The 55,155-nt window shown below is 65.2% G+C and carries 55 protein-coding genes (1 of these 55 only partly in view); 19 read left to right on the top strand and 36 right to left on the bottom strand.

Annotation, left to right across the window (positions count from 1 at the left end; genetic code table 11):
* Positions 1 to 436: 436 nt before the first annotated feature.
* The 5 genes from M2319_RS05175 to M2319_RS05195 form a co-directional block, all read right to left on the bottom strand.
* Entirely contained in the window at positions 437 to 1,507 is a 1,071-nt protein-coding gene (locus tag M2319_RS05175) for a patatin-like phospholipase family protein (RefSeq protein ID WP_264600388.1), read from the bottom strand.
* 12 nt (positions 1,508 to 1,519) lie between these two features.
* Positions 1,520 to 2,302: a 3-hydroxybutyrate dehydrogenase gene (locus M2319_RS05180; RefSeq protein ID WP_264600389.1), complete on the bottom strand. Its 783-nt coding sequence runs from the start codon at positions 2,300 to 2,302 to the stop codon at positions 1,520 to 1,522.
* A gap of 128 nt (positions 2,303 to 2,430) precedes the next feature.
* The gene (locus M2319_RS05185) at positions 2,431 to 3,393 is read right to left on the bottom strand and encodes a hypothetical protein (protein WP_264600390.1); all 963 of its coding nucleotides are present in this window, start codon (positions 3,391 to 3,393) and stop codon (positions 2,431 to 2,433) included.
* A gap of 52 nt (positions 3,394 to 3,445) precedes the next feature.
* On the bottom strand, positions 3,446 to 3,838 hold the full coding sequence (locus M2319_RS05190) for a GFA family protein (RefSeq protein ID WP_264600391.1): 393 nt from the start codon (positions 3,836 to 3,838) through the stop codon (positions 3,446 to 3,448).
* Between the two features lie 85 nt (positions 3,839 to 3,923).
* Positions 3,924 to 4,745 carry a hypothetical protein gene (locus M2319_RS05195; RefSeq protein ID WP_264600392.1) on the bottom strand — a complete coding sequence of 274 codons (822 nt, stop codon included), beginning with the start codon at positions 4,743 to 4,745 and terminating at the stop codon, positions 3,924 to 3,926.
* A 222-nt stretch (positions 4,746 to 4,967) separates the two neighbouring features.
* Here M2319_RS05195 and ispG point away from each other — a divergent pair, with 222 nt between their 5' ends.
* Positions 4,968 to 6,200 (top strand): flavodoxin-dependent (E)-4-hydroxy-3-methylbut-2-enyl-diphosphate synthase, encoded by a 1,233-nt coding sequence (ispG, locus tag M2319_RS05200; RefSeq protein ID WP_264600393.1) that lies wholly within the window; start codon positions 4,968 to 4,970, stop codon positions 6,198 to 6,200.
* Positions 6,201 to 6,434: 234 nt separating this feature from the next.
* Here ispG and M2319_RS05205 read toward each other — a convergent pair whose 3' ends face one another.
* From M2319_RS05205 to M2319_RS05215, 3 genes are all read right to left on the bottom strand, one after another.
* Positions 6,435 to 7,601: a benzoate/H(+) symporter BenE family transporter gene (locus M2319_RS05205; protein WP_264600394.1), complete on the bottom strand. Its 1,167-nt coding sequence runs from the start codon at positions 7,599 to 7,601 to the stop codon at positions 6,435 to 6,437.
* 80 nt (positions 7,602 to 7,681) lie between these two features.
* Entirely contained in the window at positions 7,682 to 8,134 is a 453-nt protein-coding gene (locus M2319_RS05210; RefSeq protein ID WP_264600395.1) for a host attachment family protein, read from the bottom strand.
* Positions 8,135 to 8,281: 147 nt separating this feature from the next.
* On the bottom strand, positions 8,282 to 8,749 hold the full coding sequence (locus M2319_RS05215; protein WP_264600396.1) for a low molecular weight protein-tyrosine-phosphatase: 468 nt from the start codon (positions 8,747 to 8,749) through the stop codon (positions 8,282 to 8,284).
* 106 nt (positions 8,750 to 8,855) lie between these two features.
* On the opposite strand from M2319_RS05215, the gene M2319_RS05220 reads away from it, so the two are divergent.
* Together M2319_RS05220 and M2319_RS05225 are read left to right on the top strand one after the other, a co-directional pair.
* Positions 8,856 to 9,143, top strand: a complete 288-nt coding sequence (locus M2319_RS05220; RefSeq protein WP_264600397.1) for a 4a-hydroxytetrahydrobiopterin dehydratase — start codon at positions 8,856 to 8,858, stop codon at positions 9,141 to 9,143.
* Positions 9,144 to 9,214: 71 nt separating this feature from the next.
* Positions 9,215 to 9,580: a YkvA family protein gene (locus M2319_RS05225; RefSeq protein ID WP_264600398.1), complete on the top strand. Its 366-nt coding sequence runs from the start codon at positions 9,215 to 9,217 to the stop codon at positions 9,578 to 9,580.
* 698 nt (positions 9,581 to 10,278) lie between these two features.
* Here M2319_RS05225 and M2319_RS05230 read toward each other — a convergent pair.
* Positions 10,279 to 11,253, bottom strand: a complete 975-nt coding sequence (locus tag M2319_RS05230) for an NADPH:quinone oxidoreductase family protein (protein WP_264600399.1) — start codon at positions 11,251 to 11,253, stop codon at positions 10,279 to 10,281.
* A 216-nt stretch (positions 11,254 to 11,469) separates the two neighbouring features.
* Here M2319_RS05230 and M2319_RS05235 point away from each other — a divergent pair, with 216 nt between their 5' ends.
* Positions 11,470 to 12,072 (top strand): TrmH family RNA methyltransferase, encoded by a 603-nt coding sequence (locus M2319_RS05235; protein ID WP_264600400.1) that lies wholly within the window; start codon positions 11,470 to 11,472, stop codon positions 12,070 to 12,072.
* 83 nt (positions 12,073 to 12,155) lie between these two features.
* Here the strand turns inward: M2319_RS05235 and M2319_RS05240 are convergent, their stop codons facing one another.
* Entirely contained in the window at positions 12,156 to 12,725 is a 570-nt protein-coding gene (locus tag M2319_RS05240; protein WP_264600401.1) for a sigma-70 family RNA polymerase sigma factor, read from the bottom strand.
* A 446-nt stretch (positions 12,726 to 13,171) separates the two neighbouring features.
* Between M2319_RS05240 and M2319_RS05245 the strand changes: the two genes are divergently transcribed.
* From M2319_RS05245 to M2319_RS05255, 3 genes are all read left to right on the top strand, one after another.
* A complete protein-coding gene (locus tag M2319_RS05245; protein ID WP_264600402.1) occupies positions 13,172 to 13,684 on the top strand; it encodes a DUF1176 domain-containing protein in 513 nt (170 codons plus the stop codon).
* Between the two features lie 178 nt (positions 13,685 to 13,862).
* Positions 13,863 to 15,065, top strand: a complete 1,203-nt coding sequence (gene rlmN / locus M2319_RS05250; RefSeq protein WP_264600403.1) for a 23S rRNA (adenine(2503)-C(2))-methyltransferase RlmN — start codon at positions 13,863 to 13,865, stop codon at positions 15,063 to 15,065.
* Positions 15,062 to 15,592 (top strand): hypothetical protein, encoded by a 531-nt coding sequence (locus M2319_RS05255; RefSeq protein WP_264600404.1) that lies wholly within the window; start codon positions 15,062 to 15,064, stop codon positions 15,590 to 15,592. Before rlmN ends, M2319_RS05255 begins: the two co-directional genes overlap by 4 nt.
* Positions 15,593 to 15,676: 84 nt before the next feature.
* On the opposite strand, the gene M2319_RS05260 is transcribed toward M2319_RS05255, so the two are convergent.
* The 3 genes from M2319_RS05260 to M2319_RS05270 all read right to left on the bottom strand — a co-directional run bounded on the left by M2319_RS05260 (position 15,677) and on the right by M2319_RS05270 (position 17,730).
* Positions 15,677 to 16,255, bottom strand: a complete 579-nt coding sequence (locus tag M2319_RS05260) for a hypothetical protein (RefSeq protein WP_264600405.1) — start codon at positions 16,253 to 16,255, stop codon at positions 15,677 to 15,679.
* A gap of 44 nt (positions 16,256 to 16,299) precedes the next feature.
* Complete coding sequence (locus M2319_RS05265; RefSeq protein ID WP_264600406.1) at positions 16,300 to 16,938, bottom strand: arylesterase; 639 nt, start codon at positions 16,936 to 16,938, stop codon at positions 16,300 to 16,302.
* A 159-nt stretch (positions 16,939 to 17,097) separates the two neighbouring features.
* The gene (locus M2319_RS05270; RefSeq protein WP_264600407.1) at positions 17,098 to 17,730 is read right to left on the bottom strand and encodes an arylesterase; all 633 of its coding nucleotides are present in this window, start codon (positions 17,728 to 17,730) and stop codon (positions 17,098 to 17,100) included.
* Positions 17,731 to 17,849: 119 nt separating this feature from the next.
* Here M2319_RS05270 and M2319_RS05275 point away from each other — a divergent pair, with 119 nt between their 5' ends.
* The 4 genes from M2319_RS05275 to M2319_RS05290 all read left to right on the top strand — a co-directional run bounded on the left by M2319_RS05275 (position 17,850) and on the right by M2319_RS05290 (position 22,866).
* On the top strand, positions 17,850 to 18,569 hold the full coding sequence (locus M2319_RS05275) for an ABC transporter ATP-binding protein (protein ID WP_264600408.1): 720 nt from the start codon (positions 17,850 to 17,852) through the stop codon (positions 18,567 to 18,569).
* A gap of 10 nt (positions 18,570 to 18,579) precedes the next feature.
* Entirely contained in the window at positions 18,580 to 21,186 is a 2,607-nt protein-coding gene (locus M2319_RS05280) for an ABC transporter permease (RefSeq protein WP_264600409.1), read from the top strand.
* A 228-nt stretch (positions 21,187 to 21,414) separates the two neighbouring features.
* On the top strand, positions 21,415 to 22,209 hold the full coding sequence (locus M2319_RS05285; protein WP_264600410.1) for a Bax inhibitor-1/YccA family protein: 795 nt from the start codon (positions 21,415 to 21,417) through the stop codon (positions 22,207 to 22,209).
* Between the two features lie 135 nt (positions 22,210 to 22,344).
* Complete coding sequence (locus M2319_RS05290; RefSeq protein WP_264600411.1) at positions 22,345 to 22,866, top strand: GNAT family N-acetyltransferase; 522 nt, start codon at positions 22,345 to 22,347, stop codon at positions 22,864 to 22,866.
* 449 nt (positions 22,867 to 23,315) lie between these two features.
* Here M2319_RS05290 and M2319_RS05295 read toward each other — a convergent pair whose 3' ends face one another.
* Complete coding sequence (locus M2319_RS05295) at positions 23,316 to 23,699, bottom strand: DUF2794 domain-containing protein (protein ID WP_264600412.1); 384 nt, start codon at positions 23,697 to 23,699, stop codon at positions 23,316 to 23,318.
* Between the two features lie 465 nt (positions 23,700 to 24,164).
* Here M2319_RS05295 and htpG point away from each other — a divergent pair, with 465 nt between their 5' ends.
* The gene (htpG, locus tag M2319_RS05300; protein WP_264600413.1) at positions 24,165 to 26,093 is read left to right on the top strand and encodes a molecular chaperone HtpG; all 1,929 of its coding nucleotides are present in this window, start codon (positions 24,165 to 24,167) and stop codon (positions 26,091 to 26,093) included.
* Between the two features lie 507 nt (positions 26,094 to 26,600).
* Here htpG and M2319_RS05305 read toward each other — a convergent pair.
* Positions 26,601 to 27,527, bottom strand: a complete 927-nt coding sequence (locus tag M2319_RS05305) for an AraC family transcriptional regulator (RefSeq protein WP_264600414.1) — start codon at positions 27,525 to 27,527, stop codon at positions 26,601 to 26,603.
* A 252-nt stretch (positions 27,528 to 27,779) separates the two neighbouring features.
* On the opposite strand from M2319_RS05305, the gene M2319_RS05310 reads away from it, so the two are divergent.
* Positions 27,780 to 28,811: an aldo/keto reductase gene (locus tag M2319_RS05310; protein WP_264600415.1), complete on the top strand. Its 1,032-nt coding sequence runs from the start codon at positions 27,780 to 27,782 to the stop codon at positions 28,809 to 28,811.
* A gap of 89 nt (positions 28,812 to 28,900) precedes the next feature.
* On the opposite strand, the gene M2319_RS05315 is transcribed toward M2319_RS05310, so the two are convergent.
* The 9 genes from M2319_RS05315 to M2319_RS05355 form a co-directional block, all read right to left on the bottom strand.
* Positions 28,901 to 29,692 (bottom strand): DUF1223 domain-containing protein, encoded by a 792-nt coding sequence (locus M2319_RS05315; RefSeq protein ID WP_264600416.1) that lies wholly within the window; start codon positions 29,690 to 29,692, stop codon positions 28,901 to 28,903.
* Between the two features lie 163 nt (positions 29,693 to 29,855).
* Complete coding sequence (locus M2319_RS05320) at positions 29,856 to 30,410, bottom strand: NUDIX hydrolase (RefSeq protein WP_264600417.1); 555 nt, start codon at positions 30,408 to 30,410, stop codon at positions 29,856 to 29,858.
* Positions 30,410 to 31,087 carry a DsbE family thiol:disulfide interchange protein gene (locus M2319_RS05325; protein WP_264600418.1) on the bottom strand — a complete coding sequence of 226 codons (678 nt, stop codon included), beginning with the start codon at positions 31,085 to 31,087 and terminating at the stop codon, positions 30,410 to 30,412. The genes M2319_RS05320 and M2319_RS05325 overlap by 1 nt, the downstream gene beginning before the upstream one ends.
* The gene (ccmD, locus tag M2319_RS05330) at positions 31,084 to 31,263 is read right to left on the bottom strand and encodes a heme exporter protein CcmD (RefSeq protein WP_264600419.1); all 180 of its coding nucleotides are present in this window, start codon (positions 31,261 to 31,263) and stop codon (positions 31,084 to 31,086) included. Before ccmD ends, M2319_RS05325 begins: the two co-directional genes overlap by 4 nt.
* A 98-nt stretch (positions 31,264 to 31,361) precedes the next feature.
* Positions 31,362 to 32,123, bottom strand: a complete 762-nt coding sequence (locus M2319_RS05335) for a heme ABC transporter permease (protein ID WP_264600857.1) — start codon at positions 32,121 to 32,123, stop codon at positions 31,362 to 31,364.
* Between the two features lie 252 nt (positions 32,124 to 32,375).
* The gene (locus M2319_RS05340) at positions 32,376 to 33,374 is read right to left on the bottom strand and encodes a metallophosphoesterase family protein (RefSeq protein WP_264600420.1); all 999 of its coding nucleotides are present in this window, start codon (positions 33,372 to 33,374) and stop codon (positions 32,376 to 32,378) included.
* Positions 33,371 to 34,300 carry a CesT family type III secretion system chaperone gene (locus M2319_RS05345; RefSeq protein WP_264600421.1) on the bottom strand — a complete coding sequence of 310 codons (930 nt, stop codon included), beginning with the start codon at positions 34,298 to 34,300 and terminating at the stop codon, positions 33,371 to 33,373. The genes M2319_RS05340 and M2319_RS05345 overlap by 4 nt, the downstream gene beginning before the upstream one ends.
* A gap of 16 nt (positions 34,301 to 34,316) precedes the next feature.
* A complete protein-coding gene (locus M2319_RS05350; protein ID WP_264600422.1) occupies positions 34,317 to 34,949 on the bottom strand; it encodes a hypothetical protein in 633 nt (210 codons plus the stop codon).
* A 229-nt stretch (positions 34,950 to 35,178) separates the two neighbouring features.
* Positions 35,179 to 37,467 carry a mechanosensitive ion channel domain-containing protein gene (locus tag M2319_RS05355; protein ID WP_264600423.1) on the bottom strand — a complete coding sequence of 763 codons (2,289 nt, stop codon included), beginning with the start codon at positions 37,465 to 37,467 and terminating at the stop codon, positions 35,179 to 35,181.
* Positions 37,468 to 37,861: 394 nt separating this feature from the next.
* On the opposite strand from M2319_RS05355, the gene M2319_RS05360 reads away from it, so the two are divergent.
* Positions 37,862 to 38,725, top strand: a complete 864-nt coding sequence (locus M2319_RS05360) for a DUF1028 domain-containing protein (RefSeq protein WP_264600424.1) — start codon at positions 37,862 to 37,864, stop codon at positions 38,723 to 38,725.
* Here the strand turns inward: M2319_RS05360 and M2319_RS05365 are convergent.
* The 3 genes from M2319_RS05365 to ccmA form a co-directional block, all read right to left on the bottom strand.
* Positions 38,722 to 39,483 carry a TIGR01458 family HAD-type hydrolase gene (locus M2319_RS05365; RefSeq protein WP_264600425.1) on the bottom strand — a complete coding sequence of 254 codons (762 nt, stop codon included), beginning with the start codon at positions 39,481 to 39,483 and terminating at the stop codon, positions 38,722 to 38,724. The two genes, M2319_RS05360 and M2319_RS05365, sit on opposite strands and share 4 nt — an antisense overlap.
* A gap of 70 nt (positions 39,484 to 39,553) precedes the next feature.
* Positions 39,554 to 40,225 carry a heme exporter protein CcmB gene (ccmB, locus tag M2319_RS05370; protein ID WP_264600426.1) on the bottom strand — a complete coding sequence of 224 codons (672 nt, stop codon included), beginning with the start codon at positions 40,223 to 40,225 and terminating at the stop codon, positions 39,554 to 39,556.
* Positions 40,222 to 40,842 (bottom strand): heme ABC exporter ATP-binding protein CcmA, encoded by a 621-nt coding sequence (gene ccmA, locus M2319_RS05375; protein ID WP_264600427.1) that lies wholly within the window; start codon positions 40,840 to 40,842, stop codon positions 40,222 to 40,224. The genes ccmB and ccmA overlap by 4 nt, the downstream gene beginning before the upstream one ends.
* A 329-nt stretch (positions 40,843 to 41,171) precedes the next feature.
* Between ccmA and acnA the strand changes: the two genes are divergently transcribed.
* A complete protein-coding gene (gene acnA / locus M2319_RS05380) occupies positions 41,172 to 43,889 on the top strand; it encodes an aconitate hydratase AcnA (RefSeq protein ID WP_264600428.1) in 2,718 nt (905 codons plus the stop codon).
* Between the two features lie 506 nt (positions 43,890 to 44,395).
* Here acnA and M2319_RS05385 read toward each other — a convergent pair.
* From M2319_RS05385 to M2319_RS05400, 4 genes are read right to left on the bottom strand one after another with little or no spacing between them, the layout of a single operon-like run.
* Positions 44,396 to 44,941 carry a DUF934 domain-containing protein gene (locus tag M2319_RS05385; RefSeq protein ID WP_264600429.1) on the bottom strand — a complete coding sequence of 182 codons (546 nt, stop codon included), beginning with the start codon at positions 44,939 to 44,941 and terminating at the stop codon, positions 44,396 to 44,398.
* Positions 44,942 to 44,951: 10 nt separating this feature from the next.
* A complete protein-coding gene (locus M2319_RS05390; protein WP_264600430.1) occupies positions 44,952 to 45,701 on the bottom strand; it encodes a phosphoadenylyl-sulfate reductase in 750 nt (249 codons plus the stop codon).
* Complete coding sequence (locus tag M2319_RS05395) at positions 45,688 to 47,346, bottom strand: nitrite/sulfite reductase (protein WP_264600431.1); 1,659 nt, start codon at positions 47,344 to 47,346, stop codon at positions 45,688 to 45,690. The genes M2319_RS05390 and M2319_RS05395 overlap by 14 nt, the downstream gene beginning before the upstream one ends.
* 14 nt (positions 47,347 to 47,360) lie before the next feature.
* Positions 47,361 to 47,660 (bottom strand): DUF2849 domain-containing protein, encoded by a 300-nt coding sequence (locus tag M2319_RS05400; protein WP_264600432.1) that lies wholly within the window; start codon positions 47,658 to 47,660, stop codon positions 47,361 to 47,363.
* Between M2319_RS05400 and M2319_RS05405 the strand changes: the two genes are divergently transcribed.
* Positions 47,650 to 48,033, top strand: a complete 384-nt coding sequence (locus M2319_RS05405; protein WP_264600433.1) for a hypothetical protein — start codon at positions 47,650 to 47,652, stop codon at positions 48,031 to 48,033. The genes M2319_RS05400 and M2319_RS05405 overlap by 11 nt on opposite strands.
* Positions 48,034 to 48,074: 41 nt before the next feature.
* Here M2319_RS05405 and M2319_RS05410 read toward each other — a convergent pair whose 3' ends face one another.
* The 4 genes from M2319_RS05410 to dapF are packed head-to-tail and all read right to left on the bottom strand — an operon-like array spanning position 48,075 to position 52,449.
* A complete protein-coding gene (locus tag M2319_RS05410) occupies positions 48,075 to 48,692 on the bottom strand; it encodes a septation protein A (protein WP_264600434.1) in 618 nt (205 codons plus the stop codon).
* A gap of 21 nt (positions 48,693 to 48,713) precedes the next feature.
* Complete coding sequence (gene ftsY, locus M2319_RS05415) at positions 48,714 to 50,306, bottom strand: signal recognition particle-docking protein FtsY (RefSeq protein WP_406682072.1); 1,593 nt, start codon at positions 50,304 to 50,306, stop codon at positions 48,714 to 48,716.
* A 26-nt stretch (positions 50,307 to 50,332) separates the two neighbouring features.
* The gene (mtaB, locus tag M2319_RS05420; protein WP_264600435.1) at positions 50,333 to 51,589 is read right to left on the bottom strand and encodes a tRNA (N(6)-L-threonylcarbamoyladenosine(37)-C(2))-methylthiotransferase MtaB; all 1,257 of its coding nucleotides are present in this window, start codon (positions 51,587 to 51,589) and stop codon (positions 50,333 to 50,335) included.
* On the bottom strand, positions 51,586 to 52,449 hold the full coding sequence (gene dapF, locus M2319_RS05425) for a diaminopimelate epimerase (RefSeq protein WP_264600859.1): 864 nt from the start codon (positions 52,447 to 52,449) through the stop codon (positions 51,586 to 51,588). The genes mtaB and dapF overlap by 4 nt, the downstream gene beginning before the upstream one ends.
* Before the next feature lie 168 nt (positions 52,450 to 52,617).
* Between dapF and M2319_RS05430 the strand changes: the two genes are divergently transcribed.
* Complete coding sequence (locus M2319_RS05430; RefSeq protein WP_264600436.1) at positions 52,618 to 52,911, top strand: hypothetical protein; 294 nt, start codon at positions 52,618 to 52,620, stop codon at positions 52,909 to 52,911.
* Positions 52,912 to 52,993: 82 nt separating this feature from the next.
* Positions 52,994 to 53,944 (top strand): NAD(P)H-binding protein, encoded by a 951-nt coding sequence (locus M2319_RS05435; protein ID WP_319801767.1) that lies wholly within the window; start codon positions 52,994 to 52,996, stop codon positions 53,942 to 53,944.
* Position 53,945: 1 nt separating this feature from the next.
* Here the strand turns inward: M2319_RS05435 and M2319_RS05440 are convergent, their stop codons facing one another.
* Positions 53,946 to 54,485 (bottom strand): L,D-transpeptidase family protein, encoded by a 540-nt coding sequence (locus M2319_RS05440; protein ID WP_264600438.1) that lies wholly within the window; start codon positions 54,483 to 54,485, stop codon positions 53,946 to 53,948.
* Between the two features lie 171 nt (positions 54,486 to 54,656).
* On the opposite strand from M2319_RS05440, the gene M2319_RS05445 reads away from it, so the two are divergent.
* On the top strand, positions 54,657 to 55,155 hold the 5' portion of the coding sequence (locus tag M2319_RS05445) for a response regulator transcription factor (RefSeq protein WP_264600439.1). It continues 185 nt past the right edge of the window; only the first 499 of its 684 coding nucleotides appear in the window; the start codon lies at positions 54,657 to 54,659; the stop codon falls past the right edge of the window.

Genomic DNA, 55,155 nt, shown 5'->3' on the forward strand with positions numbered 1-55,155 from the left:
TTCCGTTCGATCGTCCGGTCATAGCTGTTGTCGCGCATGGGTCGCTCCTTTCCGCGATCCCATCACCGAATATCTGAACTCGCACAGCAATGACGATCGAGGTGTACCTGCTCATGCTTCACTCCGTCGTCACCCCGGCCGTAGCGAAGCGGAGAGCCGGGGCCTATTGCCCCTTACCGCACGGTGTGCCGTTGGCGAGCGGGATCGGGCGCCTTGCGCGCGGCGATGCCTTGTCAGATGTCACAGCGGGCTACCGCGTCGAGATGGGCATTGGATACCGGGTCTGCGCCGCGCTCCGCCCGGCATGACGAACGAGTGAGGGCCGAGGACTGAACGAGTTCGTCGCGGTGACAGCGCAGTTCCGCAGAAACTGCCGCTAACGCCCCTCCGCCAGCGCCGGACCATCCTCGAAGAAAGCCGAAAACGGCGGGCCCTTTCAGGTGATCTCGTCGCGAAGGTCGATGGTGCCGCGCTCGCCGATGGCGTCGAAATTCTCGTCGAGCCAGTCGCCTGCCATGCGCCGGCCGATATCGCGCAGGTGCTTCAGGAACGCCCATTCGGCATTGACCTTGGACGAGGCGGAGAGTTCGGCGAGCTCGTGATTGCCGTGGATGCGGTGCAGGCGCACGCGGGTGTAGCGGTCCGCATCGAGCCGGCCGTCGTCGAGCAGCCGGGAGACGAACTCGATCGCGCGCAATTCCCGAAGCAGCGTCGAATTGAACGTGATCTCGTTGACCCGGCTGAGGATTTCCCGCGCCGTCCTGGGCACGTCGGCGCGCTCGATCGGGTTGATCTGGACCAGCACGGTGTCGGCCGTATCGGCCTCGTAGAACAGCGGGAAGATCGGCGGATTGCCCATGAAACCGCCGTCCCAATAGGCCTCGCCGTCGATCTCCACCGCCTGGTAGATCTGCGGCAGACAGGCGGACGCCATCACCGCGTCGAGGCCGATCTCGTCGCCGGAAAAGACCTTGATCTTGCCGGTCCGCACATTGGTCGCGGCAACGAAGAGCCGGATGTCGCCGCAGGCGCGGACCCGGTCGAAATCGACGGCCTCTTCGACGACCTCGCGCAGCGGATTGTAGTTGAGCGGGTTCAGGAGATAGGGCGAGGCGAAGCGGCTCATGACGTCAAAGGCGAGATAGCTCGGCGTGAGATCGAGGCTCCAGTTGCCCCACAGGACGTCGCCGGGAAGCCGCTGGATCGGGCTCAGCCGCGCCCGCCACGAGACCTTGCGCCAAAAATCCTTCAGCGCCGCCCGCGCACCCTCCGCGCCGCCCGAACTCCAGCCGTCGGCGACGACGACGGCGTTCATGGCGCCGGCGCTGGTGCCGGAGATGGCGGAGATCTTCAGCCGCCCGTCGGCGAGCAGCCGGTCAAGGACGCCCCAGGTGAAGGCGCCGTGGGCGCCGCCGCCCTGCAGGGCGAGATTGACCGGTTTCGGGCCTTGCGCGTCGGGCGCTTTGCCCGTTTCGCGTTTGGCGGGAGTCTTTGCGGCCTTGGCCATCTCCTTAAAGCCCTAGAGTGCGGTCCAGCCGCCGTCGACGGAGATCGAAGTGCCGGTGATCTGGCGCGCCGGCGGCGAGCACAGAAACACGGCGGTGCCGCCGATCTCTTCCACGGTGGCGAACTCCTTGGAGGGCTGGCGATCCAGCATGACCTCGCGGATGACGTCCTCGCGGGACATGTTGTGGACCTTCATCTGCTCCGGGATCTGCGCTTCCACCAAGGGCGTCATGACGTAGCCGGGGCAGATGGCGTTGCAGGTGATGTCGACCTCGGCGGTCTCCAGCGCGACGGTCTTGGTGAGGCCCATCATGCCGTGCTTGGCCGAGACATAGGCGGACTTGAACGGCGAGGCCGTCAGCCCGTGGGCCGAGACGATGTTGACGATGCGCCCCCAGCCGGCCTTTTTCATGCCCGGCAGGGCGGCGCGGATGGTGTGGAACGAGGAGGAGAGATTGATGGCGAGGATCGCGTCCCATTTTTCCGGCGGGAACTCCTCGATCGGCGCGACGAACTGGATGCCGGCATTGTTGACGAGGATATCGACCGAGCCGAGGGCCTTTGTCGCCTCCTCGATCAGCCGGACGCAGGCCTCGCCCTTCGACATGTCGGCCTGGATGTAGCGCGCGGTGACGCCGTACGTCTTCTCGATTTCGGCGGCCAGAGCATGGTCGTCTTCATTGTCGGTGAAGGAGTTGAGAATGACGTTGCAGCCGGCCTTCGCCAGTTCCTTCGCCGTGCCGAGACCGATTCCGGAAGTGGAGCCGGTGACGACTGCATTCTTGCCTTTAAGCATGGTGTTCCTCTTGATCGTATGGGAGCCGATCCCTGACTTTCAGATAAGCATGGCGTCCGATATTGCAATGCACAAGTAATCGCTGCAACGCACAATGAAGACCCGCGCCCGGCGGCAACTCGCCTCGTTCAGGCGAACACGTCCTCGGTGCGCACGATAACCTTGCGGTAGAGCAGCGCGATGGCGGTTAGGTTGAATGCCGCCATACAGAGGCTGAAGGCGGCTGAAACGGTCATGGAGACGACCGTATCGGCCGGCGCCGGCAAAAGGCTCTCCACAGTCGGAGGAAGGAGTGGACCCAGTTGACCGGTGATACCGGCAACAATCGCAAACACCACGACCCGACCCCGCCAGGGCGCCGTTACAGCCCAGGCTTGCCGTAAACCCAGATCGTCCCGGCCGAGAGCCCGGTCGACCAGCGCCACCGAGAGGCGCAGTACGATGATACCGATCAAAAGACCGGCGAGCGCGGAGGTCGCCCACCGGAGTCCCGCGGTGCGCACCCACAAGAGAGTGCGCACCCCTTGCCCCGGCATCTTAACCGCCCAGGGCAGGATGAAGGTGTCGAACACGTAACCGACGCCGACCGCAATGAATCCAAGGCAAAGCAACGCGAACAGGACGATGAGCGTGATCGAGACGATGCGATAGAAGAATCGTCGCTCGGTCCGACCAAGACGAAGGCCCCGGCTCCACGGCCGCTCGCCCAAAAGCAGATACCGGTGCAAGCCGAGGGCGGCCTTTAGGTAAAAATAGAATTGGACGACCATGACAAGGGCCAAAGCGGCCAGCACGTCCAGAATCTGCCTGACAGTCATAAGAGAGAACAGGGCAGCCGCTTTTTCGCCGGTAATCCCGGGGTAGACCCTGTCGAAGATCTCGGTGCCGACCACACCGGAAACGGCGAACGGCAGGAACAGATAGGCGATAGCGGCCGGGTGTCGGGCGAGGACGGCAAGGCTCTGCGACACAAGCTGAAACAATGAAGCGCTCCCGGCAACAGTTACGGCCGCGCCCCAGCGCATCTGGATACAACCAATACGCGACGAGCCGTTTATCGCATCGGCGACCCGCACCGACAACCGAAGCAATCGGTCGCAGGTCTTGCATTCGTAGGAGACGACGCGCGACGGCGGAGGCCGGCTAGTCCTCGGAGCGACCCGTGCCCTCGCGGTCATTCGCGTAGTGGTGCTTCAGGGGAAACGCCGGCAGCCAGGATTCGCGCCGGATGACCCAGCTCTCATAGGTCGGCCGGAACCGGTCGGGATAATCGAGAGAGCCGAGGTGGATCTCGACCTCGTCGCCGGTCCGCGCGAACACCGACGAGCCGCAATCGGGGCAGAAATGCCGGCCCTGGTAGTCGCGGGTCTCGCCCTCGACGGTCACCGCAGCCTCCGGAAAGATCGCCGAGGCATGGAACAGGGCGCCGTGATGCTTGCGGCAGTCGAGGCAGTGGCAGAGGCCGACCCGGTAGGGGTGCCCCATTGCCGCGAAGCGCACCTTGCCGCAGAGGCAGCCGCCGGTGACCATATCCATGACCCGTCCTCCCCAACAGTCAGGCTGACCGTACAGCTACCGCGACAGAGGCGATCACCGCAATTGCGCGCAGGGTCCCCCGGTATCACTCATTGGCAGCGACCGCCCTCGTCCCGCCAGTGCCCGTTGCCGGCGGCGGCATGAGCCGCAGATAGGCGAGGGTCACCGCCGCCGTCGTCGTCATCCCGGCAAGGAACAGCATGGCGGTGGCGTTGGTCGCCGTCAGCGCAGCCTTGAAGAAGAGCCCGATCGGCAGCGCCACCACGAAGCGGTCGATGCCGGCGCTCGCCATCGCCAGCACGGCGACGATGATGCCGACGCCGACGATCTGGCCGGCAAGCGGCGCCATCCGCTTCCAGGACTGCACGAGCCCGACCGGCTTTCGCTCCAGCGCCACGTCGACGAGCACCGGCGACAGCCTGAGCACGATGGCGATGATCGCCGCCGTGGCAAGGAACGAAATAGCCTGCGACAGGAGGCCTGCGCCAATGCCCCCAAGAACCCGTTCGATGACGAAGACGCACGGCAGGACGACGGCAAGGGCGATGATGCCGATGGCGATGGAATTGTAAAAATAGCGGAATTCCCGCCCGCCGAGCTTGAACCCGGTCGCCCACGGCGCCTCGCCCCGGACGAGGAAGCGGTGCCAGCCGATGACGACATTGAGATAGACCGCGGTCAGCGCGATCGTCGCCACCAGCGAGATCAGGACGAGGATCGCCGGCGGCTCCGGCGCCGCGGCAACGCCCTCCGGTCCTGCGATGCCGCTCATCTGCGGATGGGTGAGGCGCGAATAGGTCTCGAACACCAGCACCACGGCGGCAAGCGGCATGGCAAGCCGGAGCACGACCTGGAAATAGGTGAAGACGGCTGCCAGCGCTTCGAAGGCGAGGTCGAAAATCCGCATTTATGGCCCTTTCGGCATCTTTCGTCGTTCAATGCTCGCCCCCGAGCGGGCTGCAAAATGTCACCGGGGCCGGCTATTCGCAACCGCATTCGTCTATGATAGGGAAAGGTTCCGGCGAAAGGCGGCCGCCAGCAAAAAAGAGCGCGGCCGGCCGCATCATTGCCGGCGTTGGCGCCCGACATGACGCCCATGCCGCTGCATTCTGCGATTGCGAGGCTCGCGATGACCGCGTTCGACACCAGCCTGAAGTCCCGTCGCAACAGCGTTGCCGTCGATGTCGGCGGCGTCCTGGTCGGCGGCGACAACCCGATCGTCGTCCAGTCGATGACCAACACCGACACGGCGGACGTGGAGGCAACGGTCGCCCAGGTCGCAAGCCTTGCCCGCGCCGGCTCCGAACTCGTCCGCGTCACCGTCGACCGCGACGAGGCGGCCGCTGCCGTCCCGAAGATCCGCGAAAAGCTCGACGCCATGGGCATCGACGTGCCGCTGATCGGCGACTTCCACTATATCGGCCACAAGCTGCTCGCCGCCCATCCGGCCTGCGCCGAGGCGCTCGCAAAATACCGCATCAATCCCGGCAATGTCGGCTTCAAGAGCAAGAAGGACGTCCAGTTCACTCAGATCGTGGAGACCGCGATCCGCAACGACCGGCCGGTGCGCATCGGCGTCAACTGGGGCTCGCTGGACCAGGAACTCTTGACCAGCCTGATGGACGCCAACGCCAAGTCGGCGACGCCCCTCGATGCCCGCGCCGTCATGCACGAGGCGATCATCCAGTCGGCGCTGCTGTCGGCCGCGCGCGCCGAGGAGATCGGGCTCGACCGCTCCAAGATCATCCTCTCGGCCAAGGTCAGCCAGGTCCAGGACCTCGTCGCCGTCTATACCGAGCTCGCCCGCCGCTCCGACCACGCCCTGCATCTCGGCCTGACAGAGGCCGGCATGGGCTCCAAGGGCATCGTCGCTTCCTCGGCGGCCCTCGGCATCGTGCTGCAGCAGGGCATCGGCGATACCATCCGCATCTCGCTGACCCCGGAGCCGGGCGGGGATCGCTCGCGCGAGGTCGTCGTCGCCCAGGAACTGCTGCAGGTGATGGGGCTCCGCTCCTTTGTTCCGATCGTCGCCGCCTGCCCCGGCTGCGGGCGCACCACCTCGACGGTGTTCCAGGAGCTCGCCCGCGACATCCAGGACCAGATCCGCGAGGCGATGCCCGACTGGCGCACGCGCTATCCCGGCATCGAGGAACTCCAGGTCGCCGTCATGGGCTGCATCGTCAACGGCCCCGGCGAATCCAAGCACGCCGACATCGGCATCTCGCTGCCCGGCACCGGCGAGGAACCGTCCGCCCCGGTCTTCGTCGACGGCCAGAAGGTGACGACGCTCCGCGGCCCCAACCTCGCCACCGACTTCAAGGCAATGGTCGAGGACTACATCGAGAAGCGGTTCGGGGGGTGATGCGGCGGCTGCACGATGGTGCGGTCGTGGCTCTTGCGCGCCAATTGCCCTTTCCTCAGCGTCATTGCCGGGCTTGACCCGGCAATCCATAGGGCTTTGATTTCAAAAACGAATGTTGAGACGGGCCGTCATGCCTCATGGACCACCGGGTCAAGCCCGGTGGTGACGCGGAGTGGATGGATGCTCGGAGCGCCGACCTTTCAGGTCGGGAGCCGGGGCGAGCGTTGCACTGTCCTACCCCGCCAGCTCCTTCCTCGTGTCCCAGAGATAGAGCGCGGCGCCGGCCAGAAGCCCCCAGAACGCCCCGCCGATCCCGAAGAAGGTAACACCCGAGGCCGTGACGAGGAACGTCACCAGCGCCGCCTCGCGCGTCTCGTCGCGCTTCAGCGCCGCGGCCAGCGCCCCGCCGAGGGCACCGAGCAGCGCCAGGCCGGCAACGGCCGTGATGAGGAGCGGCGGCGCGACGCTCATGAAGGCGACGGCCGCACCCGCCGTCAGCCCCAATGCCACATAGGCGATGCCCGCGACCACGGCGGCCCAATAGCGCCGCTTCGGGTCCGGATGCGCGTCCTCGCCGGCGCAGATCGCCGCGGTGATGGCGGCAAGGTTCACGCCATGGCCGCCGAAGGGCGCGGCGAACACGCTGAAGAGGCCGGTCCAGCGGAACATGGAGCCGGGATCGGGCCGGTACCCGAAACTGTTGAGGACGGCGATGCCGGTGATGTTCTGGGACGCCATGGTGATGATGAAGAGCGGAATGGTGATGCCGATCATCGCCTGCAGCGTGAAGGTCGGCGCAACGATCACCGGGTCCGACCACAGCGAGATGCCGGCGATCCCCGCCGCGTCCGAGCCGAAGGCAATGGCAATCGCCGCCGCAGCAACGGCCGCAGGCATCGCAAGCAGCCGGTTGATCCGGGCGACGATGAGGAAAGCGGCAACGACAGACAAGCCCACCGCCGGAAACTCGGATATCGCCTGGAACGGCGCCAGGCACAGCGGCAACACGACGCCGGCCAGCATGGCGCTGGCGATCGGCGCCGGGATGCGCGAGATCGCCCGCCCGAGCGGCTTCCAGAAGCCGGCAAGGACGATCAGTACGGCGGTGACGAGAAAGGCGCCGACGGCGGCGGAAAACCCGCCTTGAAGCGTGCCGACGGTGGCAAGGAAGGCGGCGCCCGGCGTCGACCAGGCGATGCTGATCGGCATGCCGGTCTTGAGGCTCAGATAGACCGCGCAAACGCCCATGGTGACGGAGAGCGCCATCAGGCCCGATGCCGCCTCTTCCGGGCTGGCGCCGACGCCCTTCAGGCCTTCCACGACGATGGCGAAGGAGCTGGCAAAGCCGACGAAGGCGACGAGCAACCCCGCCGCCAGGGCCTTCAGCGAAAACGAACTCATCGCCCCCCCCAAGAAATGCAGCGGGCGCGGCGGTTGCCCCGACGCCGCGCCCGAAATCTTTCGATCCCTCGTATAGAAGATCAGTTCTTGGTTGTCAGGATCTTCTCGATCTTGGAGATGTCATGGCCGGTGAGCGTCTTGTCGACCTCGCCGACGATGCGCGAGGAGACTTCCTTATGGAAGGCCTTGCGCAGATTGCCGAGGATCATCGGCGGCGCGACGACGATCAGCTCCTTATAGCGGTTCTTGTGCGCGGCCTTGTAGAGGGTTTCCGCGATTTCCTTGGCGAAGCGGTGCTTCTCGATGGTGTGCCAGTCTGTGTTTTCCACCGATGAGCGATGCGGGCCGGAGCCGTCCACATAGCGGCCGGGCTTGTCGCTGCCCTGGTCGCGCGAGGACGGGTTTTCCTGCTCCATGATGCTGACGACCTCCAGGTTCGGATAGTCGGAATCCCCCCCGTTGCGCAGGAACATTGCCTTTTCGCCGTCACCCACCAAGACCCAGGCCTCGTGATTGATGCTCAGTCCAGGCATCGCGTATCGCTCCTCTTTTTGGCGGGCGCACGACAAGCGTCCGCCTCGGTTGTCTTTCGTTGGCGGAACCGGCGCTCGTCGGTCCCGTAACCATTAAAGGTCGGGTGTCCCAAACAAAGCGTCAAGAGCCGTTCAAAGGTTATCGGATCAGGTGTCGGCAAAGTGCTTGCGATAAAGCGCCTTGGCGCCGGCATCGACGGTGTCGAAGACGGTCGCAAACGTCTTTGCGGTGCCGCCATAGGGATCGGCGATGGACTCCCGCCGCCCGAGCGCTTCCTCCAGGAACAGCGCGACCTGCGCCGGGCTCCCGGAAGGCCGGCGCTCCTCTATCCGGCCAAGGTTTTTCTCATCCATGGCGAGGATCAGGTCGAAGCGAAAAAAATCATCGTCCGTGAGCTGGCGCGCCCTCAAGTGGGAAATGTCGATGCCGTGCTTCGCCGCAACCCTGATGGCAGAGGGCTCCGGCGGCTGGCCGAGATTCCAGTCCGACGTTCCGGCGGAATCGATGACGAGCCGCCCGGCCGCACCGTTTTCCTCGGCAACGGCCCGGAACGCGCCCTCGGCGAGCGGCGAGCGGCAGATGTTTCCAAGGCAGACGAAGAGGACGGACCGCACGAATTTTTTCTCCCGGATTGCTTGAGAAGGCGCCAGGGGGCTCGGAATCGCGACTGAGAGCCCTACCCTCTTTTGGGATCGAACGCCAAGCATGAGGAGGACCGACATGGTGGAGAAACTGACCGGAGCCGCACGAACCGAGGCGATCGCGGGCCTTGACGGCTGGAGCGAGGTAGACGGCCGCGACGCCATATCGAAGAGCTTCCGCTTTTCCGATTTCGCCGAGGCCTTCGGCTTCATGGCCCGCGTCGCCATCCATGCGGAAAAGGCCGACCACCACCCCGAATGGTTCAACGTCTACAGCAAGGTGGAGATCGTCCTGACGACCCACGAGGCGGACGGCCTCAGCGAACGCGACATCGGCCTTGCGAAGACCATCGACGGCATGAGTTGACCGGATTGTTGCCAGACGCCGTCATCGTCCCCATGTCATGTGGGACCCGACTTGAACCGCGAGGGACGGCAATGACCGCGCAGACCGAAGCACTCGACGGCGAGATCCTCGGCCCGGACCCGGAGGACGAGACCCGCGTGCGCCGCGATTTCTGGGCCACCGTCAAGCGCGCCGCCCGCCAGGTGCCGATGATGGAGGACGTGGTCGCGGCCTATTACGCGACGCTCGACCCGGAGACCCCGCTGAGGGTCCGCGCCGTCCTCGTCGGCGCGCTTGCCTATTTCGTCATGCCGCTCGATGCGATCCCCGACATGCTCGCCGTCGTCGGCTTCTCCGACGACGTCACGGTGCTGACCGGCGCCATCGCCATGGTCATCGGCCACATCAAGGACCGCCACCGGGTGGCGGCAAAAAAGGCGCTGGAGGAGCAGGGGTAGGGCGCACGCTACTCTGCCGCTTTGCTCCGCCCCCTCTCCCGACTTGCGCCCAAGTCACACACTCCGCCGCGGTGCGCCCCTGCAGCCTGAAGCTGTGCCCCATGGCGGCGTTCTTTCCCCTATCAACTCAGCATGGATTGCCGCGTCGGCCTGTCGGCCTCCTCGCAATGACGCTGAAACTATTGAGAAAACCGTCATTGCGAGCGCAGCGAAGCAATCCAGAGCGACGCAGGCCACGCCGCAGTGCGCCGCTTGCCGAGACTCAGGCAGAAGCCCAAAAAATCAGTCGTCACCCCGGCCCTCGAGCCGGGGCCTATTGCCCGTCTCAATGCGGTATGCCGACTGTTGTTCGGTCGGCTTTCGCACAGGCCGATGCCGTAGCAAGCCCCGCGACGGGTTACCGTGTCGAAATGGGCAATAGGCCCCGGGTCTCCGCTTCGCTCCGCCCGGGGTGACGGGGAGAGGAAGGCGGCACCATCGGGCCTAAAGAGCGCGCAAGCGCGACCGGCCGCCGGCTCCGATGTGCCGCCTCCGCAGAGACCAGCGGGCAAAGCACGCGCTCGGCCGCGAGCGCAAAGAAACCCTCGCGAGGCACCATCGCGCCCAAAGGGCGCGCAAGCGCGACTGCGCGCCGGCGCCGTTGCGCCGCCCCCGCGGAGGCCAGTGAGCGTAGCGAACGCTCGGCCGTGAGCGACAAACTAAGGCGTGATCACCACCTTGCCCTTGACCCGGCGCTCGCGGATTTCCGTGAGCGCTTCGGGCACCTCGTCGAGCAGGTAGGTGGCGTGGATGTGCGGCTTCAAGGACCCGTCCGCGACCATGGCGAGGAGCCGCGAAATGCTCTCCCGGTGCCGGTCCGGATCGCGCGCCACCGCCTCGCCCCAGAACACGCCGCGCACGTCGATGCCTTTCAGGAGCACAAGGTTCAGCGGGATCTTCGGGATCTCGCCGGAGGCAAAGCCGATGACGAGGAACCGGCCGCCGAAGGTCAGCGCCCTCAGCGCCTGTTCCGCATGGTCGCCGCCGACTGGATCGTAGACGACGTCGACGCCGGCGCCGTCGGTAAGGTCCTTCAGGCGCTGTTTGAGGTCGCCGTCGGCATAGTTGACCAGGTCGTCGGCGCCGAGCGACCGGCAGAAGTCGAGCTTCTCCTGCGACGACGCGCAGGCGATGACCCGAGCGCCCAGAATCTTGCCGAGCTCGATCGCCGCCTGGCCGACGCCGCCGGAGGCGCCGAGCACCACCAGCGTCTCGTCGGGCTTGAGGTTCGCGCGCTCTTCCAGCGCGTGCAGCGTCGTGCCGTAGATGATGATGAGGCCGGAGGCGGTCTCGAAATCGACCCCGTCCGGCAGCACGATGAGCTGATCCTCCGGCGCCACAACCTTTTCCCGGCAGCAGCCCCAGCCGATATAGCCGACGACCCGGTCGCCGGGCTTCAGCCGATCGACGCCCTCGCCGACCGATTCCACCGTGCCCGCCATCTCGCCGCCCGGCGAAAACGGCAGCTCGGGCTTGAACTGGTATTTGCCGCGAATGATCAGCGTGTCGAAGAAATTGAGCGCAGCCGCATGGACCCTGACCACCGCCTCGCCGGGACCGGCGACGGGCTCGTCCACATCGGCAAGCACGAGATGGTCCTCGCCGCCGTGTTCCTTGCACAGAACCGCTTTCATCAACCCCTCCCCCGGCCGATCCGGAACGCCCTTTCGGTTGACACCGCCGCCCCGCCCGGCCATGCAACCACGCTGATGGCCGGAAATCCGCCGCGGACGGCGGACCGGCACCCCAATCTGGTAGCATGGGTGCCGATTCGCCGGAAGCCGCCAGCGGCCGGACAGCCGCCGTCCCGGTGCCATCCGGCCTGGCGCGAAAGGGAAGCAACGGAAGCGATGACGTCAAAACCCCCGCGCGGCTATTTCGCCATCGGCGTTGAGGGCCTCTCCAAGCCCGGCAATCTCGGCAATCTGATGCGCACGGCCCATGCCTTCGGCGCCGCCTTTGCCTTCACCGTCGATGCCGACCGGGCACTCGGGCGAACCGGATCGGACACCTCCCGCTCGGCCCAGCACATGCCCTATTTCGCCTGGCCCGGCGTTCAGGAGATGGACCTGCCGGCCGGCTGTAAGCTCGTCGGCGTGGAGCTTCTCGACGACGCGGTGGAACTGCCGAGCTTCGGCCATCCCTTGCGGGCGGCCTATGTGCTGGGCTCGGAGGCGGGTTCGCTGTCGCCGCAGATGGTCGAGCGCTGCGACCACGTGATCAAGATCCCGACCGCCTTCTGCATCAACGTGGCAACGGCCGGCGCCATCGTCATGTATGACCGCGTCCGCACCATGGGGCGCTTCGCCGAGCGCCCGGTCGCGGCCGGGGCGCCGAGCGAAGACATCGCGGTCCATGTCCACGGCAAGCCGCGCTTTCGCTCCGGACGCCGGCCCGAGACGATCTTCCAGCCGAAAAGACAGGCCCCCGACACCGGCGAAAGACGCAAATAACGCCCCACCGCGGACGCCGGGGCCCGGTTCTGCAAAAGCGCACGAGGAAGCTTGAAACGGTGACGCGCCCGGTCGCGCCGCAGTCACCCGCCGGCGGCGTCTTCGGCGAGCGCGTTGCGCAGGCGCCCGAAGGCGAGCCGGATGCGCGACTTCACGGTGCCGAGCGGCAGTCCGGTGCGGTCCGCGATGGCGCCGTGCGACAGGCCGTCGAAGAACGACAGGCGAATGAGGTCGACCTGCTCTTCCGGCAGGTCGGCGAGCGCGGCGCGCACCCGCTGGTCGCGCTGGTCGGCATCGATGAGGGTTTCCGGATCGGGATCGCCCTCCGGGATCAGCAGCGGATCGTCGGACGGAAGGTCCGCATCGCTGCCACGGCGCAGGATGTCGATCCGCCGGTTCCGCGCGACCCGGAACAGCCAGGTGGAGAGCGTCGCCTTCTTGCGATCGAACTGGGCGGCCTTGCGCCACAGGGTGACCATGACCTCCTGGGTGACCTCTTCGGCGAGCCCGGCCTCGGCCCCGATGCGCATCAGATACGCCTTGATCCTGGGGGCGAAGTGGTCGAACAGCTCCGTGAACGCGTCGCGGTCGCCGTCGCGAGCCACCCGTTCAATCAGGTCGGCAAAGTGTTCCTGTCTACTCACAACAGTCATTTTGGTTTTTGATGCAGGTTGTGCCGGTGCCCCCTTCCGTTCCACCCGCCCCCGGCCGGAACGGCATCTCAATCCGGGGCGATGTCTTCACGTCCGCCGAACGATCCTTTATGACAAACTGTCGCCTGATTTGTTGTCGACAGCCTCTGAGCCAACGACCTTAGAGCGGTGAACGTCCATTTGGAACAGTCTCCTAAAGGGGAATTGACACGTGTAACGCTCAAGGCGGAGGTGGCGCCGCAGAGCGGGGATAAAATTATTGTTAAGGGAAGATTAAACTTGCCGCCCGCGGCGGCAGGCCGGCCCCCGGCCGAGAACCGGCGGCCCGTCCCGAAAAACGCCTAAAATGCGCGCCACTGACGCAATGAATTGGTAACGCTTTCTTGAGGAAACCGTGGAAACGTGACGGTGACCCAATCGAACGAGCAGGAACAAAGCGGAACGATATGATGAAATTACGCTTAGCGGCCCTGGTCGCAATTGTGACCGTAGCTCTGTCGAGCGGCGCTCAGGCGCAGTCCTCCCGTGTCTTGTCCAAGCACAACGACTGGGAGGTCCGCACCTATTCCGATTCCTCCGGCAAGGTCTGCTACGCACTGTCCGTGCCGAAGCAGAAGCTTCCCGGCCCGCCGGTCGACCACGGCGACGTCTACTTCTTCGTCAGCACCCGTCCCGGTCAGAACGTCGCCAACGAGCCGTCGATGTTCGTCGGCTATCCGTTCAAGACCGATTCCGACCTCAGCGTCGACGTCGACGGCACCAGCTTTTCCATGTTCACCAAGGGTGACGGGGCCTGGGTGGCGAACGCCGCCGAGGAACAGCGGCTGGTCGGTGCCATGAAGGCGGGCTCGCGGATGACGGTGAAGGGCGTTTCCCAGCGCGGCACGAACACCAGCTACAGCTATTCGCTGTCCGGCATCACCGCGGCGCTCGATGCCGTGGCAAACGCCTGCAAATAGCCGAAAGCGGGACCGCCCGCGGGGCGGAGCCCTTTGAAGCCGCCGCCTCTGGCACCATATGGCGGCTTTGGGCTATGATCGGCCGAGAGTATCGAGACGGGCGACGGGCCATTGGCCGCGTCGCTCGTTTTCGTGTTGCCGCATGCCCCCTGACGAACAGACGCCAACCGGACCGCCAATGACCGAGACCGCATCCCTTTCCGAAACGCCCGCCGCAAGCGCCGAGCGCCCGAATCTCGTCGGCCTCGATCGCGAGGAACTTGGCGAGGCGCTCAGCCAGGTTGGCGTGCCGGAGCGTCAGGTGCGCATGCGCGTCGCCCAGCTCTGGCACTGGATCTACCTGCGCGGCGTCGACGACTTCGCCGCCATGACCAACATCGCCAAGGATCTGCGCGCAAGGCTCGATGCCGCCTACAGCATCGCCTATCCGGAAATCGTCAGCGAACAGGTCTCCGTCGACGGCACCCGCAAATGGCTGCTGCGCTTCTCCCCCAATGGCGCCGGACGCCCGGTCGAGGTCGAGACAGTCTATATCCCCGAGGAGGGGCGCGGCACGCTCTGCGTTTCCAGCCAGGTCGGCTGCACGCTGAATTGCGCCTTTTGCCATACCGGCACCCAGAAGCTGGTGCGCAACCTCACTGCTGGCGAAATCGTCGCCCAGATCCGCCTTGCCCGCCACCGCATCGGCGACTTTCCGGACGCGGCTACGCCGACCGGGGCCATCGTTCCGGGCGAAGGCCGTCTCGTGACCAATATCGTGATGATGGGCATGGGCGAGCCGCTCTACAATTTCGACAACGTCAAGAAAGCGCTCTTCATCGCCTCGGACAATGAAGGCCTCGGCCTGTCGCGCCGGCGCATCACCCTGTCAACCGCCGGCGTCGTGCCGATGATCGAGCGGACCGGTGCGGAAATCGGCGCCATGCTGGCGATCTCGCTCCATGCCGTGCGCGACGAGTTGCGCGACGTGCTGGTGCCGATCAACAGGAAGTATCCGATCGCCGAGCTGATGGAGGCCTGCCGGACCTTTCCGGGCCTCTCCAACGCCCGCCGCATCACCTTCGAATACGTCATGCTGAAGGGCGTCAACGACAGCCCCGCAGAGGCCCGCGAACTGGTCCGGCTCCTGAAGGGCATTCCGGCCAAGATCAACCTGATCCCGTTCAACCCCTGGCCGGGCTCGGCCTATGAGTGCTCCGACTGGGAGACGATCGAGACCTTTGCCGCGATCGTCAACCGGGCCGGCTACGCCTCGCCGATCCGCACCCCGCGCGGCCGCGACATCCTCGCCGCCTGCGGCCAGCTCAAATCGGCCTCGGAGCGCCTTCGCGCCCGCGAGCGCATGGCCATGGAGGCGATGATCGCGGGCACCGGGGCATGAGGCGCATCTTCGCCATCGTCCTAAGGTCCTTCTGGGTCATCGTCGTCTACCTGATTGCCGCCTATGTGGCCGGCGCCGTCGTCACCCTGTCGGCCGGAACCGAATGGTCGGCTCTGCGCGATCCCTATCTCGACCCGACGGCGGCGATGATCGAGACCGGCCTGCTCGTCGGCCTTGCCGGCTCCTATCTCGGCGCCGCCTTCCTGATCCCGGCGACCGTTGCCATCATCGCCAGCGAGATCTTCAGCATCCGCAGCGCGCTGTCGAATCTTCTCGGCGGCCTTGCCGTTGCCGCCGTCTCCAGCGTGACGACCAACATCGTGCCGCACACCCATGTCTCGGAGTTCAGGGCCTGGGAGCTGCTGCTCGCCGCCGGCATCCTCGCCGGCGCCGTCTACTGGCTGCTCGCCGGCCGCAATGCGGGTAAGTGGCAGGAGGTCGGGGTCGGACATCGCCAAACGGCGGCTCGCCCAGAACAGGCAACCACCGACACCGACATGCGCGATCTCCCGCCCAAAGGGCATTGAAGACCTTCGGTCCAGAACGCGCGGAGGATTTGGCCGGCCGGGCAGATCGCTTCGCGAGCCGCGGTCAATGCCCGTCTCAGAAAACTACCAGACCACCGGCGAATAGACGAAGCGGCCGGAAATCCGCCAGCCCTGCCATTCCCAGCTTCCCGACATCTCCATTTCCGGACCACCCGAATAAGGCCCGCCCGGGAAGGAAAAGGGCGGCGTGCCGAAACCGGGCAGCGTGGAGCCGGGCGCCCAGCCATTGCCGCCCCCCATACCCGGATAGCCGCCGAAGCCCGGATAGACGCCTCCAGGATACCCTCCGAAGCCGCGCGGCATCATCTCGGCCGTCCCGAAGGGCGCCGCCGGCACCTGGTAGATCGGTCCGGGCTCGCCGTTGACGGTGCGCTGGCAGGTCATGACGGGGGTCGCCGGCATCTGCAGGCAATGGGTCTGGCGAATGCCGGCCGCATCGCCGCTCATGGTGCCGGTCATGCGCATGCGCGCCGGCGACCAGATGTGCTGCAGGCTCATCTCGTAGCGCACGGTGCCTTCACTCGGCATGAAGGAAGAGCCCGACCAGCCCTGCGCCGCCGCCGGCGGGCTGACGAGAGCAAGGACGCAAAGGACCGTGGGGGCGAGCACGGCGAGACCGGCCAAGGCAGTGTCCCGTTTCATCGCCGCCCCCTTCCGTGCGTCACAAATTGTGGGCTTGCCAATCGCTACTTCGCGGCCGCGGCCCGCTCGACCAGCTCCTCCGCCTTCGGCAGAATCCGTGTCACCAGAACCTCCACGCCCTCAGGGTTGGGGTGGATGCCGTCGGCAAGTTTAAGTTCCGGCTTGCCGGCGACGCCGTCAAGGAAAAACGGGTAGAGCGGCACGCCGTAGTCCTCGGCCAGCCGGCCATAGATCGGGTCGAACCGGACCGCATAGTCCGTCCCCGCGCTGCGCGGCGCGACCATGCCGGCGATCAGCACGGCCATGCCCCGCTCCCTCGCCTTGTCGAGGATGGCGCGCAGCGCCCGCTCGGTCTTTTGCGGATCGATCCGGCGCATGGCGTCGTTGATGCCGAGTTCCAGGATCAGTCCTTTGGCGTCCTCGGGAACCGACCGCTCGAAGCGGGAGAGCCCGCCCGAAGCGGTGTCGCCGGTCACCCCGGCATTGACGACCGAAACGTCCTTGCCCCTCGCGCGCAGCGCGGCCTCGAGCCGGGCCGGAAAATCCCTACCGGCAGCAAGGCCGTAGCCCGCGACGAGGCTGTCGCCGAGGACGACGATCTTGACGGGCCCGTCCGCCAGGGCGTTGAGGGGAGCAAGCAGCACGCCGAGGACGACGAGCACGAAAAGTCTGGGAAAGCGCATGCGGAGGTCCTTTTGTTTCATTGAGACCGCCTGACCGGGCACTCCACGGGAATCAGGACCGCCGGCCGGCGCCGACACCCCTAGCACATGGATACCCGGCCCTGGCGCGGCCCGTCGCCCCAAGCACCTCCGCAACGCCCGCGACAGACGCCGCCGACATCAGCCCTTCGCCCGGGCGATCAGTTCCTCCACCTTCGGCAGGATGCCCTTCACCATCGCCCGGACGCCGTCGACATTCGGATGCATGCCGTCGTCCTGGTTCAGCTCCGGCTTGGCGGCAACGCCCTCAAGGAAGAACGGGTAGAAGACGACCCCGTATTTTTCCGCCAGCTCCGGATAGATCGGATCGAATTCGGCCTGGTAGTCCGGCCCCATATTCGGCGGCGCCAGCATCCCGGCCAGCAGCACCGGCAACCCGCGCGCCTTCGCCTTCTCCAGAATTCCTTCCAGCGCAGCGCGGGTCTTGTCCGGATCGATGCCGCGCAGCGCGTCGTTGGCACCGAGTGCGACGATCAGCGCATCGGCATCCTGCGGCACCGACCAGTCGAAGCGGGAAAGCCCGCCTGTGGAGGTATCGCCGGAGACGCCGGCATTGACCACCTCGACGTCGTGGTTGCGCCCGCGCAGCGTTCCTTCCAGCAGCGTCGGAAAGCCCTTTCCGGGCGGCAGGCCGTAGCCCGCGGTCAGGCTGTCGCCGAGCGCGACGATCTTCACGTGCTCCCCGGCCATGGCGCTGAAGGTGGCAAAGAGGATGCCGAGGATCGACAGAAAGACAATCGGTTCGGGCCGCATCGGATTTCCCTGGTCGAATTGAAGCCTTGCGTGCGCCGCCCCATATGGCAGGGCATCCGCCCTGAACCGCGCCCGCTCTCACCTGACAGAATATAGGACACCGCCCCTTGGATCGGCCAGTGACCGAAAATGCGACCGAAAGCGTGACCGATAGCGTCATCGAACTCGACAAGGTGCACCTGACGCTGGGTTCCGGCGCCAGCCGGGTTCACATCCTCAAAGGCGTCGACCTTTCGATCGAGAACGGCCAGTCGGTCGGCATCGTCGGCCCGTCCGGCTCCGGCAAGTCGACGCTGCTGATGGCCATGGCTGGCCTTGAGCGCGCCGACAGCGGCCGCGTTGTCGTCGCCGGAGCGGATCTGACCCAGCTCGACGAGAGTGCGCTCGCAAAGTTTCGCGGCCGCAACATCGGCATCGTCTTCCAGTCCTTCCACCTGATCCCGACCATGACGGCGCTGGAAAACGTCGCCGTGCCGCTGGAGCTTCAGGGCGCGCCGGATGCCTTCGAGCGGGCCCGCGCCGAGCTTGAGACCGTCGGCCTCGGCCCGCGCGTCTCCCACTATCCGGCCGAGCTTTCCGGCGGCGAGCAGCAGCGCGTGGCGATCGCCCGGGCCTTGGCGCCGATGCCGGCCATCGTTATCGCCGACGAGCCGACCGGCAATCTCGACGAGGCGACCGGGCGCGAGATCGCTAGCCTGATGTTTGCCGCCGCCGAGGCCCGCAACACCACGCTGGTGCTGGTCAGCCACGACCCCGAGCTGGCCGAGCGCTGCGACCGCGTGGTGGAAATGCATTCCGGCACCATCGTGCTGCGCGACGCCGCCCAGGCGGCGCAATAGGCGACCACTGATGAGCCTTCCGTCCGCCCCTGCCGCCGCTACGCCGTCCTACGCCATCGCCTCGCGCTTTGCCTTTCGCGAGCTGCGCGGCGGGCTGAAAGGCTTTTACGTCTTCCTCGCCTGCATCCTCCTCGGCGTCGCGACCATCGCCGGCGTCGGCTCCCTGTCGCGCGCCATGACCGAGGGCATCGCCGCAGAAGGCCAGACCATCCTCGGCGGCGACCTCGCCTTTTCCATCGTCCACCGCGAGGCCTCGCCCGAGGAGCGCAGTTTTCTCGAAAGCCTCGGCAACATCTCCGAGGTCGCGACGCTCCGCGCCATGGCCCGTGCGCCGGACGAGGATAGCGACGAGAACAAGCAGGCTCTCGTCGAGGTCAAGGCCATCGACGACGCCTATCCGCTCTACGACACGCTGGACCTCGAAGACGGCGGCAACGTCCATGACCGCCTCGGCGCGGCCGGCAGCAACGCCGATGGCACGATCTGGGGCGCCGCCGTCGACCCGACCCTGCTCGCCCGTCTCGGGCTTCAAAAAGGCGACACCCTCTCGCTCGGCCGCACGACGCTGAAGGTCACGGGCGTCATTGCCGGCGAGCCCGACTTCCTCGGCTCCGGCGCCAATTTCGGCCCGCGCCTGATGATCGGCCGCGAAGCCCTTAATGCCTCCACCCTCATCCAGCCCGGCAGCCTGGTGCGCTGGCGCTACCGGGTCCGGCTGGCCCAGGACCGCGTCGCCACCGAGGCCGAGATCGCCGGTGCCACCGAGCGCGCCAAGGAGCGCTTCCCGGACGCCGGCTGGCGCATCCGCTCGCGCGCCAACGCCGCGCCCGGCCTTTCCGTCAACATCAAGCGTCTCGCCCAGTTCCTGACGCTGGTCGGCCTCACCGCCCTCGTCGTCGGCGGCGTCGGCATCGCCAATGCCGTGCGCTCCCACCTCGACGGAAGGCGCGAGGTGATCGCCACCTTCAAATGCCTCGGCGCGGACGGCGATTTCGTCTTCAAGGTCTATCTGGTCCAGATCCTTGCGATCGCGCTGATCGGGATTGCCGTCGGCCTCGTCGTCGGCGCCATATTGCCGAATGTGGCCGGCGCGCTGCTCGCGGACATATTGCCGTTCAAGACCGCCTTCGGCGTCTACCCGCGCGAACTTCTGCTGGCCCTCGTCTACGGCGTGCTGACGACGCTGACCTTTGCCGTCTGGCCGCTCGGCCGCGCCCATGACGTGCCGCCAACCGCTCTCTTCCGCGACCACGTCTCGGCGAGCCGCAAACTCCCCCGCTGGCGCTACATCGTCGCCACCGGCGCCGCCGTTGCCGCCCTGACGCTGATCGCCGTCACCCTTGCCGAGGACCGGCGCATCGCCCTCATCTATGTCGCCGCGACCCTCGTCGCCTTCGCCATCCTGAGGCTCGTCGCCATCGGCGTCATGGCGCTCGCCCGCGCCGCGCCACGGCCGCGCCGCACCGAACTCCGGCTCGCCGTCGCCAACATCCACCGCCCCGGCGCGCTGACGCCGACCGTGGTGCTGTCCCTCGGTCTCGGCCTCGCCCTCATCGTCACGCTCGCCCTCATCGACGGCAACCTGCGCCGCCAGCTCACCTCCGACCTGCCGGAGCAGGCGCCGAGCTTCTTCTTCATCGATATCCAGACCGCCGAGGTCCCGGCCTTCGAAGAGCTGCTCACCCACGTCGCACCGGACGGAAAACAGGAACGCGTGCCGATGCTGCGCGGCCGCATCACCAAGCTGAACGGCATCCCGGCCAGCGAGTACGAGGCCGAACCCGGCGCGCGCTGGGTGCTGCGCGGCGACCGCGGCATCACCTACGACGCCGACCCGCCGAAGAACACCGAGATCCTGTCCGGCACCTGGTGGCCGAAGGATTACCAGGGCGAGCCGCTCGTCTCCTTCGCCGCCGAATTGGCGGGAGAACTTGGGCTCAAGATCGGCGACACCATCACCGTCAACGTCCTCGGCCGCGAGATCACGGCGCGGATCGCCAATCTGCGCACGGTCGAGTGGCGCTCGCTGTCGATCAACTTCGTCATGGTCTTCTCACCCAACACCTTTGCCGGCGCGCCGCACCCGCACCTTGCCACCCTGACCTTCCCGGACGGCGGCACACGCGAGAAGGAAATGGCGGTGCTCCGCGCCGTCAGCGATGCCTTTCCGACCGTGACGGCCGTGCGCGTCAAGGACGCGCTGACCATGGTCAACGACCTCGTCGGCAAGCTGGCGCTCGCCATCCGCTCCGCCGCCAGCATCACGCTGATCGCCAGCGTCCTGGTGCTCGCCGGTGCGCTCGCCAGCGGCCACCGCCACCGCATCTACGACGCCGTCATCCTGAAGACGCTCGGCGCCACGCGAACGCGCCTGATCGCCGCCTTCGGCCTGGAATATCTGTTGATCGGGCTCGCCACCGCCATCTTCGGCGTCGTCGCCGGCGCGCTCGCCGCCTGGGCCGTGCTGACCGGGGTCATGAACATGACCTTCACCTTCCTGCCGGAAGTCGCCGCGACGTCGGCGCTCGGCGCCCTCGTCGTCACCCTCGCTTTCGGCCTTTTCGGCACCTGGCGGGTCCTCGGCGAAAAACCGGCGCCGGTGCTGCGCAATCTCTGATCGCGCGAGGCGCCAGGAACACGCCTGTAACTATTTGGTCTTTCGGCAGAAAAAAGGTTACGGCCGAGGCCCCTTTCAGCTTTGGGACACCAAGGTGAAAAGCTTTCGCAAATGTAATGCGCGAAAGCCTTGTCCCCGGCTGCCATCGAAACCATATTGGGAGAGAAGTCTCGGCAAACCCCACGTTTTCCGGGCAAAGTTTTCTGAGCCATTCTGGAGAGGAATCGAATGACTCCCAATCAAAATCCCTATGCCCGTTTTGGCACGGCGACCCGTGCGGACGCTGCGATCGATGCAGGCCTGCGGTCCTACATGCTGCAGGTCTACAACTACATGGCCATCGGCCTTGTGATCACCGGCATCGCCGCGCTTGCCATCTTCAACATGGCCATTACCGGTGACGCCGGCAGCGCCGCCGTCATCAACGGCTCGCCCGCGATGGTCAAGCCGGGCGTCTTCCTGACCTCGCTCGGCCTTGCGCTCTATGCCAGCCCGCTGAAGTGGGTGGTGATCCTGGCGCCGCTCGCCATGGTCTTCTTCCTCAGCTTCCGCGTCCACAAGATGAGCGTCAGCGCGGCCCAGACGACGTTCTGGATCTATGCCGCCCTCGTCGGCATCTCGCTGTCGTCGATTTTCCTGGTCTACACCCAGGGCTCGATCGCGCGGGTGTTCTTCATCACCGCCGCGTCCTTCGGTGCGCTGAGCCTTTACGGCTACACCACCAAGAAGGACCTTTCCGGCTGGGGCTCGTTCCTGTTCATGGGCCTCATCGGCATCATCATCGCCTCGCTGGTCAACATCTTCCTCGCCTCTTCGGCGCTGCAGTTCGCGATCTCCGTCATCGGCGTCCTCGTCTTTGCCGGCCTGACCGCCTACGACACCCAGCAGATCAAGGAGATGTACTACGAGGGCGACGACGGCACCGTTGCCGGCCGCAAGGCCGTGATGGGCGCGCTGCGCCTCTACCTCGACTTCATCAACATGTTCATCATGCTCCTCAGCCTGTTCGGCAACCGCGAATAGCGGCAGGGACCACGGTGGATACGATCAAGGGCGCGGATTTCCGCGCCCTTTTTCGTCGCGCACCAACCATGCGCGATGGCGATTTTCCGCCGCCGAAAAACTTGCTAAGGAAGGCGGCCTTCCCTTGGAGCCGCCATGCAGATCCGCCCGGCCACCACCTGCGACCTTGACGCCATCACCCGCATCTACGGCGAAGCGGTCGCCACCGGCACAGCTTCGTTTGAACTGACGCCGCCTGACGTCGTGGAAATGGCGTTACGCTGGAGCCGGATGATCGACGCCGGCTATCCCTATCTCGTCGCCGACATCGACGGCGCCATCGCCGGCTACGCCTATGCCGGCGCCTACCGCGCCCGGCCCGCCTATTACGGCACGGTGGAAAACGCCATCTATGTGGATGCCGCCTTCCGCCGACGCGGCGTTGCCCGTGCGCTGATGGAGGCCGTGATCGCGGCGGCGGCGGAGCGCGACTTCCGGCAGATGATCGCCGTCATCGGCGACAGCGACAACGCCGCCTCCATCGGCCTCCACGAAGCCTGCGGCTTCCGCCACATCGGCACGTTTAAGAGCGTCGGCTACAAACACGGCCGCTGGCTCGACACGGTGATGATGCAGCGGGAATTGGGCGAGGGGGACAGGACGCCGCCGGGGGAGTGACGGGGGCGCCCAGACCTGCCCCCACGCATCCGTGCATCACGCTCCTATGACAGTTCTTGGCACCTCGAGCGCCCAACACTCTCCCCGTCACCCCGGGCCTAATGCCCCTCTCCGCACGGTATTCCGTTGAAGACGCTTGCGAGCGGCGGCGAAGGGCACGGCCCGAGCCGCGACGGGCTACTGTGTTGACAGGGGCAATGGGTCCCGGGTCTCCGCTTCGCTTCGCCCGGGATGACGGGGAGAGGGGGCGGCATGGAGCCGCCGCGGACGCCGAGTTTGTCGCGAGCTCAGCCTGGATTGCTTCGCTGCGCTCGCAATGACGGTTTTCTCAATGCTTTCAACGTCATTGCGAGGGTCCGAAGGACGGGGAGCGGCGCGTGACGCGAGCCTGGTCAGGCCGACGCGGCAATCCATAGGGCGCCTGCTATGCACTCGACCGCGAGCGCCCCCTACTCCACCAAACTCAGCCGCGCCTTCTTCTCGAACACCCGCAGCACATTGGCGAGGTCGTGGCCGCGCTTCAGGATCGCGCCGCCGGTGGCGATGACGCTGTAGGCGCCCTGGCGCCGGGCCAGCTTCGGGTTTTTCTCGATGCGGTAGAGCGGCATTTCGCTGGTGCGCCGGAAGACCGAAAAAACCGCCCTGTCGCGCAAATGGTCGATGGCGTAGTCGCGCCATTCCCCCTCGGCGACCCGGCGGCCGTAGACCCTGAGGATCAGATCCAGTTCCTTGCGGTTGAAGGATATCTGCATCGGCTGCTGCTGTGCGTTCCGGGCGGCGGCGGGAAGAAGTCCGCTACCGCCGTATCGCTCGCTTGGCTCGACGTCGCTCATTGCGCCTCCCTGAGATCTTGGTCGACGCATGATCGCGGGCTTGGCCGAACGTTGCAAGAGAGGATCGTTCGCCGGTTAGGAAAAGCTTTATAAAAAATCACAGTTTCGCCAGAATCCAGCCCTTGCGAAACCACTTTGGACCCCCACATTGAGATTGTTGCCTCAGACGGCCCGGTTCGGCGAGGACTTCGGAAATTTCAGCCCCCCAGCCCCCCGGGGTCGTGCGTTGAACCGGGCCACTCTTAGACGGCAACACCAATCCCCGAACAAGACCTTCAGGTAGGCCGGCCCGTCGCCGGCCCTTTTTTATGGCCGCCGGCATCGCCTCTCCGGATCGGCCGCCCGCGCTTGATTTTCTCGCCCCCACAACCGATATCTCAGCCCGTCGCCGCGCCCGCGCAAAAACAATCTGCGCCGGGGCGCGCCTTGTTTTTCTTTTTTTTCAGACAGCCAACCGGAATGACCATGAACGAGACCAAAGACACAGAGAGCGAAAACACAGAGACCGGCGGCACCGCCGAGACCCTGAGCTTTGAGGCCGAAGTCTCACGCCTGCTCCACCTCATGGTGCACTCGGTCTATTCCAACAAGGACATCTTCCTGCGCGAGCTGATCTCCAACGCGGCCGATGCCTGCGAGCGCCTGCGACACCTGTCCGTCACCGACGCCAGCCTCGTCGCCGACGATCCGGCCTTCCGCATCGTGCTTGCCGCCGACAAGGAGGCCGGCACGCTGACCGTCGCCGACAACGGCATCGGCATGGACCATGGCGAGCTGATCGCCAATCTCGGCACCATCGCCCGCTCCGGCACCCGCGCCTTCCTGGAGGGCCTGGAGGCGAGCGACGACCGCAGCGCCCTCATCGGCCAGTTCGGCGTCGGCTTCTATGCCTCCTTCATGGTCGCCGACAAGGTCGAGGTTCTGAGCCGGCGCGCCGGCGACGACCGCGCCTGGTCCTGGACCTCCGACGGCCTCGGCACCTTCACCGTTGAGGAAGCCCCGCTCGAATCCGCGCCCGCCCGCGGCACCCGCGTCGTCCTCCACCTCAACGAGGAGTCCAGGGACTACGCCGAGGACGGCACCATCGAGCGCATCGTCCGGGAATACTCCGCCCATGTGCCGATCCCGATCGTGCTGGCCTCGACCGGTGAGGAGGAAGGCAAGGGTGAGGAGCGCCAGCTCGCCGACGGCTCGGCCCTGTGGCGCAAGCCGAAATCGGAGGTGAAGCCGGAAGAGCTGAAGGATTTCTATGGTCATATCGGCGGCCACTACGACGACCCGGCGATCACCATCCACTACCGCGCCGAAGGCCGGCAGGAGTATTCCGTCCTCCTCTTCGTGCCGTCGTCGAAGCCGTTCGACCTCTTCGATCCCAACCGCAAGGGCCGCGTGAAGCTCTATGTCCGCCGCGTCTTCATCACCGACGACGCGGAGATCCTGCCGCCCTGGCTGCGCTTCGTGCGCGGTGTCGTCGACTCGGACGACCTGCCGCTCAACCTTTCCCGCGAGATGCTGCAGAACAATCCCGTGCTCGACGCCATCCGCCGCGGCGTCACCAACCGGGTGATTTCCGAACTGGAGAAATGCGCGGACAAGGACGCCGAGACCTATGCCAAGGTCTGGGACGCCTTCGGCCCGGTACTCAAGGAAGGCATCTACGAGGACCCGGAGCGGCGCGATGCCCTCTTCAAGCTCGCCCGCTTCCGCACCACGAAGTCCGGCGACGGCTGGCGCACGCTGGCCGAGATCGTCGCGGACCTGAAGGAAAACCAGACCGCGCTCTACTACGCGCTCGGCGACGACCTTTCGACGCTGAAGCGCAGCCCGCACCTTGAGGGCTACCGCGCCCGCGACGTGGAGGTGCTGCTCCTGGCCGATCCAGTCGATGCGTTCTGGGTGCGGACGGCCCTCGGCTATGACGGCAAGCCGTTCCAGTCGGTGACGCAAGGCGTCGCCGACCTCGACAAGATCGCGCTTCCGGAAGACGACAAGCCCAAGGAAGAGGCCGCCGAGGCAGGCGAGACCGCCTCCCTCGTCACCGCCCTCAAAGATGCCCTCGGCGAGGCGGTCAGCGACGTGCGCGCCTCCGAACGCCTGTCGGAAAGCCCGGTCTGCCTCGTCGCCCCCGATCTCGGCTACGACCGCCAGCTTGAAAAGCTGCTCGCCCAGCAGGAAGGCGCGATGCTCTCCAAGCCGATCCTGGAAATCAACCCGCGCCACGCCATGATCAAATCGCTGGCGGCAAAGACGGCGTCCGGCGACAAGAATGCTGCCGGCGAAGCGGCGGAGCTGTTGTTCGGCCTCGCCCGCATCCTCGACGGCGAGCCCCCGGCCGACCCGGTGGAGTTCTCGGCAAGACTAACGGCGCTGATGACGGACCGCTTCGCGGGATAGGGTTGCAGCTTCGGTGCGCATCCCCTCTATCATCATTGCTGTGCGAGCGCAGCGAACCGGAGACCCGAGGTTCATTGCCCTGATCGGGCGGGATGCTGGATTGCCGCGTCGGCCTACTGGCCTCCTCGCAATGACGTTGAATTAATTGAGAAAACCGTCATTGCGAGCGAAGCGAAGCAATCCAGGCTGCGCCTGCGAAGAACGCGGTCTCAGCGTAGACCTTACCCTGGCCACCCCCTCTCCCGTCATCCCGGGCGGAGCGAAGCGGAGACCCGGGACCCATTGCCCCCATCCGCGCGGTAGCCCGCCAAAGCCCTGGGACGAAGGTGGCGCCACCGTCACAGACACCCACCGGAGACATACCGCGTTGAAAGGGGCATTGGATCCCGGCTCGGGGGCCGGGATGACGGCTGAGTGTGTTGCGGCCGCAGTCTCAGACAACCAAGGTGTGAGCATTGCCGGCAGAATGAACCGTGGCATCGCGAACTCCGCCGCCAAACGCTCCCCTCAAGCATCCGCCTGCAGCATCTCCGCGAGCCGGCGCGGATCGCGGTCGCCGAGGTCGCGCAGGGACGCGGCGTCCCGTCCCGGCGGGGCGCCGAAGAGCCGGGCGTATTCGCGACTGAACTGGGACGGGCTTTCATAGCCGACCGCAAAGCCCACATGGGCCGCGTCGCCGCGCCGGGAGACCAGCAGGCGGCGCGCCTCCTGCAGGCGGATCTGCTTCTGGTACTGCAGCGGCGTCATCGCCGTCACCGTCTTGAAATGGCGATGGAAGGAGGCCGGGCTCATGCCGGCGACGTCGGCCAGCGCCTCGACGCGCAGGGCCTCCGAATAGCCGCTGCGAATCGCGGCGATCGCCCGGCCGATCTGCGACAGCCGGCTGTCGGAGAGCGCGATCTGGCGCAGCATCGCCCCCTTTTCCCCCTTCAGGAGCCGGTAGAGGATCTCCCGTTCAAAGAGCGGCGCCAGCACGGGAATGTCGCCGGGCGTATCGAGCAGCGAGACGAGCCGCACGACCGGATCGAGCACGTCGGGCGGCAGGGTAGCGACCGCAAGCCCGGCAAGCGGCGGCGCCTCGACCCCGCGCCGCTCCGGCAGCGACAGCAGCAGTTCGGCGAGCACCGCCGGATCGAGCCGCATCGAGAACGACAGGAACGGCCGGTCGCGCCGCGCCTCGGTGATCCGCCCGCTGACCGGCAGGTCGATGGAGACCACCACATAGCGGCCGGCCGAATAGGGGAACACCTTGTCGCCGACCGTCACCTCCTTGGCCCCTTGCGCGATGACGCACAGGAACGGCTCGTAGACGACGCTGTTGGGCAGCGTCTCGCTGACCGAACTGAGGAGGGAAACGCGCGGGATCGGCGTTTCCACCCGCCCGTCGGTCGAATGGCGGCTCATCACGGCGGCAAGGTCTTCAAGGCTGGCCATCGGCTCTCTCCTGCGGCATTCGCCTCGAAACTGGCGCCGATCGGGCAAGGAGGCAAGGCTTCAGAGGGTGAAATGACGCCGATGTGAGAGGATCGGGCAAGAAACGAAGAGCATCTGTCTATCGGCGCCCGGCCATCTGCCCCATTTCAGGGACAGCCCGGCACGGCGTCACCCGATACCGCGTTCCCCCAATACCGCCCTTCCCCGTCCGCCGGCCGGCACATCATCTCTCATCAACCAGAGGATATCCCGATGCGATACAAACCCCTTGGCCGCACCGGCCTTCTCGTCTCCGAACTCTGCTTCGGCACCATGACCTTCGGCGGCCGCGGCTTCTGGCAGGCGATCGGCTCGCTCGGCCAGGACGACGCCGACGCGCTGATGCGCACGGCGCTCGACGGCGGCATCAACTTCATCGACACCGCCAACGTCTATGCCGAGGGCCTTGCCGAGGAAATCACCGGAACGGCGCTGAAGAACCTCGGCGTTGCCCGCGACGACGTCGTTATCGCCACCAAGGTGCTCGGCCCCATGGGCGAGGGCCCGAACGCCCGCGGCGCCTCGCGCTACCACATCCTCAATCAGGCCGAGGCGAGCCTGAAGCGGCTGCAGCTCGACCATATCGACCTCTACCAGATCCACGGCTTCGACCCGTTGACGCCGATGGAGGAAACGCTCGACGCCCTCGACAATCTCGTCAAGCGCGGGCTCGTGCGCTATGTCGGCGTTTCCAACTGGGCCGCCTGGCAGATCATGAAGGCGCTCGGCATTGCCGAGAGGAAGAACCTTGAGCCGTTCCGCTCCCTGCAGGCCTACTACACCATCGCCGGCCGGGACCTGGAACGCGAGATCGTGCCGCTCCTGAAGTCCGAAGGAGTCGGGCTGATGGTCTGGAGCCCGCTCGCCGGCGGTCTGCTCTCCGGCAAGTACAGCCGCGACGAGGAAAACGCCCCCGACGGTCGGCGGGCCAATTTCGACTTCCCGCCGGTCGACAAGGAGCGGGGCTTCGACGTCATCGATGCCATGCGCCCGATCGCCGAGAGCCACGGCGTCTCGGTCGCGCAGATCGCGCTCGCCTGGCTGCTGCACCAGAAGGCCGTCACCAGCGTCATCGTCGGCGCCAAGCGGACCGACCAGCTTGAGGACAATCTCGGTGCGGTCGACGTCACCCTGTCCGACGAGGAGTTGAAGACCCTCGATGCCGTCAGCGCGCTTCCGGCCGAATATCCCGGCTGGATGATCGAGCGCCAGGGCGAATACCGGGCCGACTTCCTGCCCGAATAGGCGGCGACACAAGAAAGCGGCGCCGGCCCGAAAAGAAAGGGCCGGCGCCGTTCGCCTATGGATAGTTTGTCGAGAAAGCCCGTTGCGTCTTACATCTTCGCCGCGCCGAGGATCGGGCCGGGCCGGCCGTCAAGATCGCGCTGCAGGAGCACGGCGCAGGCCATGCCGGCGCCCTTCTTCAGGATCTCGTCGCGCGGCAGCTCGATCGTCTTGTGACCGCCGTCCCACATGCCGATCGGCTGGATGGTCCGCACAACATTCGTGTAGGTGATGGTGCGGCCGCTGTTCTCGCCGCGCCCGATCGGCACCTCGCGGGCCGGTTCAAAGGTGACCAGCCACAGCGTCGCCGAGCCGCCGGCGATGAGGTCCGCACCGTCCGTGCCCTCGCTGCCGACGACGACGGTGAGCTTGTTGCCGTTGCTGGCGAGCGAGACCGGCACCGGCAGCCCGTCATAGCGGTTCATCTGGCGCTTGACGGCGATCGAAATGCCCTGCGCGTCGCTGCCGATGACGTGTTCGCGGCCATTGACGATGACCTGCGGCGTGTAGACGCCGGTATTGCCGAGGACGCGGGAATAGGCCTTCTGGCGGTCGGTGAATTCCGGCCGCGCCAGCGTGTCCTTCCAGCCGAGATAGTCCCAGTAGTCGACGGGGAGCGACAGGACGACGAGGTCCGCGTCCTGGGCGAGCGTGCCGGCGAGCCGGTCGGCCGGCGGACAGGACGAGCAGCCCTGGCTGGTGAAGAGCTCGATCACGGCCTTCGGCCCCGCGGTAGCGGGCAGCGCAAGGCTCCCTGCCGCAAGGGCGAGGAACATTGCCGGCGCCGCAATGGCGCGCACCATCGAAAGGCCGCCGAAACCCCGGCGAAGACCCTTTGTCATCGTTCCGTCCATCGATCGGATTGTCTGTCGATCGCTACGGCGCGTCCCGGCGCCCTGGCGACTGCCAGACCCTAGAAAGCATCCTCGTCACTTGCCAGTCACGTTGGAGTGAGAAAAGCGCGATCCCGCGAGCCGGTCAATCGGCGCCAACCCGTAGGCGGCCTCAGTCGGACACCATGTCGCCGACGGCGCCGCGCGGATTGCCGAACGGGCCGCTGGCGCCGCGGGCGATCTCCCGCTCGTGGTCGAGCGCCCAGATCACCGAGGGAAAGGCGATCTCGTCCGCCGCCGGCAGGCCGCCCCAGTCGAACAGCGCGACCTCAAGGCTCTCCGGCCCCGGTGCCACGTCGCCATGGAGGACGGCACGGTAGATGAGCTGGACCTGGGAAATGCGCGGGATCGTATAGACGGCAAGGAGGCTCTCGATCTCGATCCGCGCGTGCGCCTCCTCCAGGGCCTCGCGCCGGGCGCCCGCCTCCGGCGTCTCGTTAAGCTCCAGAAAGCCCGCCGGCAGGGTCCAGAAGCCCATGCGCGGCGCGATCGCCCGCCGGCACATCAGGACCTTGCCGCCGGCGCGGACCACCGAGCCGACCACCACCTTCGGATTGTCGTAGGAAATGAAGCCGCAGCGGGCGCAGACGTCCCGCTCATGGGTGTCGCCGTCCGGCACGGCGCGCACGAAATCCGTCTTGCCGGGCGCCGGCCCCTCCTCCGTCATTATCCGGAGGCTCCCGCCTGACATCCTTCCGGCGGCGCCGTCGCGCTGAGCGACTCCTTGATCAGCGGCTCGAACTTTTCAGCCCACAGCTCCTCGTAGAGCGGGCCCACATGCTTGTAGCGGATGCAGCCGAACGTATCGATCAGGAAGGTTTCGGGCTGGCCGGTGACGCCGAAATCGATCGCCGTGCGGTAGTTCTGGTCGACGCCGTTGCGGGCGAACGGATTGCCGTGCTCTTCCATATAGCCGAGCGCGTTGGCCTCGGAGTCCCGCACATTGATGCCGGTGAGTTGAATCCGGTCGTCCTTGGCCAGTTCCAGGAGCATCGGGTGCTCCTGGCGGCAGGGCACGCACCAGGAGGCCCAGAAATTGATCAGGGTGACCTTGCCGTTGAGGTCGGCGCGGGAGAGCCCCGGCGCCGGCTGGCCGTTATAGGTGAGGCCCTTCAGCGCCGGCAGATCGAACTCCGGCGCCGGCTTGTCGAGCAGCACGGAGGGAATGACCCGGCTGGAGCCGCCATGGCTGAGCTGCAGGTAGAAAAGGACGCACAGCCCGCCGAAGAGGATCAGCGGCAGCAGCACCAGGAGCGACGGCCCCTTACGGCGGGGAGTATCGCCCGGCGCCTTGCCGGCCCCGGCTTGCCGTCCGGCCGTCGTCTCGCTTTCGATATCGCTCATTTCTGGCCCCCATGGGCCTTTTCGGAGCGCCGGCGCACGCCGCGCGCCTCAAGCTCGGAAAGCAGCCGGCGCTGGACGCCGTAGTCGGCCCAGATCCAGGCGACGAGCGCGACGACGGTCACGGCCGAGATCGCATAGGCGGCGATGATGTAGCCGGCATGGGGATCGGAAAACATCGGGTCTTGGTCCTTCGAGTTGCTCGCCAGTCTGCCCGGCAAATGGGGCGGCCCGCGGGCACGGTCAATCCTCGGCGCGTGCTTGTCTTTAGCTGCCCCTAGTGCGGCCCGCTGCTCGCCTCGATCATCCTCAGCGTGCGGATGCGCCGGCGCAGGATCTCGTTGCGCATGGCCATCAGGTGCAGCGTCACGAACAGGAAGGTGAAGGCGACGGCCATGACAAGGAGCGGGATCAGGATCGTCGGATGGATCGTCGGCCCGTCCATGCGCATCACGCTCGCCGGCTGGTGCAGCGTGTTCCACCATTCCACCGAGAATTTGATGATCGGGATGTTGATGAAGCCGACCAGCACCAGGATCGCCGCCGCCTTGCCGGCGCGGATCGGATCCTCGATCGAGCGCCACAGCGCGATCAGGCCGAGATACATGATGAAGAGGATGAGGACGGAGGTGAGCCGCGCGTCCCATTCCCACCAGGTGCCCCACATGGGCTTACCCCAGATCGATCCAGTGACCAGCGACAGGAACGTAAAGGCGGCGCCGATCGGCGCCGCCGATTTCGCCGAGACGTCCGCGAGCGGATGCTTCCAGACCAGGAGCCCGACCGAGGAGATGCTCATCATCGTGTAACCGAACATGGCGAGCCAGGCGGCCGGCACGTGGATGTACATGATCCGCATCGTGTTGCCCTGCTGGTAGTCCGGCGGGGCATAGAAGAACGACATATAGAGCCCGACGATGAACAACAGCACCGTCGCGCCGATCATCCACGGCAACAGCTTCGAAATGAAGCCGAGAAAGCGGGTCGGATTGGCCAGCGCCCAGATGCCGCCCGAAGGGGAAGAGACCGTATCGCTCATGACGCCCATTATCTAACCCTCCTGATTGCGAACCACAATGCAGGCCGGGGAATATAACGCCTTGACTTATGTCAGTCGGGGTCGGGTTAGGGGTGCGGCACTTTGGAATGGGAATAGGGAGCGGCAACGCACTACTCCGCTGCCCAAATCCAGTCAGAACACCAATTTCAAGCCCTAGAAGATCGTCAAAGTTCTTCCAAACAAAAAAAGATCGAGAAAATCATAAATACTCTTAAAGCACTTACAATAGAATCAAGCCTCTAAAGATACGGGATAGGACACAAACTGATCTTGAATCTCGTCATATTTCAAGTCAAAAACCTCAAGCTGAAGCGTACCAGAAGACCCCTTACTTACCGTACAGACATGAAGAAAATGATTGTCAACCGAGTCAATCGAAGAGACGCTACCTGCGCAATAAATATGCGGATGCGTACCGATCTCCCGTTTCCGAAAGTGTGTATGACCACAAAAAATATGATTAACACCGAGATATTTAGCGAGGTTATTTACCTTTTCGCGTTCCTCGAGCACAAGCGTACTTGGCACTCCTTCTGCCGGAGAAAAATGAAGCGCCCATACCACCGGCGTTCCCGGATTGGCATACTGGTAATTCCTCGTTTGATTATCCAATTCAGCCAAGACCTGATCGTCTACAGCACCCCTTCCGTATCGACGAAGCAATCCAGGATCACTATCCTCAGCAAAACAAAAATCAGCCGAAATTATACATAGCGAGACCCCGTCTCTATCGACGTCAGTCAAAAAAACCCCTCTTCTTGGCTCGTAAATTTTTCCAAAAACGCGATCAAAACTCTTGCATCCTGGCGTTCCCAAATCGTCCTTGTAACGATCGTGATTGCCCGGCATCACACAAATACGGACACCTAAACCTCCGAAGCGAGGCTCCAACGCTGCGTTGAGGTGCTCTCGAACTCGATTCTCGAGGAATACCTGTTTCGCAACCTCCAGATCCTCGTCCAATCCCGTAGTCGCCACATCGCCAAGAATAAACAACAAATCCAGTTCATTTGAGAACTCTTGAATAAAATCAGCGGCAGCAAGCAATGGTTGATCGTCGTAGCTAGTCGGCTTCCAAAATGAGAAATACTGCTGACGCTCGGGCTCTGTCTTCGGCAAGCAAACGTCAATGCTCTCCCACAGCCTTCGGGAGAAAAGCGACAATGCATTGCGTCTTCTTGCTTGGACGCATAGATGCGGGTCGGCCAAAAGTGCAATTTGTACACTCACCCCCTCAAGACCTTCGAGAGTGCTCGCGATTTCCGCTTTTCGAGGAAAAGAACAAGATCATTACTATCATCATCGATGCTTAAAGATCCCCAGCGGCCGTGAAAAACCGGACCGTCTCTTGATTGCTCGAAGAGATCCTCGCGGAGAATATCCAGAAAAGCAACCGCGTTTCGAGGTGGTAACATCAAATGATCAGCGAAGAGGCTCTCAATAAATGAGAGAAGCCTGCCATCGAACGTTATCCGGTAGTGTCCGCCCTCATATGCTTTACGTTTTGCAAAATTGTTAATTATTTTCCGAATCTGCCTTTCCAACTCGATAGCGTATTGCTCCATTTGCCAAGCTTGCGATATAGAAATCATTGGCTCTCCGGCTTCTCTCAGATTTTCATTAAGCCCTTCCAACCACGCAACTACCAACTCTTTACTAGCCTTGAACGTGCCTTTGGATTCCGGTTCAGTCGATTTCTCGTCCGCGGGCTCAACCGACTCTTCGGGAGTCGATGAATATGTGTCAATTTTTGGCTCAGGGTCGGACGTCGGCACTAGACTCGGCGGCAGATATGGAGCCTGACCTCTAGCCGTATACGAAGAATCGTTACCATCAACGCCGCGGTGAAAGCCGCCATAAAAGGCAACAAAAAATTCTTTCCACTTCAACTCTGCATCTTTCAGAGCGCCATCCTTCACGGCGCCGAAATCGACGCGAGAATGCTTAAGGACCCTCCTTTGATCAGCCTGCTTCCGAAAGATCTCTTTCAACAAATTTCTACTTTTTGGATGCGGAACCTTTCTCACGGCGACATCGGTAACTTTCTGCTCAAACGCGTCAGACGGAGACTTATTTACAGGCGCGGCGTCGCCGAAGGATGAGTCCCTGTCGACGCTCTCGATATTCATATCATCAAGTTGAGTTAAAAAAGTCAAAGCACCATACCTTAATTTACTTCTGGTTTTTGCAGAGAATTCTCAGCTTCTCACGCACATCATCTAGAGTTTCTTGAATAAGATCAATATTATTTTCATCCACTTGAAGAACAATTTCTCTTTCACAATCTCTAATCGAGTTAGTTTTCAGAAAAATCTGTATGACAGGGATGGAAGACATGATGCGACCCGTCAATTTGCCATTCGTATCCCGCTCGAAATCACTCCGCAAATCAACGAAGCTCGCGACCCCGGTCAAATTCGGTAAGAAACCTAAGCTCAAGCGGGCCTTTTTGGCGGCAGCCGCCTGCGTCTCGCGATGAGAGAGCAAACGGAGTAGTTTCTCCGCAAGACGATCTGGGTTTTCTAGATCACCGTGCTCACCAAGGAACTCCAATAACTTCGGACGCAATTCGTCTTGTGAGGTCCCCGACGTTTGAGCATACAGAAACGACAAAAAGGAAAGAAAGTACTCAAGCTCGTCCTTCGGGACGTCGGATTGCGCTGCAACCGCCTCGATGTCGGTTTCAGAGGGTTCGGTAGAGGTTGGCTTGCTCACGAGCGCATCGAGCAACTCGAAAAGTTCATCGTCGAACCCGGAAGCTGCGCCGATGATCTCTGTCAAAGAGGGTGGCATGATGCGCTGCATGGCCTGAGTGACCTTTCTCGTCTACGACGACTGCGCGAGGAAGTAGGCTGGAAAATGACGGACGACAAGCCCTTTTTGTGACCTCCTACTAGCAGGGTTATCGTGTGGAAGGCAACTTTTCCGCTCCCCCGGATCTGGGAGCTTGCCGGACGCACGGTCGTCATTCACCGTATTCCCACACAATAACACCCCGCGAAATAGCCTCCCCCAACAACCATCACCCCCCCCCTCACTCCCCCTCACTCGCCACATGCAGCGTCTGCGTTGACCCATCCTTGCGCTCCCCGAAATAAATCGTCTGGTGGGGAAACGGAATCTCGATGCCGCGGTCGTCGAAAATGCGTTTGACGATTTCGTTGTAGGCGCGGCCGATGCCCCATTGCTTGCCGGGGAGCGTCTTGATGCGGCCGCGCAGGATGATTTCGCTGGCGCCGAAGCTGTTGAGGCCGAACCATTCGAAGTCGCCGACGATGGACGCCGCGTGCTCCGGGTTTTGGCGCAGTTCCTCGAAGGCATCGAACATCGCCTGTTTCGCCTCGGTGATGTCCTCGCGATAGGCGACGCCCATGTCGGCGACGAAATAGCCGAAGCCGCGAGTGAAGTTGGAGACCATGTCGACCGAGGAGAACGGGATAACGTGGAAGACGCCGTTGAGGTCGCGTAGCGAGACCGAGCGCACGGTGAGCTTTTCGACGACGCCGCTGGTGCCGGCGAGCGTGACCACGTCGCCCACATTGACGGCGTTCTCGAACTGGATGAAGACGCCGGTGATGATGTCCTGCACCATTTTTTGGGCGCCGAAGCCGATGGCAAGGCCGAGGACGCCGGCGGACGCGAGCAGCGGGCCGATATCGATGCCGATCTCTGACAGGCAGAACATCAGCGTCAGCACCACCAGCACGATGGTGACGGCGTTGCGCAACAGCGACAGCAGCGTCGTTTCCCGCGCGGTCGGCGCCGTCAGCGGATCCCGGTTCAGCCGGTAGTCGACCCAGGACGTCATGGCGAGCCAGAACGCCAACGCCATGACGAGGATCAGCGTGACGCTCGCCGTCGTGCCGGTGAAACGCAGGCCAAGGTCCGTGCCGAGCCAGCCGGCAACGTCGATGGCGCCGATGACGTCGAGCGCAAAGAGGATGAGCGCAACGCCGATCGCGATCCGGACCGCGATCAGGAAGTAGGGGATCAGCCGGTTGAGCCGCCGCTCCAGCATCGGCAGGCGGGCATTGAGGCTTTCGGGCAGGCTGACGCCGCGGACGATCGCCTTGGCGATCATCGCCGAGACCAGCGAGGCGACGACCACGGCCAGCACGATCTCGACGGAGGCGAACACGGCGGCAAAGACCGCCGTCGCCGGCCGCGTCAGCACGATGAAGAACATCACCGCGAGATAGGCCAGGGCGAACCAGTGCCAGCTCTGGGCGAGGGTCCGCACGAGCCGCGAGGGCCGCCTCTGCGACGGCGCCATCTCGCCGGTCGGCTGGCCGTCGGCATCGAGCACCGGCTGCGGCGGCGAAATCCGCGTCATCAGCCATCTGGACACCGGCCCGCGCCGCCGCAGCACCAGCGTCACCAGATAGGCGAGCACGAAGAGGAGGATCAGCGCCGACATGCTGCGCCCGGCGAGATAGGTGGCGTTGGCGTTGATGATCGGTACGACGAGGAGCTGGCCGTAGCCGAGCACGCTGATGACGATGTTTGCGCTGCGGTTGAGCGCGCGCGCGGCCCCGTCCGACAGCGGCAGCGGCCTGAGCCCGCTCGCCACCGGCGAGAGCACGGCGCGGACCGCCACCTTGATCGTCTCCACGACCAGGAAGGCGTTGAGATAGAGCGTCTGGCGCAGCCCGATCGCGCCGAACTGGCCGAAGACGAGCACCGCGATCACCGTGCCGATCCCCCAGGCCGCGATGACGATCAGCATGTCGAGGAGGACGGAGCCGGTGAAGAGAAACGCGGTGTGCACCAGATTGGAATTGGAGGCGTGCCGGCCCATGCGCCGGTAGACCGGCTTCATCAGCCAGCGCAGCGTCAGGAAGATCGCGACAGTGATCGCGATCACCAGCAGGAGATCGCGGAGTGCGTCGATCAGCACCTTCACCTGGTCGGTGCCGAGGCTGGCGAACACCCGCTTGGCGCCGGTAAGGCTGTGCCAGCCGCGCTCAAGCTGCTGGGCGGTGTTCTCCGCAATCGCCTGGGTGAAGAGCGCAAGCTGGCGGCCGATCGAGGCCGGGGGCTCTTGCTGCGGGGTCTGATCGCCCGCCGCCGGCGCGTCGCCGGGCGCGGCGGCCGCACGCTCCAGCTCGTCGATCAGCGCCGCGCGGGCGGCATCGTCTTTCAGGATTTCGAGGAGCCGCGCGGTCTGGCTTTGCGGGGCAGTGTCCGCTGTCTCGGAGGCGGCCGGCTCGGCCGCAGGCGCATCGGCGGCGGGGCCGGCATCCTGCGCCAGAGCGGCGGAGGAGAGGAGAACAAGGAAGGTTGCGATCAAAGCATTGCGAAGCGGGGCGACGGCGATGGTCATTGTGGACTGTCCCAGGTCTGTTTCTTGTTTGCTTCACCGGATGACACCGGCCGATCCGCCCGCGGGGACGGGGCAGCCGCAATGCCTGGAGGATGGGCGACGCGCGGGAGGGCGCGCCGGATCTGCCCGGCTTGGAAAGGTCGGCAAGGGCCTACTTGCCACCGCGCCCGGCGTTTTGTCGAAGGTCCCGCCCGGCGCGAATGCAGGGTTATAGGGCGAAAACCGAGGCCGTCACGGTGGACCGCTCGCCTATGCGGCCGACAAACCGGAAAGCGGGATGCCGACAGGACTCATAGTAAAGGACCGCTTTCCGCCCGTGCTACCCCATTGGCAACAGCATAATCGACGGCCGGCCATATTGTTCCCGCACGTCCCCTGCCCCACCTAACGGGCCATGACCTATTCGATCCTCGCCCACGACACAGATACCGGTGCGCTCGGCATCGCCGTGCAATCGAAGTTCCCCGGCGTTTCCACGCTCATCTGCCATGGCGCGGCGGGCGTCGGCGTTATTGCGACGCAGGCCTTTTCCAACCCGGACCACGGCACGCGCGGGCTGGAGCTGTTGCGCCTCGGCGTTTCACCCGCGACGGCGCTGCAGATCCTGCTGGATGGCGACGAAAACCGCGGCGAGCGCCAGCTCGCGATCCTGGCGCCGGAAGGCTCGGCGCGGTTTACCGGCGAGGAGGTGCGCGGTTGGGCGGGCTTTGCCGGGGCGCTTGAGGGCAATTCCTGCCTTGCCCATGGCAATGGCCTTGCCGGCCCCCACGTGCTGCAGGCAATGGTCGACGGCTTTGCCAAGACCGACGGTGACTTCGCCACGCGCCTGATCGCGGCCCTGTCGAGCGGCGAGGCGGCCGGGGGCGAATTGCGCGGCGTCCAATCCGCCGGCCTGCAGGTGTTCCAGGCGGGTGCCGGCTATGGCGGGCGGCAGGAAAAGCTGGTCGACATCTCCATCTATGACCACGCAGACCCGATCGGCGAGCTCTCCCGCTGCTACGGCCTCCACCGGCTCTCCTATTTCCCGAGCGCGGACGAAAACCTCGTTCCGATCGACGCAGAGACCGCCGCCTACCTCACAAGAATCCTCGTCGACGAAGGCTACCTTGAGGGCACGCCGCGGCCGGACTGGGACGCGGACAAGATCGCCGCCTTCGCCCGCTTCATGGGGACCGAGAACTACGACAACCGCATCCGCGACGACGCCCTCATCGACCTGGAAGTTCTGGCCGACATCCGCGCGCGGCGCAGCAACTAGGCAAGGATCCGCTCGACCGCCTCGGCCAGATCGGCGACGACCGCCGTCGGCTTCGGCACGACGGCATCCTCGTCGCCCGGCCGGTATTTGCCGGTCCGCACCAGCAGCGCTTCGCCGATGCCGGCGGAAAGCGCCCCGGCAACGTCGGATTCCGCATCGTCGCCGACCATGACGGCCTCGCCGCGGGTCGCGCCGAGGCTGTCCAGCACAGTGTCGAAGAAATCCGGCGACGGCTTGCCGAGCACGGTCGCCCCGCGCCGGGTGGCAAATTCGAGCGCGGTGACGAACGCCCCGGCGTCGAGGCTGAGCTTCCCGTCCGCGTCCTTGAAGGTGCGGTTGCGGGCAAGCGCCAAAAAATCCGCCCCGTCGACGAGCTTTCGGAACGCCGCGTTCAGCGCCTCGTAGGTAAAACCCATTCCCGCATCGCCGACGACGACGGCATCGCCGTTCGTCCCGCCGCAGCCCTGAAACTCCCCGACGAGGGCCTCGTGCACCAAGAGATGCGGCGCGAGCCCTCGCGCATTCAACCAGTCGCAGGCGACCTGCGCCGGCGTCGCCACCTCGTCGGCAGATATCTCAAGGCCCATCCCCTGCAGCCGGTCGATCAGCTTCGCCTTCGGCGTCCGCGTCGTATTGGTGAGAAACCGCAACCCGAGCCCGGCATCGCGCAGCCGCCCGACGGCGTCGATGGCGCCGGGGATCGCATCATCGCCGTCGTAAACGACACCGGAAAGGTCGAGCAGCACGCATCTGGCCATCCCGGAATGATGCCGCCGGCCGTATACAGGGTCAATGTCGGCGCATTTCGAACGGAGAGCCCCGCCGGGGCTAATCCCCCGAGCGCCTCAGTGCCGCCGCCGCCGCCACCGGCGCAAAGACCAGCGACAAGAGCGACAGGCCACACAGGAACAGGAACGGCGTCAGGAACGGCGTCGGCTCGGTGACGGCGGCCGTTGCGGCCGAGACGCCGAAGATCAGCACGGGAATCGTCAACGGCAGGACGAGGATGGCGAGAAGCACGCCGCCCCGCCTGAGCGAGACGGTGAGCGCAGCGCCGATGGCGCCGATCGCCGTCAGCGCCGGCGTTCCGACGAAGAGCGTCGCCATCACGGAGCCGATGGCGATGGGCTGCAAATTGACGAAGATGCCGAGGATCGGCGCGGCCAGCACCAAGGGCAGGCCCGTCGCCACCCAGTGGGCCATCGCCTTGACGAAGACCAGAACCTCGATCGGGTGCTCGCCGAGGAGCAAAAGGTCGAGCGTGCCGTCGTCGCGCTCCGACTGGAACAGCCGGTCGAGGGAGAGGAGCGTGGCGAGAAGCGCGCCGATCCACAGGATCGCCGGACCGATGCGCGAGAGCAGCTTCAGGTCCGGTCCGACCGCGAAGGGAAAGACGGAGACGACGGTCAGGAAAAAGAGGACGCCCATCAGTGCGCCGCCGCCGACGCGCACGGCGAGCCGGATCTCCCGGACGAACAGGGCGGAAAAGGCACCCGTCATGCGACCCGCGCCTCCCCGAGCTTCAAGGATTTGGTCTCCGCCAGCGGCAATGCCCCGTGGGTGACGGCGATGATGAGCCCGTCGGCAAGGAGGTGGGCGGCCATCAGCTCGCCGAGCCGCGCCTCGCTGGCGACATCGAGCGCCGCCGTCGGCTCGTCGAGCAGCCACACCGGCCGGTGCGAGACGACGAGGCGGGCAAGCGCCAGCCGCCGCCGCTGACCGGCGGAAAGGACCGCCGCCGGCAGGTGGTCGAGATGGCCGATGCCGACGCGGTCGAGGGCCTCGAGGACGGAGACCCCGCAGTCGCCGTAATAGCGGTGCCAGAACTCCAGGTTCTCGCGCACGGTGAGCTGGGTCTTCAACGCATTCTCATGGCCGAAATAGTGGCAGTGCGCGCCGAGCGAAAGTTCCGGGTCGCCGCCCGTCAGCTCCAGCGTGCCGCCGGCAAGTTCGATCAGGCCGGCGATGGTCCGAAGGAGGCTCGACTTGCCGGCGCCGTTCGGCCCGGTGACGACCAGCGCCTCGCCGGCCGCAACGTCGAAATCGACGCCGGCAAAGACCCGGCGCCCGCCCCGGTCGCAAACGAGGCCGCGCCCTTCGATCGCAAGATCGCCCATGGAGGATCCGTTCTGACTGCGTTTCGCCCCGTTCGGTAGCCTCCGGCTCGCCGGAAGTCCAGTCGCGAAGCGCCTCGGCGCTCCATTCGATGCCCCCGGGGATCCATTCCGGGTCTATGAAAAGACCCTTCGATCTCCGTAAATTGCGCAAACGCCTTTCGTTCATATGGAATCGCCCTAAAAAATTCGCTATAGGGCATGCGAACCGAGCCCAAGGCCCCGCATTCACCGAAAGCTGGCGGCGTGTCACCCTGGCTCCGGCCCGACACGCGCACTCCTTGCGCCGTCGCGATACGCCAGCCCGCCCCAAGACGAAGGAACCGCCAGCCGTGACATCTCAGTCGCTCGACAGCTTCAAGGCGCGCAAGACCCTCAAGGTCGGCAAGAAGTCCTACGAAATCTTCAGCCTCAAGGCGGCCGAAAAGAACGGCCTGGAAGGCGCCTCGCGGCTGCCCTTCTCGCTGAAGGTGCTGCTTGAGAACCTCCTGCGCTTCGAGGACGGCCGCACGGTCACCGCCGACGACATCAAGGCGATGGTCGGCTGGCTGAAGGACAAGCGCTCCGACCGCGAGATCGCGTTCCGCCCCGCGCGCGTGCTGATGCAGGACTTTACCGGCGTTCCGGCCGTCGTCGACCTCGCGGCCATGCGCGACGCCACGACCAAACTCGGCGGCGATCCGGAGAAGATCAACCCGCAGGTTCCGGTCGACCTCGTCATCGACCACTCGGTCATGGTCGACGCCTTCGGCACCAAGATGGCCTTTTCCCAGAACGTCGACCTTGAATACAAGCGCAACGGCGAGCGCTACGAGTTCCTGCGCTGGGGTCAGGAAGCGTTCGACAATTTCCGCGTCGTGCCGCCGGGGACCGGCATCTGCCACCAGGTGAACCTGGAATACCTCGCCCAGACGGTCTGGACCCGCAAGGACAAGGTCAAGACCAAGAAGGGCAAGGAGACCGTCGAGTTCGCCTATCCGGATACCCTCGTCGGCACCGACTCGCACACCACCATGGTCAACGGCCTCGCCGTCCTCGGCTGGGGCGTCGGCGGCATCGAGGCGGAGGCCGCCATGCTCGGCCAGCCGATCTCCATGCTTATCCCGGAGGTCATCGGCTTCAAGCTCACCGGCAAGCTCAACGAGGGCGTCACCGCCACCGACCTGGTGCTGACCGTCGTTGAAATGCTGCGCAAGAAGGGCGTCGTCGGCAAGTTCGTGGAGTTCTATGGCCCGGGCCTGTCCAACATGACGCTGGAAGACCGCGCCACGATCGCCAATATGGGCCCGGAATACGGCGCCACCTGCGGCTTCTTCCCGGTCGATGCCGAAGCGATCTCCTATCTGGAGGCCACCGGCCGCAAGTCGGCCCGCATCGAGCTCGTGGAGGAATACGCCAAGGAGCAGGGCCTCTTCCGCACCAACAAGACGCCGGATCCGGAGTTCACCGACACGCTGGAACTCGACATGGAGACCGTCGTGCCCTCGATCTCCGGCCCGAAGCGCCCGCAGGACCGCATCGCGCTGGACACCGCGCCGGAAGCCTTCGCGCTGGCCATGGAGAAGGAGTGGGACAAGCTCGCCGAACTCGACAAGCGCGTCGAGGTTGACGGCCGCGACCACGATCTCGGCAATGGCGACGTGGTGATCGCCGCCATCACCTCCTGCACCAACACCTCCAATCCGAGCGTCCTCATCGGCGCCGGGCTGCTCGCCCGCAACGCCCGCGAAAAGGGCCTGGAGGTGAAGCCCTGGGTCAAGACCTCGCTCGCGCCGGGCTCCAAGGTGGTCACCGACTACCTGGAAAAGGCCGGCCTGCAGAAGGACCTAGACAAGCTCGGCTTCAACCTCGTCGGCTATGGCTGCACCACTTGCATCGGCAACTCCGGCCCGCTGCCGACGGAAATCTCCGAGGCGATCTCCAAGAACGACCTCGTTGCGTGTTCCGTACTCTCCGGAAATCGCAACTTCGAGGGCCGCGTCAACCCGGACGTGCGCGCCAACTACCTCGCCTCGCCGCCGCTGGTCGTCGCCTATGCCATCGCCGGCTCCATGAAGATCAACCTGACCAAGGACCCGATCGGCTACACCAAGAAGGGCAAGCCGGTCTATCTGAAGGACATCTGGCCGACCACCAAGGAGATCACCGACCTCATTCGCAAGTCGATCTCCAAGAAGATGTTCAAGGACCGCTACGGCAACGTCTTTGAGGGCGACGAAAACTGGCAGGGCATCAAGGTCGAGGGCTCGCTCACCTATGACTGGCCGATGTCGTCCACCTACGTCCAGAACCCGCCCTATTTCGAGGGCATGAAGATGGAGCCAGAGCCGGTCACCGACATCGAGAACGCCCGGGTCATCGGCCTCTTCCTCGATTCCATCACCACCGACCACATCTCGCCCGCCGGCTCCATCATGGAGAAGTCGCCGGCCGGCAAGTACCTTTCGGAGCACCAGATCAGCCGCGCCGAATTCAACTCCTACGGCTCGCGGCGCGGCAACCACCAGGTGATGATGCGCGGCACCTTCGCCAACATCCGCATCAAGAACCAGATGGTTCCGGGCGTCGAAGGCGGCTACACCAAGCACCAGCCCTCCGGCGACGAGATGTCGATCTACGACGCGGCCATGCGCTACAAGGACGAGGGCGTGCCGCTTGTCGTCTTTGCCGGCAAGGAATACGGCACCGGCTCCTCGCGCGACTGGGCGGCCAAGGGCACGACGCTTCTCGGCATCCGTGCGGTCATTGCCGAATCCTTTGAACGCATCCACCGCTCCAACCTCGTCGGCATGGGCGTCCTGCCGCTGGTCTTCACCGGCGGGGATAGCTGGAAATCCCTGAAGCTCGACGGCACCGAGGCGGTCACCATCAAGGGACTCTCGGAGGGCCTGAAGCCGCGCATGACGCTGGAGGCGGAGATCTCCTATCCGGGCACCCGGAAGAAGAACAAGACCATCCAGCTCCTCTGCCGGATCGATACCGAGGACGAGCTGGAATACTACAAGAACGGCGGCATCCTGCACTACGTCCTGCGCAACCTCGCCGCCTGACGCAGCAGGGATCGCTTCGAGAAATCAAACCGCGCGGCGTTTATTTCGCCGCGCGGTTTTTTTGTTTTTCGTATAGTCGACGATGCCGCTGTTCGGCGACGCCTCACCCTCTCCCGTCATCCCGGGCGAGCGCAGCGAGACCCGGGACCCATTGCCCCTCTCAATACGGTAGCCCTATCGGCTGTCCGCACGGCGTCGACACTCGCCGGCGTGATCACGTTATCGCCAACGGCATACCGCGCCGTGAGGGGCAATAGGCCCCGGCTCAGAGGCCGGGGTGACGGGAGAGTATGTGGCAACGAAAGTGAAAAACCCGCAGCGCCTCGGGACGTTCGAAAGAACCGGCGATCCGTAACATCGTCATTGCGAACGAGCGAAGCGAGTGTGGCAATCCAGAGCCGCACACTCCGAGCCAGCCGCTCCTGGATCGCCACGGCGCCTGCGGCGCCTCGCGATGACGGCGTTGGATGGTCCGACGTAAGAGCGGAAGCTCCCCCGGCCAGCCCCTACTCCGCCGCCCGCCTCAGCCAAGACCGCCCGGCAACGGCGGCTTCCGAGCCGTCCTGGAGCGGCTGGTAAAAGAGGTCGATAGCGGGAACGTCGCCGCGCTCCAGCGCCGCGCGGGTCGGCTCGTTGCGGATCTCGAAGCTTTCGAACCCGCAGCGCAGCATGAAGGGGATCTGGTCGATGAGGATGTCACCGACAGCGCGCAGTTCGCCGGCAAAGCCGTGGCGGTCACGCAGGAGGCGCGCGCGGGAATAAGACTGGCCGAACTGGAATTTCGGAAACGACAGGGCGATCAGCGACAGACGCGACAGGTCGCCGACGGCGGCGACAGTTGCATCGAGATCGTCGTCCGTGTCGATCAGGAGGCCGAGCCGGCCATTGCGCGAAAGGAGCGCCTCGCGGTCCTCGGACAACCGCGCCACGGAGACGATGACGTCGCCCTCCGGCAGCGCACTGTCATCGGCCGCCACCGTCCAGGAATCCTCGACAAAGCCACCCTCGCGCCAGACGGCGGCGGTTTCATCAACCTTGTCGATCGTCGTCATCGTTCCGTCCTCAGCTCTTTTTCGTGCGGGTCAGCTTGCCGCCCGCAAAATGAATGCCGCATTCGGTCTTCTGGGAGCCGCGCCAGCGCCCGGCGCGCGGGTCTTCGCCCGGCAGCGTCGGCGAGGTGCAGGGCATGCAGCCGATGGAGAGGTACCCCATCGGCACCAGCGGATGCGCCGGCAGCTCGTGCTCCCTGGCGTAGTCCTCAAGCTCCGTCGTGCCCCAGGCGGCGAGCGGATTGACCTTGATGCGCCCGTCGGCGACTTCGAACAGCTTCAGTTCCGAACGCGTCGACGACTGGTAGCGCTTGCGCCCGGAAATCCAGGCCTTGTAGGGCCCGAGGGCCCGGTTCAGCGGCCGCGCCTTGCGAATAACGCAGCACCAGTCGGCGTCGGTGGAGAACAGCATTCCGTCGGGATCGACCCGCGCCAGTTCCTCCTCGTCCGGGTAGATCGTCTGAACGCCCGTCAGTCCGAATTTCGCAATGATCTCGTCGCGGTAGCGCAGCGTCTCGCCGAAATGCTTGCCGGTATCGATGAAGAGGATCGGCAGATCCGACTTGATGCCGGCGATCATGTGCAAAAGCACCGCCGATTCCGCACCGAAGCTGGTGACGCTGGAGGTATCGTCGGGGAACAGGTCGAAGATGGCGAACTCCAGGATCTCCTGGGGCGAGGCGCCGGCAAACCGGGCCTCCAGCGCCGCCAGGTCGACATCTTCCGGGCGGTAATTGCGACGCGGAGCGTCATTGTGCGCCATAAAGCACTCCCTTGAACGGCTCCGGCCCGAGCCGCCGATAGGTTTGAAGGAACGTCTCCCCGGCATCCCGCCGTTCGGCGAGATAGAAGTCGACGAGCCCTTCCACCGCATCGATCACCGCATCTTCGGAAAAGCCGCGCCCGGCCACCGCGCCGATGGAGGTTTCGTCGCCGGCCGAGCCGCCAAGGGTGATCTGGTAGAATTCCTGGCCCTTCTTCTCCACGCCGAGGATGCCGATATGGCCGACATGGTGGTGGCCGCAGGCATTGATGCAGCCGGATATCTTGATCTTCATGTCGCCGATCAGGCGCTGGCGCTCCGCATCGGCGAAGCGTTCGGCGATCCGCGTGGCGATCGGGATCGACCTTGTGTTGGCCAGCGAGCAGTAGTCAAGCCCCGGGCAGGCGATAATGTCCGAGATAAGCCCCGCATTGGCGCTGGCAAGGCCGGCCTCAAGGAGCGCGTCGTAGACGGCCTTCAGGTCGTCGAGCCCGACATGGGGCAGCACGAGATTCTGCTCGTGGGTGACGCGGATGTCGTCGTGGCCGTAGCGCTCGGCGAGATCGGCGACGGCCTCCATCTGCTCCGCGCTGGCATCGCCCGGGATTTCGCCGACGGCCTTCAGGGAGATCGTCGCGATGCCGTAGCCTTCGACCTTGTGGGCGACGACGTTCTGGGACACCCAGGCATCGAACCCGGCATCGGACGCCCGCTCCACGGCGAGGCGGGCTGCCGCGCCCGGCCGCGGGGCCAGACCTGTCGGGGCAAAGAAAGATGCGATTTGCGCAACATCCGCTTTCGGGAGCTTCAGCGCGCCGTCGCGGATGCGCCCCCACTCCGCCTCGATCTCGGCCTTGAGCTCCTCGGTGCCGGTCTCGTGGACGAGGATCTTGATCCGCGCCTTGTACTTGTTGTCCCGCCGGCCGTGGAGGTTATAGACGCGCAGGATCGCCTCCAGATAGGAGAGCAGGTCCTCTTCCGGCAGGAAGTCGCGCACCTTCTTGGCGATCATCGGCGTGCGGCCCTGGCCGCCGCCGACAAAGACCTCGAATCCGACTTCGCCGTCCGCGCCGCGCAGCGCCTTCAGGCCGATGTCATGCACCTTGATCGCCGCCCGGTCGACCGTGGCGCCGGTGATCGCGACCTTGAACTTGCGCGGCAGGAACGAGAACTCCGGATGCAGCGACGACCACTGGCGGATGATCTCCGCATAGGGGCGCGGGTCGACGAACTCGTCGGCCGCGGCGCCCGCGAACGGGTCGGCCGTGGTATTGCGGATGCAGTTGCCGGAGGTCTGGATGGCGTGCATCTCGACCCTGGCGAGGTCCTCCAGCAGGTCCGGGATCTCGATGAGCTTCGGCCAGTTGTACTGGATATTCTGGCGCGTGGTGAAATGGCCGTAGCCCTTGTCGTAGCGCCGCGCCACATGGGCAAGCATGCGCATCTGCGCGCCATTGAGGACGCCATAGGGGATGGCGACGCGCAGCATGTAGCCGTGGAGCTGCAGATAGACGCCGTTCATCAGCCGGAGCGGCTTGAACTGCTCTTCGGTCAGTTCGCCGGAGAGCCGGCGGTTCACCTGGTCGCGGAACTGCGCCACCCGCGCCTTGACGAAGGCGGCGTCGAAATCGTCGTAGACATACATCGATCCGCCCTCCCTCAGGCCGCAACGGCGGCGAGCGCCGCCTGCGGGCCGAGATCGCTGCGCACGGTCGGGCCCTTGGCCCGGATGCGCTCGCGCAGGCGTACCGGCACCATGGCGCCGGCCTCCACCGTCACGTCGATGGCGTAGGGCTCTACCACCACATCGCCCTGCCGGGAAACAGTCTCCAGCATCGCCACCGCCTCGTCGTCGCTCCGGAACACCGCCGCACGGCGGGCGTCGGTGACCCAGGCGCCGCGCGCGTCGAGCCAGACCGCTTCGCCGTCGTTCAGCCGATTGGCCGTAATGCTCTTCATCGTCCGCTCCCTTCGCAATGACAATGCGCAGCCGCCCGTCCGCTTGCGTGCCGGCTGTCGGAAGATTTTCGGCAGTGCACAACACGTCGGGCGTTTCCACGATGAAGAAAGAAGTATGTTCCAAAAACGGGGCGGTAAACGCCGGACGGTAAAAAAGAATTTCAATTCCGGCAACCGCGCCCGGTCGGAGAATACCATTTGTCGCAGCGCACAAGACGCAGCGCGCCCGTTCCGTCAATTCGCCGAAAGGGCGGATGGCTTGGCGAAACCTTGTTTCACCGGCGACAAGACAGGCCGAATAGCGAGCGCGGAAAAACGCTGCATTCCCGTCAACTCGAACCGCATGTCAGCACATGCAGATATGCGAAAATAACATATTTCGAAAAAAGTATCTTTGCCCGCAAAAGGGCGCGATCAGCCCTCGCCGTCCTCCGCCTCGATGGCGTGTCGGCTCATCAGCGGCATCTGGGAAAAGGCAAAGAGCACCGTGATCGGCAGGAAGCCGAAGGTCTTGAAGGCGACCCAGCTTTCTTCCGAAAAGTTCCGCCAGACGAATTCGTTGACGACGGCCATGACGACGAAGAAGAGGCCCCAGCGCAGGGTCAGGATGCGCCAGCCCTTGTCGTCAAGCTGGAACGCCCCGTCGAACAGCTTCTGCAGCAGCGGCTTGCCGAGCGCCAGCCCGCCGAGCAGCGCCGCGGCGAACAGGCAATAGACGATGGTCGGCTTGATCTTGATGAAGGTGTCGTCGTTGAAGATCACGGTCAGCACGACGAAGACGACGACGAGAACGCCGGAAACCAGCGGCATCGTGGGCACGTGCCGGTAGCGCGCATAGGAGATCGTCAGCGTGATCACCGTCAGGAGCGCCAGCACGACCCCGGCGACGACAATGGGCTTATAGACCTCGCCGCCGACCGTCACCGGATCGACCGTGAAATAGGTCGCGAAAAACGCCACCAGCGGCCCGAAATCGAGCAGGAACTTGAAGCCGGAGGACGGCGTCTTCTTCTCGGTGGCGGTCTCGGTCATGGGTGCTCCCGGTCGGTGTATCTAGAGCCCGGCAATCGCCCGGGCGAAATCGGCCGCGTTGAACGGCTCAAGGTCGTCGACGCTCTCGCCAACGCCGATGAAATGCACCGGCAGGCCGTGCTTGGCGGCGATGGCAACGAGGATGCCGCCGCGCGCCGTGCCGTCGAGCTTGGTCATGACGAGGCCGGTGACGCCCGCCGTCTGGCGGAAGATCTCCACCTGGTTGAGGGCGTTCTGGCCGGTGGTGGCGTCGAGCGTCAAAAGCACCGTGTGCGGCGCATCCGGCTCCTGCTTCTTGATGACGCGAACGACCTTTTCAAGCTCCGCCATCAGCTCGGCCTTGTTCTGCAGCCGGCCGGCGGTGTCGATGAGGAGGACGTCGGTGCCGGAGGCCTTCGCCTCGGTCAGCGCGTCGAAGGCAAGGCCGGCGGCGTCCGCCCCGGTCTCGCGCGCGATCACCGGCGATCCGGTCCGCTCGCCCCAGATCTTGAGCTGCTCGATGGCTGCGGCCCGGAAGGTGTCGCCGGCGGCCAGCATCACCGAGCGCCCCTCGTCGGAGAGTTTCTGGGCGAGCTTGCCGATGGTCGTCGTCTTGCCGGTGCCGTTGACGCCGACGACAAGGATGACGTGGGGTTTCTTCGCCGGATCGACGGAAAGCGGCTCGGCGACCGGCGCCAGCACCTTTTCCACCTCCTCGGCAAGGATGCCGCGCACCTCCTTGTCGCTGACCTCCTTGTCGTAGCGCCCGTCGGCCAGCCGCTCGGTGATGGTCATCGCCGTCTCGACCCCGAGGTCGCTCTGGATCAGGATGTCTTCCAGGTCCTGCAGCGTGTCCTCGTCGAGCTTGCGCTTCAAAAAGACGCCGGAAATTCCCTCGCTCAGCGCGGAGGACGAGCGGCCGAGCCCCTGGCGCAGACGCTGGACCCAGGAGACCTTTTCGACCGGCGGAGCCGGCAGCACCTCCTCCTCGACCGGCGGCACGATGACCGGCGGCGGGATTTCTTCGACGGCAGGAGGCGGCGCGATCTCCTCCGGCGGCAGAACCTCTTCTTCCGCGGGCGGGACCTCTTCGGCAAGCGGCGGCACCTCCGGCAGGCGCTCGACCTCGATCGGCTCGGGCGTCGGCGGCACGGGAGGTGGCGGCGGAGCCACCGGCTCGGGGATTTCCGGGATCGGCTTCGGCACCGGGGTCGGCATCGGTGCCGGCGGCTGTAGCGCCTCGCGCTGTTCCGCCGGCGGCAGGGCCTCCGGCTTGCCGCCGAACAGCCGCGCAAGGAAGCCGCCCTCGCGCCGGCGCGCCTCTTCGCGTGACATCCGCCTTTCGCGCTTTTCCGCGGCCTTGGCAGCGCGCTTCTTGATCTTGGCGATCAGCTTTTCGCGGCGCCGGGCGAGCTTTTCCTCGCGCTTCTTCTCGCGCGGCGTCAGCTCCACGCGCCGGTAGAGGGAGAGCGACGAACCCTTGCCCTTCTCTCCGTTGCCGGCCTCGCCATCAGAAGCCTTTTCCTCGCCGAGATGCGGCACGGTCGGCTGAAAGGTCTCCGGTTCGAGCGGCGCGGCATCCTTGCCGCCACCGAACAACCGCCTGAAAAAGCCAGGTTTTTCGTTCCCACCCATACTAAAATTCCTGTTGTTTTAAGACGTCAGGCCGCTTCGGCGACGAGATGCCGCCTGGTGTGGCCGACAATGCGCACGGGGACAATGTCGCCCGGCGCCGCGCCCTCAAGGGCCGTTTCGGTAAATTGTTCGGTCCGCCCCAGCCCGTCGCGCTCAATGAGCACCTGGCGACGCGAGCCGATCTCGCCGGCAAGGTGGCGCGCATAGGCCGCCGCCCCGGCGCCGCGCAGCCGCGCCGCCCGTTCCTTGGCGATCGCCCGCTCCACCTGGGGCATCTTCGCCGCCGGCGTTCCCGGCCGCGGCGAAAACGGAAAGACGTGCAGATAGGTGAGCCCGCAGGCGGCAACGAGATCGAGGGTGTTCTGGAACATCGCCTCGGTCTCGGTCGGGAAGCCGGCAATGAGGTCGGCGCCGAAGACGACGTCGGGCCGCCTCGCCCGGATCTCCTCGCAGAACCGGATCGCGTCGTCCCGCAGGTGCCGCCGCTTCATCCGCTTCAGGATCATGTCGTCGCCGGCCTGCAGCGACAGGTGCAGATGCGGCATCAGCCGCTCTTCCTCGGCGAGCGCGCGGACAAGCGAAGGGTCGGCCTCGATGGAATCGATGGACGAGAGCCGCAGCCGTGACAGCTCCGGCACCAGCGCGAGGATCTTCGCAACGAGGTCGCCGAGCGCCGGCGTTCCGGGAAGGTCGTGGCCGTAGCTCGTCAGGTCGACGCCGGTCAGCACCACCTCGCCATAGCCGTTCTCCACCAGCCGGCGGATTTCGGTAACGACCGCGCCCATGGGGACCGACCGCGACGGCCCGCGGCCATAGGGGATGATGCAGAAGGTGCAGCGGTGGTCGCAGCCGTTCTGGACCTGGACAAACGCGCGAGCCCTTCCCTCCAGACCATCGACCAGATGCGCCGCGGTCTCCTTCAGGCTCATAATGTCGTCGACGAGGATCTTCTGGTCCCGCTCGATGCCGAAATCGGCGAGCCCCTTCCAGGTCGCGGCATTAAGCTTGCCGGAATTGCCGAGGACCAGGTCGACCTCGTCCATCTCCGCAAAGAGCTCAGGCTCAGTCTGAGCCGCGCAGCCGGTAACGACGATGCGCGCGGTGGGGTTTTCCCGCCGCGCCCGCCGGATCGCCTGGCGCGCCTGGCGCACGGCCTCCGCCGTCACCGCGCAACTGTTGAAGACGATGGCGTTCTCAAGGCCCGCTTCCCCGGCCTCGCGGCGGATCACCTCGGACTCGTAGGTGTTCAGCCGGCAGCCGAAGGTAATGACGTCGACACTCATGGACGAGCCGCCTCGCCGGCGATGTCGACCCGCGACCAGTTGCCGGTCTCAAGCTCAACCGTGCCGGAAAATTCCAGCTCCACCGGCCCGGTCATCAGGATGTGGTCGTCGCCGTCGCGCCACGCGATATGGAGCGGCCCGCCGGGCAGGGTCACGGTGACGGCGCGGCCGCTGCGCTTGGTGCGGGCGGCGGAGACGGTCGCGGCGCAGGCCGCGGTGCCGCAGGCGCGGGTGAGGCCCGCCCCGCGCTCCCAGACCTTCAGGGTGATGGCATCGTCAGCGGTGACATGGGCGAGCGAGATATTGGCGCCTTCGGGGAAGATCGGATGGTGCTCCAGCATCGGCCCGAACCGGCCAAGGTCATAGGCCTCCACGTCGTCGACCCAAAAAATCGCGTGCGGATTGCCGACATTGACCACCGACGGCGAATGCAGCACCGGGGCGTCGATGGGCCCGATCTGCAGCTCGATGGCGCGGGTGTCGCGGAACTCCTCGGAAAGCGGGATCTCGTCCCAGCCGAAGCGCGGCACGCCCATGTCGACGCGGTAGCGCGCCGGACCCTCCCGCCAGGCATTGAGGATGCCCGGCGCGGTGTGCAGCGTCAGCGCATCCTTGCCCAAGTCCGACATCAGGATATGGGCGAGGCATCTCGTGCCGTTGCCGCAGGCGCCGGCCGGCGTGCCGTCGCAATTGTAGATATCGACAAAGGCGTCGGTGCCGGCAACCCGCGGCGGCAGGATCACCATCATCTGGTCGAACTTCGTCGCCGGATGGGCGTCAATCGCGCGCGCAAGATCGCCGCCGGCAGCGCCGCCGCCGCGCAGATCGAGAACGACGATCTCGTTGCCGAGCCCGTTCATCTTGTGAAAGGGTGCCGTTGTCACCGCAGATGTCCGAAACGCCTTTTTGCCGTAACGCTGTTATATGGCCGAAAGTCCGCAAGATTGCCAGAGGGCGAAAGGGCCGGCCGGATCGGCATTTGGTTGAGGTAAGCGCGGGCTAAACGGCCGACGGCAAGGGGAGCCACCATGCGCATCGTCTGGAAACTCGCCTATCTCGCCCTGAAGATCGCGTCTATTGCTGCGCTAATCCTGGTCGTGGCCGGCATCGGATCGCTGGTCGCCGTCACGATGCTCGACGCCTGCCCGACCCTCAACGAGGGCGCCATCAGGTGTACGAGCGGCACGGCGCAAGGCTTTGCCGAATTCGGCATGACGGTGCTGCTCTTAACCGTCTTCACCGGCATTCCGGGGCTACTGGCGGTCATCGGCCTCGGGTTCCTTGTCCGCGACCTGATGCGCTGGCGGCGACGGCAGATGTAGCTGCGGCCAAAGGCGGCTTTATGCCCGTTTTCGCCCGGTCTAGGCTGCGCCCATGATCGACCACACCCCCAAACGCGTCTTCATGCTCGGCGCCACCGGCACCATCGGCCGCGCCACCGCGCGCGCGCTCCTCGACCGCGGCCACGAGGTCTTCGTTTTCCTGCGCCCGCGCGGCGACCACCCGCTTCCCGCAGACCTCGACGGCGCGACCCTGCGCTACGGCGACGTCACCGATCCGGCCTCGCTGGCGCAGGACGGCATTTGCGGCGAGCACTTCGACGCGCTCGTCTCCTGCATGGCCTCGCGGACAGGCGCCCCGAAAGACGCCTGGGCCATCGACTACCAGGCCCACTCCGATGCCCTGAAGGCGGCAAAGGCCGCCGGCATCCAGCAGATGGTGCTGCTCTCGGCCATCTGCGTGCAAAAGCCGCTGCTGGAGTTCCAGAAGGCCAAGCTCGCCTTCGAGAAGGAATTGCAGGACTCCGGCCTCACCTTCTCCATCGTCCGCCCGACCGCCTTCTTCAAGTCCCTGTCGGGCCAGCTCGCGCGATTGAGGGCCGGAAAACCCTATCTCCTCTTCGGCGACGGCACCCTGACGGCATGCAAGCCGATCAGCGACGGCGACCTCGGCAATTTCCTTGCCGACTGCCTGACCGATCCGGCACTCCAGAACCGCGTCCTCCCCATCGGCGGCCCCGGCCCGGCGATCACGCCAAAAGACCAGGGCGAGGAGCTGTTCCGGCTCTTAGGCCAGGAACCACGCTTCAAAAAGGTGCCCCCGGCCCTCCTCGACGTCATCGTCGCGGTTTTGTCAGTTGGCGGCACCGTCGTGCCGGCCTTGAAAGCCAAGGCCGAGTTCGCCCGTATCGGCCGCTACTACGCAACAGAGTCGATGCTGGTCTGGGACGAGGCGGCCGGCCGCTACGACGCCGAAAAAACGCCCTCCTACGGCACGGAAACCCTCTTCGATTTTTATGCCAGGCTCGTTGCCGGCGAAATTGCCGACGACCGCGGCGATCACGCGGTGTTTTGAGCTATTCCACCACCATCACCGCATTCCCCCCAGCCATCTCCAGCACCCGCCGCATCGTCTCCGGCGCCACCGCAACACACCCCTCCGTCGGCGCAAAGTCCGGTTTCGCGATGTGGAAGAACAGCGCACTCCCCGCGCCGCGCCTTCGCGGCCGGATGTTGATGTCGAGGACGACGACGATGTCGTAGAGCCGATCGTCGCGCCACAGGACCTCGTGGTTTGCCGGATAGGGCAGCAGCACCGGGCGATTGTAGTTGCGGTCGGTCGGATCGTCGCACCAGCCGAGATCGGGACGGAGTTTCATCAGCGGCAGGAGCGTGCGCGGCCGCAGCCTCCGGTCGGGCCGATAGAAGACCGACAGCAGACGGAACGTGCCGGCCGGCGTCGCCCCGTCGCCTTCCCGCTTCAGGCGTGTGATTCCGCCGCGCCCGAGCGCGCACGGCGCGCTCAGCCCGGCAACCGAGATCAGCCCCTTTTGCGGCTCTCCCGGCCTTGCCCGCACGCGGATGACGAACGCCGCATCCCCATCCATGGACCTCATGTGTTTTCCCCAGATGACATGATCTTCACCACGATGTGATCCGCGTTTGACCGGCGCAATCTCTCGCGCCATCCTATGAATTCTCGCAATGCTCTGCCGCCGATCCCATCTATCCTGGAATCGCGAGGGGAGCAGCCCCTTACCGGCAAGCCGAGACCTTTGGGAGATCGCATGACGGCCCGCAAGATTCTGATTGTCGACGACGACGACGATTTGCGCGAAGCGCTGATGGAGCAATTGTCGCTCTATGAGGAGTTCGAGTCCATCGAGGCGTCCAGCGCCGCCAAGGGCGTCCAGATGGCCCGCAACGACCATATCGACCTGTTGCTGATGGATGTCGGCCTCAGCGACATGGACGGCCGCGAGGCGGTGAAGCTCCTGAGGAAGAGCGGCTTCAAGGCGCCGATCATCATGCTGACCGGCCACGACACCGACTCCGACACCATCCTCGGGCTGGAGGCCGGCGCCAACGACTATGTGGTCAAGCCGTTCAAGTTCGCGGTGCTGCTCGCCCGCATCCGCGCCCATCTGCGCCAGCACGAGCAGAGCGAGGACGCCACCTTTTCCATCGGCCCCTACACGTTCAGGCCGAGCGCAAAACTCCTGCTCGACGAGAAGGGCGCCAAGGTACGGCTGACCGAGAAAGAGACCTCGATCCTGAAATACCTCT

It is taken from the genome of Rhodobium gokarnense, from assembly GCF_025961475.1.
GTDB classification, from domain to species: Bacteria; Pseudomonadota; Alphaproteobacteria; order Rhizobiales; family Rhodobiaceae; genus Rhodobium; species Rhodobium gokarnense.

What these genes read in the sequence shown, in the direction of transcription:
- M2319_RS05210 (WP_264600395.1), bottom strand. Translation starts at nt 8,134, where the DNA reads ATGCCTGGACTGAGCATCAATCACGAGGCCTGGGTCTTGGTGGGTGAC.
- M2319_RS05405 (WP_264600433.1), top strand. Translation starts at nt 47,650, where the DNA reads ATGCTCTTCATCGTCCGCTCCCTTCGCAATGACAATGCGCAGCCGCCC.
- M2319_RS05195 (WP_264600392.1), bottom strand. Translation starts at nt 4,745, where the DNA reads ATGCGGATTTTCGACCTCGCCTTCGAAGCGCTGGCAGCCGTCTTCACC.
- rlmN (WP_264600403.1), top strand. Translation starts at nt 13,863, where the DNA reads ATGACCGAGACCGCATCCCTTTCCGAAACGCCCGCCGCAAGCGCCGAG.
- M2319_RS05245 (WP_264600402.1), top strand. Translation starts at nt 13,172, where the DNA reads ATGATGAAATTACGCTTAGCGGCCCTGGTCGCAATTGTGACCGTAGCT.
- M2319_RS05280 (WP_264600409.1), top strand. Translation starts at nt 18,580, where the DNA reads ATGAGCCTTCCGTCCGCCCCTGCCGCCGCTACGCCGTCCTACGCCATC.
- M2319_RS05395 (WP_264600431.1), bottom strand. Translation starts at nt 47,346, where the DNA reads ATGTATGTCTACGACGATTTCGACGCCGCCTTCGTCAAGGCGCGGGTG.
- ccmA (WP_264600427.1), bottom strand. Translation starts at nt 40,842, where the DNA reads ATGGGCGATCTTGCGATCGAAGGGCGCGGCCTCGTTTGCGACCGGGGC.
- M2319_RS05350 (WP_264600422.1), bottom strand. Translation starts at nt 34,949, where the DNA reads ATGCAGCGCATCATGCCACCCTCTTTGACAGAGATCATCGGCGCAGCT.
- M2319_RS05255 (WP_264600404.1), top strand. Translation starts at nt 15,062, where the DNA reads ATGAGGCGCATCTTCGCCATCGTCCTAAGGTCCTTCTGGGTCATCGTC.
- M2319_RS05175 (WP_264600388.1), bottom strand. Translation starts at nt 1,507, where the DNA reads ATGGCCAAGGCCGCAAAGACTCCCGCCAAACGCGAAACGGGCAAAGCG.
- M2319_RS05325 (WP_264600418.1), bottom strand. Translation starts at nt 31,087, where the DNA reads ATGAGCGATATCGAAAGCGAGACGACGGCCGGACGGCAAGCCGGGGCC.
- ispG (WP_264600393.1), top strand. Translation starts at nt 4,968, where the DNA reads ATGACCGCGTTCGACACCAGCCTGAAGTCCCGTCGCAACAGCGTTGCC.
- M2319_RS05295 (WP_264600412.1), bottom strand. Translation starts at nt 23,699, where the DNA reads ATGAGCGACGTCGAGCCAAGCGAGCGATACGGCGGTAGCGGACTTCTT.
- M2319_RS05430 (WP_264600436.1), top strand. Translation starts at nt 52,618, where the DNA reads ATGCGCATCGTCTGGAAACTCGCCTATCTCGCCCTGAAGATCGCGTCT.
- M2319_RS05180 (WP_264600389.1), bottom strand. Translation starts at nt 2,302, where the DNA reads ATGCTTAAAGGCAAGAATGCAGTCGTCACCGGCTCCACTTCCGGAATC.
- M2319_RS05270 (WP_264600407.1), bottom strand. Translation starts at nt 17,730, where the DNA reads ATGCGGCCCGAACCGATTGTCTTTCTGTCGATCCTCGGCATCCTCTTT.
- M2319_RS05310 (WP_264600415.1), top strand. Translation starts at nt 27,780, where the DNA reads ATGCGATACAAACCCCTTGGCCGCACCGGCCTTCTCGTCTCCGAACTC.
- M2319_RS05205 (WP_264600394.1), bottom strand. Translation starts at nt 7,601, where the DNA reads ATGAGTTCGTTTTCGCTGAAGGCCCTGGCGGCGGGGTTGCTCGTCGCC.
- ccmB (WP_264600426.1), bottom strand. Translation starts at nt 40,225, where the DNA reads ATGACGGGTGCCTTTTCCGCCCTGTTCGTCCGGGAGATCCGGCTCGCC.
- M2319_RS05410 (WP_264600434.1), bottom strand. Translation starts at nt 48,692, where the DNA reads ATGACCGAGACCGCCACCGAGAAGAAGACGCCGTCCTCCGGCTTCAAG.
- M2319_RS05230 (WP_264600399.1), bottom strand. Translation starts at nt 11,253, where the DNA reads ATGAAAGCGGTTCTGTGCAAGGAACACGGCGGCGAGGACCATCTCGTG.
- M2319_RS05355 (WP_264600423.1), bottom strand. Translation starts at nt 37,467, where the DNA reads ATGACCATCGCCGTCGCCCCGCTTCGCAATGCTTTGATCGCAACCTTC.
- M2319_RS05190 (WP_264600391.1), bottom strand. Translation starts at nt 3,838, where the DNA reads ATGGATATGGTCACCGGCGGCTGCCTCTGCGGCAAGGTGCGCTTCGCG.
- htpG (WP_264600413.1), top strand. Translation starts at nt 24,165, where the DNA reads ATGAACGAGACCAAAGACACAGAGAGCGAAAACACAGAGACCGGCGGC.
- ftsY (WP_406682072.1), bottom strand. Translation starts at nt 50,306, where the DNA reads ATGGGTGGGAACGAAAAACCTGGCTTTTTCAGGCGGTTGTTCGGTGGC.
- M2319_RS05225 (WP_264600398.1), top strand. Translation starts at nt 9,215, where the DNA reads ATGACCGCGCAGACCGAAGCACTCGACGGCGAGATCCTCGGCCCGGAC.
- dapF (WP_264600859.1), bottom strand. Translation starts at nt 52,449, where the DNA reads ATGAACGGGCTCGGCAACGAGATCGTCGTTCTCGATCTGCGCGGCGGC.
- M2319_RS05435 (WP_319801767.1), top strand. Translation starts at nt 52,994, where the DNA reads ATGCTCGGCGCCACCGGCACCATCGGCCGCGCCACCGCGCGCGCGCTC.
- M2319_RS05335 (WP_264600857.1), bottom strand. Translation starts at nt 32,123, where the DNA reads ATGAGCGATACGGTCTCTTCCCCTTCGGGCGGCATCTGGGCGCTGGCC.
- M2319_RS05385 (WP_264600429.1), bottom strand. Translation starts at nt 44,941, where the DNA reads ATGACGACGATCGACAAGGTTGATGAAACCGCCGCCGTCTGGCGCGAG.
- M2319_RS05400 (WP_264600432.1), bottom strand. Translation starts at nt 47,660, where the DNA reads ATGAAGAGCATTACGGCCAATCGGCTGAACGACGGCGAAGCGGTCTGG.
- M2319_RS05235 (WP_264600400.1), top strand. Translation starts at nt 11,470, where the DNA reads ATGACGTCAAAACCCCCGCGCGGCTATTTCGCCATCGGCGTTGAGGGC.
- mtaB (WP_264600435.1), bottom strand. Translation starts at nt 51,589, where the DNA reads ATGAGTGTCGACGTCATTACCTTCGGCTGCCGGCTGAACACCTACGAG.
- M2319_RS05440 (WP_264600438.1), bottom strand. Translation starts at nt 54,485, where the DNA reads ATGAGGTCCATGGATGGGGATGCGGCGTTCGTCATCCGCGTGCGGGCA.
- M2319_RS05305 (WP_264600414.1), bottom strand. Translation starts at nt 27,527, where the DNA reads ATGGCCAGCCTTGAAGACCTTGCCGCCGTGATGAGCCGCCATTCGACC.
- M2319_RS05240 (WP_264600401.1), bottom strand. Translation starts at nt 12,725, where the DNA reads ATGACTGTTGTGAGTAGACAGGAACACTTTGCCGACCTGATTGAACGG.
- M2319_RS05260 (WP_264600405.1), bottom strand. Translation starts at nt 16,255, where the DNA reads ATGAAACGGGACACTGCCTTGGCCGGTCTCGCCGTGCTCGCCCCCACG.
- M2319_RS05220 (WP_264600397.1), top strand. Translation starts at nt 8,856, where the DNA reads ATGGTGGAGAAACTGACCGGAGCCGCACGAACCGAGGCGATCGCGGGC.
- M2319_RS05320 (WP_264600417.1), bottom strand. Translation starts at nt 30,410, where the DNA reads ATGACGGAGGAGGGGCCGGCGCCCGGCAAGACGGATTTCGTGCGCGCC.
- M2319_RS05290 (WP_264600411.1), top strand. Translation starts at nt 22,345, where the DNA reads ATGCAGATCCGCCCGGCCACCACCTGCGACCTTGACGCCATCACCCGC.
- ccmD (WP_264600419.1), bottom strand. Translation starts at nt 31,263, where the DNA reads ATGTTTTCCGATCCCCATGCCGGCTACATCATCGCCGCCTATGCGATC.
- M2319_RS05285 (WP_264600410.1), top strand. Translation starts at nt 21,415, where the DNA reads ATGACTCCCAATCAAAATCCCTATGCCCGTTTTGGCACGGCGACCCGT.
- M2319_RS05265 (WP_264600406.1), bottom strand. Translation starts at nt 16,938, where the DNA reads ATGCGCTTTCCCAGACTTTTCGTGCTCGTCGTCCTCGGCGTGCTGCTT.
- M2319_RS05365 (WP_264600425.1), bottom strand. Translation starts at nt 39,483, where the DNA reads ATGGCCAGATGCGTGCTGCTCGACCTTTCCGGTGTCGTTTACGACGGC.
- M2319_RS05315 (WP_264600416.1), bottom strand. Translation starts at nt 29,692, where the DNA reads ATGACAAAGGGTCTTCGCCGGGGTTTCGGCGGCCTTTCGATGGTGCGC.
- M2319_RS05360 (WP_264600424.1), top strand. Translation starts at nt 37,862, where the DNA reads ATGACCTATTCGATCCTCGCCCACGACACAGATACCGGTGCGCTCGGC.
- M2319_RS05390 (WP_264600430.1), bottom strand. Translation starts at nt 45,701, where the DNA reads ATGGCGCACAATGACGCTCCGCGTCGCAATTACCGCCCGGAAGATGTC.